51 protein-coding genes (2 of these 51 cut by a window edge) are annotated in these 57,179 nt (G+C 71.8%); 20 read left to right on the forward strand and 31 right to left on the reverse strand.

What is annotated here, in order from left to right:
• Both ACXR8F_RS11795 and ACXR8F_RS11800 read left to right on the forward strand, forming a co-directional pair.
• A protein-coding gene (locus tag ACXR8F_RS11795) for an NUDIX hydrolase family protein (RefSeq protein WP_045190547.1) crosses the window boundary here: on the forward strand, positions 1-233 show its 3' end. It extends 301 nt beyond the left edge of the window; the window shows 233 of its 534 coding nt (coding positions 302-534); the start codon falls outside the window, past its left edge; the stop codon is at positions 231-233.
• 275 nt (positions 234-508) lie between these two features.
• Positions 509-2,923 carry a hemagglutinin gene (locus ACXR8F_RS11800; RefSeq protein ID WP_458800649.1) on the forward strand — a complete coding sequence of 805 codons (2,415 nt, stop codon included), beginning with the start codon at positions 509-511 and terminating at the stop codon, positions 2,921-2,923.
• A gap of 244 nt (positions 2,924-3,167) precedes the next feature.
• Here the strand turns inward: ACXR8F_RS11800 and ACXR8F_RS11805 are convergent, their stop codons facing one another.
• Positions 3,168-5,156, reverse strand: coding sequence for a TIGR03960 family B12-binding radical SAM protein (locus tag ACXR8F_RS11805; protein WP_458800651.1), 1,989 nt, complete (start codon positions 5,154-5,156; stop codon positions 3,168-3,170).
• Between the two features lie 129 nt (positions 5,157-5,285).
• On the opposite strand from ACXR8F_RS11805, the gene ACXR8F_RS11810 reads away from it, so the two are divergent.
• Positions 5,286-6,419, forward strand: a complete 1,134-nt coding sequence (locus tag ACXR8F_RS11810) for an MBL fold metallo-hydrolase (RefSeq protein WP_458800653.1) — start codon at positions 5,286-5,288, stop codon at positions 6,417-6,419.
• 57 nt (positions 6,420-6,476) lie between these two features.
• Here the strand turns inward: ACXR8F_RS11810 and ACXR8F_RS11815 are convergent, their stop codons facing one another.
• The 5 genes from ACXR8F_RS11815 to rbfA all read right to left on the reverse strand — a co-directional run bounded on the left by ACXR8F_RS11815 (position 6,477) and on the right by rbfA (position 12,080).
• Positions 6,477-8,336 carry an AMP-dependent synthetase/ligase gene (locus ACXR8F_RS11815; RefSeq protein ID WP_458800655.1) on the reverse strand — a complete coding sequence of 620 codons (1,860 nt, stop codon included), beginning with the start codon at positions 8,334-8,336 and terminating at the stop codon, positions 6,477-6,479.
• A 147-nt stretch (positions 8,337-8,483) separates the two neighbouring features.
• Entirely contained in the window at positions 8,484-9,674 is a 1,191-nt protein-coding gene (rodA, locus tag ACXR8F_RS11820) for a rod shape-determining protein RodA (protein WP_458800657.1), read from the reverse strand.
• Positions 9,638-10,609, reverse strand: coding sequence for a bifunctional riboflavin kinase/FAD synthetase (locus ACXR8F_RS11825; RefSeq protein WP_045190596.1), 972 nt, complete (start codon positions 10,607-10,609; stop codon positions 9,638-9,640). Before ACXR8F_RS11825 ends, rodA begins: the two co-directional genes overlap by 37 nt.
• Positions 10,610-10,653: 44 nt before the next feature.
• On the reverse strand, positions 10,654-11,604 hold the full coding sequence (gene truB / locus ACXR8F_RS11830; protein ID WP_045190550.1) for a tRNA pseudouridine(55) synthase TruB: 951 nt from the start codon (positions 11,602-11,604) through the stop codon (positions 10,654-10,656).
• On the reverse strand, positions 11,601-12,080 hold the full coding sequence (gene rbfA, locus ACXR8F_RS11835) for a 30S ribosome-binding factor RbfA (RefSeq protein ID WP_458800660.1): 480 nt from the start codon (positions 12,078-12,080) through the stop codon (positions 11,601-11,603). Before rbfA ends, truB begins: the two co-directional genes overlap by 4 nt.
• 238 nt (positions 12,081-12,318) lie before the next feature.
• Here rbfA and ACXR8F_RS11840 point away from each other — a divergent pair, with 238 nt between their 5' ends.
• The 5 genes from ACXR8F_RS11840 to ACXR8F_RS11860 all read left to right on the forward strand — a co-directional run bounded on the left by ACXR8F_RS11840 (position 12,319) and on the right by ACXR8F_RS11860 (position 15,849).
• Positions 12,319-13,407 carry a sigma-70 family RNA polymerase sigma factor gene (locus tag ACXR8F_RS11840; RefSeq protein ID WP_458800662.1) on the forward strand — a complete coding sequence of 363 codons (1,089 nt, stop codon included), beginning with the start codon at positions 12,319-12,321 and terminating at the stop codon, positions 13,405-13,407.
• Positions 13,400-14,362, forward strand: a complete 963-nt coding sequence (locus tag ACXR8F_RS11845) for an STAS domain-containing protein (protein ID WP_458800664.1) — start codon at positions 13,400-13,402, stop codon at positions 14,360-14,362. Before ACXR8F_RS11840 ends, ACXR8F_RS11845 begins: the two co-directional genes overlap by 8 nt.
• Complete coding sequence (locus ACXR8F_RS11850) at positions 14,359-14,775, forward strand: STAS domain-containing protein (protein WP_458800666.1); 417 nt, start codon at positions 14,359-14,361, stop codon at positions 14,773-14,775. The genes ACXR8F_RS11845 and ACXR8F_RS11850 overlap by 4 nt, the downstream gene beginning before the upstream one ends.
• Complete coding sequence (locus ACXR8F_RS11855) at positions 14,763-15,077, forward strand: phosphatase RsbU N-terminal domain-containing protein (RefSeq protein ID WP_458800667.1); 315 nt, start codon at positions 14,763-14,765, stop codon at positions 15,075-15,077. Before ACXR8F_RS11850 ends, ACXR8F_RS11855 begins: the two co-directional genes overlap by 13 nt.
• A 214-nt stretch (positions 15,078-15,291) precedes the next feature.
• Entirely contained in the window at positions 15,292-15,849 is a 558-nt protein-coding gene (locus ACXR8F_RS11860) for an ABC transporter substrate-binding protein (protein WP_458800669.1), read from the forward strand.
• A 157-nt stretch (positions 15,850-16,006) separates the two neighbouring features.
• Here ACXR8F_RS11860 and infB read toward each other — a convergent pair whose 3' ends face one another.
• The 4 genes from infB to ACXR8F_RS11880 all read right to left on the reverse strand — a co-directional run bounded on the left by infB (position 16,007) and on the right by ACXR8F_RS11880 (position 21,219).
• A complete protein-coding gene (gene infB, locus ACXR8F_RS11865) occupies positions 16,007-18,922 on the reverse strand; it encodes a translation initiation factor IF-2 (protein ID WP_458800671.1) in 2,916 nt (971 codons plus the stop codon).
• A 178-nt stretch (positions 18,923-19,100) separates the two neighbouring features.
• A complete protein-coding gene (locus tag ACXR8F_RS11870) occupies positions 19,101-19,496 on the reverse strand; it encodes a YlxR family protein (RefSeq protein ID WP_458800819.1) in 396 nt (131 codons plus the stop codon).
• Between the two features lie 23 nt (positions 19,497-19,519).
• Positions 19,520-20,563, reverse strand: coding sequence for a transcription termination factor NusA (gene nusA / locus ACXR8F_RS11875; RefSeq protein WP_458800673.1), 1,044 nt, complete (start codon positions 20,561-20,563; stop codon positions 19,520-19,522).
• Positions 20,563-21,219: a ribosome maturation factor RimP gene (locus ACXR8F_RS11880; protein ID WP_458800674.1), complete on the reverse strand. Its 657-nt coding sequence runs from the start codon at positions 21,217-21,219 to the stop codon at positions 20,563-20,565. Before ACXR8F_RS11880 ends, nusA begins: the two co-directional genes overlap by 1 nt.
• Before the next feature lie 134 nt (positions 21,220-21,353).
• On the opposite strand from ACXR8F_RS11880, the gene ACXR8F_RS11885 reads away from it, so the two are divergent.
• The 3 genes from ACXR8F_RS11885 to ACXR8F_RS11895 all read left to right on the forward strand — a co-directional run bounded on the left by ACXR8F_RS11885 (position 21,354) and on the right by ACXR8F_RS11895 (position 24,768).
• Positions 21,354-22,301, forward strand: coding sequence for a hypothetical protein (locus ACXR8F_RS11885; protein ID WP_458800676.1), 948 nt, complete (start codon positions 21,354-21,356; stop codon positions 22,299-22,301).
• Entirely contained in the window at positions 22,298-23,269 is a 972-nt protein-coding gene (locus ACXR8F_RS11890; RefSeq protein ID WP_458800678.1) for an aminoglycoside phosphotransferase family protein, read from the forward strand. The genes ACXR8F_RS11885 and ACXR8F_RS11890 overlap by 4 nt, the downstream gene beginning before the upstream one ends.
• 110 nt (positions 23,270-23,379) lie before the next feature.
• A complete protein-coding gene (locus tag ACXR8F_RS11895) occupies positions 23,380-24,768 on the forward strand; it encodes an MATE family efflux transporter (RefSeq protein ID WP_458800680.1) in 1,389 nt (462 codons plus the stop codon).
• A 112-nt stretch (positions 24,769-24,880) separates the two neighbouring features.
• Here ACXR8F_RS11895 and ACXR8F_RS11900 read toward each other — a convergent pair whose 3' ends face one another.
• Positions 24,881-25,951 carry an Lrp/AsnC family transcriptional regulator gene (locus ACXR8F_RS11900; RefSeq protein ID WP_458800681.1) on the reverse strand — a complete coding sequence of 357 codons (1,071 nt, stop codon included), beginning with the start codon at positions 25,949-25,951 and terminating at the stop codon, positions 24,881-24,883.
• Between the two features lie 118 nt (positions 25,952-26,069).
• On the opposite strand from ACXR8F_RS11900, the gene argE reads away from it, so the two are divergent.
• The 4 genes from argE to ACXR8F_RS11920 all read left to right on the forward strand — a co-directional run bounded on the left by argE (position 26,070) and on the right by ACXR8F_RS11920 (position 31,606).
• The gene (argE, locus tag ACXR8F_RS11905; protein WP_458800683.1) at positions 26,070-27,293 is read left to right on the forward strand and encodes an acetylornithine deacetylase; all 1,224 of its coding nucleotides are present in this window, start codon (positions 26,070-26,072) and stop codon (positions 27,291-27,293) included.
• A gap of 27 nt (positions 27,294-27,320) precedes the next feature.
• Positions 27,321-28,607 carry an MFS transporter gene (locus ACXR8F_RS11910; RefSeq protein WP_458800685.1) on the forward strand — a complete coding sequence of 429 codons (1,287 nt, stop codon included), beginning with the start codon at positions 27,321-27,323 and terminating at the stop codon, positions 28,605-28,607.
• A 135-nt stretch (positions 28,608-28,742) separates the two neighbouring features.
• On the forward strand, positions 28,743-30,785 hold the full coding sequence (locus tag ACXR8F_RS11915; protein ID WP_458800687.1) for a thioredoxin domain-containing protein: 2,043 nt from the start codon (positions 28,743-28,745) through the stop codon (positions 30,783-30,785).
• Positions 30,786-30,820: 35 nt separating this feature from the next.
• Positions 30,821-31,606: a response regulator transcription factor gene (locus tag ACXR8F_RS11920; RefSeq protein WP_045191739.1), complete on the forward strand. Its 786-nt coding sequence runs from the start codon at positions 30,821-30,823 to the stop codon at positions 31,604-31,606.
• Positions 31,607-31,613: 7 nt separating this feature from the next.
• On the opposite strand, the gene ACXR8F_RS11925 is transcribed toward ACXR8F_RS11920, so the two are convergent.
• The 9 genes from ACXR8F_RS11925 to ACXR8F_RS11965 form a co-directional block, all read right to left on the reverse strand.
• The gene (locus tag ACXR8F_RS11925; protein ID WP_458800688.1) at positions 31,614-32,045 is read right to left on the reverse strand and encodes a hypothetical protein; all 432 of its coding nucleotides are present in this window, start codon (positions 32,043-32,045) and stop codon (positions 31,614-31,616) included.
• A gap of 432 nt (positions 32,046-32,477) precedes the next feature.
• The gene (locus ACXR8F_RS11930; RefSeq protein WP_458800690.1) at positions 32,478-33,263 is read right to left on the reverse strand and encodes an FAD:protein FMN transferase; all 786 of its coding nucleotides are present in this window, start codon (positions 33,261-33,263) and stop codon (positions 32,478-32,480) included.
• 32 nt (positions 33,264-33,295) lie between these two features.
• Entirely contained in the window at positions 33,296-33,892 is a 597-nt protein-coding gene (locus tag ACXR8F_RS11935; protein ID WP_458800691.1) for an FMN-binding protein, read from the reverse strand.
• A 25-nt stretch (positions 33,893-33,917) separates the two neighbouring features.
• Positions 33,918-35,207: a ferredoxin reductase family protein gene (locus ACXR8F_RS11940; RefSeq protein WP_458800693.1), complete on the reverse strand. Its 1,290-nt coding sequence runs from the start codon at positions 35,205-35,207 to the stop codon at positions 33,918-33,920.
• A gap of 179 nt (positions 35,208-35,386) precedes the next feature.
• Positions 35,387-36,340, reverse strand: coding sequence for an NAD-dependent epimerase/dehydratase family protein (locus tag ACXR8F_RS11945; RefSeq protein WP_458800695.1), 954 nt, complete (start codon positions 36,338-36,340; stop codon positions 35,387-35,389).
• On the reverse strand, positions 36,337-37,923 hold the full coding sequence (locus tag ACXR8F_RS11950) for a class I adenylate-forming enzyme family protein (RefSeq protein WP_458800697.1): 1,587 nt from the start codon (positions 37,921-37,923) through the stop codon (positions 36,337-36,339). The genes ACXR8F_RS11945 and ACXR8F_RS11950 overlap by 4 nt, the downstream gene beginning before the upstream one ends.
• Positions 37,920-39,173: a cytochrome P450 gene (locus tag ACXR8F_RS11955; protein ID WP_458800699.1), complete on the reverse strand. Its 1,254-nt coding sequence runs from the start codon at positions 39,171-39,173 to the stop codon at positions 37,920-37,922. Before ACXR8F_RS11955 ends, ACXR8F_RS11950 begins: the two co-directional genes overlap by 4 nt.
• The gene (locus tag ACXR8F_RS11960; RefSeq protein ID WP_458800701.1) at positions 39,170-39,949 is read right to left on the reverse strand and encodes a glycosyltransferase family 2 protein; all 780 of its coding nucleotides are present in this window, start codon (positions 39,947-39,949) and stop codon (positions 39,170-39,172) included. Before ACXR8F_RS11960 ends, ACXR8F_RS11955 begins: the two co-directional genes overlap by 4 nt.
• Positions 39,950-39,957: 8 nt before the next feature.
• Positions 39,958-40,968, reverse strand: coding sequence for a 3-oxoacyl-ACP synthase III family protein (locus ACXR8F_RS11965; protein ID WP_458800703.1), 1,011 nt, complete (start codon positions 40,966-40,968; stop codon positions 39,958-39,960).
• Between the two features lie 528 nt (positions 40,969-41,496).
• Here ACXR8F_RS11965 and ACXR8F_RS11970 point away from each other — a divergent pair.
• A complete protein-coding gene (locus tag ACXR8F_RS11970; RefSeq protein ID WP_458800705.1) occupies positions 41,497-42,294 on the forward strand; it encodes a cytochrome P450 in 798 nt (265 codons plus the stop codon).
• Between the two features lie 10 nt (positions 42,295-42,304).
• Here ACXR8F_RS11970 and ACXR8F_RS11975 read toward each other — a convergent pair whose 3' ends face one another.
• The 3 genes from ACXR8F_RS11975 to ACXR8F_RS11985 are packed head-to-tail and all read right to left on the reverse strand — an operon-like array spanning position 42,305 to position 45,644.
• Positions 42,305-43,087 (reverse strand): TSUP family transporter, encoded by a 783-nt coding sequence (locus tag ACXR8F_RS11975; protein WP_045191729.1) that lies wholly within the window; start codon positions 43,085-43,087, stop codon positions 42,305-42,307.
• Complete coding sequence (locus tag ACXR8F_RS11980; protein WP_045191728.1) at positions 43,084-43,869, reverse strand: HAD family hydrolase; 786 nt, start codon at positions 43,867-43,869, stop codon at positions 43,084-43,086. Before ACXR8F_RS11980 ends, ACXR8F_RS11975 begins: the two co-directional genes overlap by 4 nt.
• Positions 43,866-45,644, reverse strand: coding sequence for a proline--tRNA ligase (locus ACXR8F_RS11985; RefSeq protein WP_458800708.1), 1,779 nt, complete (start codon positions 45,642-45,644; stop codon positions 43,866-43,868). The genes ACXR8F_RS11980 and ACXR8F_RS11985 overlap by 4 nt, the downstream gene beginning before the upstream one ends.
• Positions 45,645-46,043: 399 nt before the next feature.
• Between ACXR8F_RS11985 and mmsA the strand changes: the two genes are divergently transcribed.
• The 4 genes from mmsA (at position 46,044) to ACXR8F_RS12005 (ending at position 51,139) form a co-directional block, all read left to right on the forward strand.
• Positions 46,044-47,582 carry a multiple monosaccharide ABC transporter ATP-binding protein gene (gene mmsA, locus ACXR8F_RS11990; protein ID WP_045191783.1) on the forward strand — a complete coding sequence of 513 codons (1,539 nt, stop codon included), beginning with the start codon at positions 46,044-46,046 and terminating at the stop codon, positions 47,580-47,582.
• An 84-nt stretch (positions 47,583-47,666) separates the two neighbouring features.
• Positions 47,667-48,959: a multiple monosaccharide ABC transporter permease gene (mmsB, locus tag ACXR8F_RS11995; protein WP_045191724.1), complete on the forward strand. Its 1,293-nt coding sequence runs from the start codon at positions 47,667-47,669 to the stop codon at positions 48,957-48,959.
• Between the two features lie 100 nt (positions 48,960-49,059).
• Positions 49,060-50,163, forward strand: a complete 1,104-nt coding sequence (locus ACXR8F_RS12000) for a substrate-binding domain-containing protein (protein WP_045191723.1) — start codon at positions 49,060-49,062, stop codon at positions 50,161-50,163.
• 127 nt (positions 50,164-50,290) lie between these two features.
• Entirely contained in the window at positions 50,291-51,139 is an 849-nt protein-coding gene (locus ACXR8F_RS12005; protein ID WP_458800711.1) for a GNAT family N-acetyltransferase, read from the forward strand.
• On the opposite strand, the gene ACXR8F_RS12010 is transcribed toward ACXR8F_RS12005, so the two are convergent.
• The 8 genes from ACXR8F_RS12010 to dxr all read right to left on the reverse strand — a co-directional run.
• The gene (locus ACXR8F_RS12010) at positions 51,129-51,539 is read right to left on the reverse strand and encodes a DoxX family protein (RefSeq protein ID WP_045191721.1); all 411 of its coding nucleotides are present in this window, start codon (positions 51,537-51,539) and stop codon (positions 51,129-51,131) included. The two genes, ACXR8F_RS12005 and ACXR8F_RS12010, sit on opposite strands and share 11 nt — an antisense overlap.
• 28 nt (positions 51,540-51,567) lie before the next feature.
• Positions 51,568-52,413: a GNAT family N-acetyltransferase gene (locus tag ACXR8F_RS12015; protein ID WP_458800713.1), complete on the reverse strand. Its 846-nt coding sequence runs from the start codon at positions 52,411-52,413 to the stop codon at positions 51,568-51,570.
• Between the two features lie 122 nt (positions 52,414-52,535).
• Positions 52,536-53,192, reverse strand: a complete 657-nt coding sequence (locus tag ACXR8F_RS12020; RefSeq protein ID WP_045191720.1) for a nucleoside/nucleotide kinase family protein — start codon at positions 53,190-53,192, stop codon at positions 52,536-52,538.
• Positions 53,193-54,353 carry a flavodoxin-dependent (E)-4-hydroxy-3-methylbut-2-enyl-diphosphate synthase gene (ispG, locus tag ACXR8F_RS12025; protein ID WP_458800716.1) on the reverse strand — a complete coding sequence of 387 codons (1,161 nt, stop codon included), beginning with the start codon at positions 54,351-54,353 and terminating at the stop codon, positions 53,193-53,195.
• 58 nt (positions 54,354-54,411) lie between these two features.
• The gene (locus ACXR8F_RS12030; RefSeq protein ID WP_458800718.1) at positions 54,412-55,758 is read right to left on the reverse strand and encodes a M50 family metallopeptidase; all 1,347 of its coding nucleotides are present in this window, start codon (positions 55,756-55,758) and stop codon (positions 54,412-54,414) included.
• Between the two features lie 85 nt (positions 55,759-55,843).
• Positions 55,844-56,026 (reverse strand): hypothetical protein, encoded by a 183-nt coding sequence (locus ACXR8F_RS12035; RefSeq protein ID WP_458800720.1) that lies wholly within the window; start codon positions 56,024-56,026, stop codon positions 55,844-55,846.
• Between the two features lie 2 nt (positions 56,027-56,028).
• Positions 56,029-56,709 (reverse strand): hypothetical protein, encoded by a 681-nt coding sequence (locus ACXR8F_RS12040; RefSeq protein ID WP_458800721.1) that lies wholly within the window; start codon positions 56,707-56,709, stop codon positions 56,029-56,031.
• Between the two features lie 176 nt (positions 56,710-56,885).
• Positions 56,886-57,179, reverse strand: the 3' end of a protein-coding gene (gene dxr, locus ACXR8F_RS12045; RefSeq protein WP_458800722.1) for a 1-deoxy-D-xylulose-5-phosphate reductoisomerase. It continues 927 nt past the right edge of the window; the window shows 294 of its 1,221 coding nt (coding positions 928-1,221); the start codon falls outside the window, past its right edge; it ends in the stop codon at positions 56,886-56,888.

Below are 57,179 nucleotides of genomic sequence, written 5' to 3' on the forward strand. Positions count from 1 at the left end.
CGGAGTTCTTCCCGACCCCGGGCGTGACCCCCTTCCACGACCCCCGCCAGCACGCGGTGTCGCTCGCGTTCGTCGTCGCGGTGATGGGCGACTGCCGCCCTCAGCAGGACGCCCTCGACCTCTCCTGGGTCACGCCGGCCGAGGCCGCCTCGCTCGCGGCCTCCGGCGAGATGCCCGGCTCGCACGGAGTGCTGGTGCGCCAGGCCCTGGCCCACGTCGGCTTCCCGGTGTAGGACAAATGCGGAATCCGACTGTCATGTAAGGCGTTTCACGACACGTCCCGGACACCTGGATGCATAACGGACCACTTTCTGCGTTCTGTTGACGCCGACCGGCGCCCTGCCTAGCGTGGTTGCTCGGGTAGCCGCGCGAGGGCAGGGACGGCTGCCCTGGGGGCGGTTGGGGGACCATGGGGGCCTCGGGGGCCCGGGGAGACGGCGCATCGACGTGCGGGTAGCCACCCGCGCCCGCACGGGCGGGGGTTCCTCCACCATGTCGAGGCGATCTCATGATCAAGACGTCGATCTTCTCCCGGGGAACACACTCACGAACGCCCTCCACCCGTGGTCGGCCCCGGCGCCGGCTCACCGGCGCCGCAGCCGCGTTCGCGCTCGTCCTCGGCGGTGCGGTCCTAGGGACCACCGTTGCACAGGCCGGCACCACGCCACCCTTCACCATCGGACCCGACGGCCTGGCGGTGGTGCCGGGCAGCGACGGGCCGAACAACCAGCCCGACCTCTTCGGCGCCGTCAAGGAGCTCGGCCCGCTGAACTCCAACACGACGAAGATCGGCGTCATCCACTCCGACGCCGTGCCCACCCTGGGCCTGACCAACCCCAACGGGCAGGTCGACCTGAGGCAGGCCTGGCTCGGGTCCAAGCGCGACGCCGACAACGACGACTGGCTCTACTTCGCCTGGGAGCGCGACAACGCCACGGGCAGCGGCTTCATCGCCTTCGAGTTCATGCAGGACCCGCCTCCGGCCGCCTGCGACTACCTGAACAAGACCGACCAGCAGCTCATCGACACCTGCAACCCGTGGTCCCGGCGCAAGGCCGGCGACTTCATGATCCTGTGGGACCAGCAGGGCGGTAGCAAGGACCTGTTCCTGCGGACGTGGAGCGGCACGGCGCCGAACCTGGTGCTCAGCCCACCCGGGCAGGCGCTCAACGCGGATGTCAGCGCGGCGGCCTACAGCGCCGACGGGTTCCGCGGCGAGGCCGCCCTCAACCTGACCGACGCCGTCTTCGGCGGAGTCCAGGCCTGCCGCTCGTTCGCGAACGTCATCCCGAGCACCGTCACCGGCAACTCCGACACTGCGGACTACAAGGACACGATCCTGCAGCCCACCGTGCCCGTCGGCGGTTGCACCTCGACCACGACGACGACCCCGAAACTCGGGGACGGAACCACGAACGTGCCGGCGAATGCCTCCATCGGCACGGCCGGAGTTCTCGAGGTCAAGGACTCGGCCCGCATCGCCGTCGCCGGCGGAACGGCGACTCCCGGCGGCACCGTCCAGTTCAGCCTCTGCCAGGCCGATGGCTCGGCAGCGGGACCGAACAACAGCCCACCGGCGTCGAGCACGTGCGACTCTGCGGCGACGTCGGTCGGCTCCCCCGTCGCGGTCACCGGCTCCACGTTCCCGGTCACGGTCGTCTCACCCAGCGCCTGGGTCACCGCGGCCGGCAGGTACTGCTGGCAGGCGACCTACACCGGGATCAGCGCGTCCGGCATCACCGGGTCGAGCGACAGCAGCGTCGGTGAGTGCTTCACGGTCAACCCGGTCACCCCGACCGTGACCACCACGGCCAGCGCGGCCGTCGAGGTGGGCGGCACCCTCTCCGACACCGCGACCGTGACGGGTCTCGCCCGAAAGCCGATGAGCCCGGTCATCCAGACCGCCGACCCGGTCAATGCGACTCGCGACGCGGCGACGGGGACGGTGTCGTTCACCTTGTACGGACCGGACAGCTGCACGACCGTCGCCCAGGCTGCGGTCACGGGCAACATCAACGCGTCCGGAGTCGCGACGACACCGACACCGCAGTACGTGGCCACCGCCCCCGGCAAGTACAGCTGGAAGGCCGTCTACAACGGCGACAGCCCGAACACGACAGCGAGCGCCACGCACAACCCGAGCTGTCTCGTGACCGCGGAGGACGTCACCGTCTCGCCGAAGACGCCGTCCATCGCCACCACGGCGACCGCTCAGCAGGTGCTCGGGCAGAAGATCAGTGACACGGCAAACATCAGCGGCGGGTTCTTCCCGTCGCCCGGCCCCGCCGTGGGCACCGTGACCTTCTCGCTGTACGGACCGTTCGCCGAGAACGTGACGATCGGCGCCACCTCGTGCGTCGACCCCGATCCGGCACAGGGGATCGTCGGCAACCGTCTGGCGGACTTCTCGAACGTCACGGCCACCCGCACCGGCGCCACGACGGCGTCTGCCACCAGTCCGGAGTTCCAGCCGCTGTCACCGGGCAGGTACGCCTGGGTGGCCTCCTACTCCGGCAACTCCAACAACAATGCCGTCAGCGGCACGTGTGGTGACTCCGGCGAGGTCAGCCTCGTCACGAGGGCGCCCGCCGACATCTCGACCGCCCAGAAGTTCTTCCCGCAGGACTCGGTGACCGTCTCGGCCGCCGTGGGCGGGACGCCCACGGGAACCGTGACGTTCAAGCTCTACGGGCCGAACGCAACCGGCTGCACCGGCACGGCGGCCTACACCCTGGCCGACGTGGCACTCGCGGCCGGCGCTGCCGACACCGGCAACCAGACGTCGTTCGCCATCGACGCGGCGAACGCCGGGTCGTACAAGTGGCTCGTCACCTACAGCGGCGACGCGAACCACCTGCCGAACCCGGGCGTCTGCGGCGACGAGACGTCGAGCCTCGCGATCAACAACAACGCCATTCCGTGACCAGCTGATCGCCCCACGAGGTGTGGTCCGGCCGGTATCGGTCGGGCCACACCCGTCGGGGTTGCTCGGCACCGGACTTGGGCGGCATAACGGACGCCTTTCGGCGATCCGATGTGCACCCGCCCGAGCGTCCGTACCGTCAGAGATGGGTGTCGCCGGGGCCCGAGTCGCCGTATGCCGCGCTGGTCATCCTCCCCTGTCACGCGGCATACGGCCCGGCGTTCCCCGGCGTCGCCTCGAGCGGTCAGTGCTGCTCGAGCAGCTCCTGGCGTCCCGAGCCGAGGACCGTGAGCGGCAGCAGCGTCTTGCCCGTGGGGCCGATCTCGATCTCGGTGCCCATCTGGGGGCACACGCCGCAGTCGAAGCACGGGGTCCACCGGCAGTCGTCGACCTCGGTCTCGTCGAGGGCGTCCTGCCAGTCCTCCCAGAGCCAGTCCTTGTCGAGGCCGGAGTCGAGGTGGTCCCAGGGCAGCACCTCGGACTCGCCGCGCTCTCGCGTCGTATACCAGGCGAGGTCGACGGGCTCGTCGGCGAGCGCCTCGTCGGCGCACCGCATCCAGCGGTCGTAGGAGAAGTGCTCGCTCCAGCCGTCGAAGCGGCCGCCGTCGCGCCACACGGCCTCGATGACCTTGCCGACACGACGGTCACCGCGCGAGAGGAGTCCCTCGACGATGCCGGGCTGGCCGTCGTGGTAGCGGAAACCGATCGAGGAGCCGTAGCGCTTGTCGGAGCGGATCGCCTCGCGCAGCTTCAGCAGCCGTGCGTCGGTCTCCTCGACCCCGAGCTGCGAGGCCCACTGGAAGGGCGTGTGCGGCTTGGGCACGAACCCGCCGATCGAGACGGTGCAGCGGATGTCGCGGCGGCCCGAGACCTGTCGGCCCGTCTCGATGACACGCTTGGCGAGCTCGGCGATCTGGAGCACGTCCTCGTCGGTCTCAGTGGGCAGGCCACACATGAAGTAGAGCTTGACCTGCCGCCAGCCCGCGCCGTAGGCCGCGGCGACGGTGTTGATGAGGTCCTCCTCGGACACCATCTTGTTGATCACCTTGCGGATGCGCTCGGAGCCACCCTCGGGCGCGAAGGTCAGGCCCGAGCGGCGCCCGTTGCGGGTCAGCTCGTTGGCGAGGTCGATGTTGAAGGCGTCGACGCGGGTCGACGGCAGCGACAGGCCGGTCTGGGTGCCCTCGTAGCGGTCGGCGAGGCCCTTGGTGATGTCCGCGATCTCCGAGTGGTCGGCCGAGCTCAGCGAGAGCAGGCCCACCTCCTCGAAGCCGGTCGCGGCGAGGCCGCGCTCGACCATCTCGCCGATGCCGGTGATGGAGCGCTCGCGCACCGGGCGGGTGATCATGCCGGCCTGGCAGAAGCGGCACCCGCGAGTGCAGCCGCGGAAGATCTCCACCGACATGCGCTCGTGCACCGACTCGGCGAGCGGCACGAGCGGCTGCTTCGGGTAGGGCCACGCGTCGAGGTCCATCACGGTGTGCTTCGCGACGCGCCACGGCACGCCGGGGGCGTCGGCCGAGGGCGCGACGCGCTGGATGCGGCCGTCGGGCAGGTAGCTGACGTCGTAGAACGCCGGCACGTAGACGCCACCGGTGCGGGCCAGGCGCAGCAGCACCTCGCGGCGTCCGCCGGGGCGGCCCTGGGCCTTCCACTCGCCCACGATGTCGGTGACCGTGAGCACCGCCTGCTCGCCGTCTCCGACGATGGCGGCGTCGATGAACGACGCGATCGGCTCGGGGTTGAAGGCCGCGTGCCCGCCGGCGATGACGATCGGGTCGTCGACGGTGCGGTCGACCGAGTGCAGCGGGATGCCGGCGAGGTCGAGCGCCGTGAGCATGTTCGTGTAGCCGAGCTCGGTGGAGAAGCTGAGGCCGAAGAGGTCGAAGTCGCGCACCGAGCGGTGGCCGTCGACGGTGAACTGCGGCAGGCCGGCGTCGCGCAGCTGCGCCTCCATGTCGGGCCACACGGCATACGTGCGCTCGGCGAGGGCGTCGTCGCGCTCGTTGAGGACCTCGTAAAGGATCATGACGCCCTGGTTGGGCACGCCGACCTCGTACGCGTCGGGGTACATCAGCGCCCAACGCGTCGTCAGCTCCTCGCCGGCCGGGCCGTGGCCGCCGACGTGCCAGTCCTTGACCGTGGAGTTGAGCTCGCCACCGACGTACTGGATGGGCTTGTTGACCCGCTCCAGCAGGGGCTCGAGGGCGTTGAACAGGGACTCTCCGGGCATTGGTCAATGGTAAGTGCGCGCCCGCCCGCACGCGAAAACGCAGATGTGCGGGACGCCGCTCGCAAGCACCGGACAGGCACGAACGCCGGTCCTAGTCTGGGCAGCAGGTGCGACGGAAGGATGGCGAGCGTGCCGACGGCGATCCACGTGGAGGTGCTGCCCGCGCGGCTGGGTGACTGCCTGCTCGTCGAGTGCCCCCGCGCCGACGGCACGACGTGGCGGATGCTCGTCGACGGCGGCCCTCCCGACACGTGGCCGCTGCTCGAGGCCCGGCTGCGCCGTCTCGCCCCGGAGGACCGGCACATCGACGTCGCCGTGGTCACCCACATCGACAGCGACCACATCGGCGGGATGCTCCCCTTCCTCGCGAGCGACCTCGCCGACGACGTCGGCGACTTCTGGTTCAACGGCCGTACGCATCTGGCGGAGGGGCCATCCGGCCGTTCACGGAGCGTGGCGCAGGGTGAGAGCCTCGTCGCCGCCCTGCTCGGAGCCCCCGAGGACCCCCTCGTCTCGGGCACGGCGGCCGCCTCTGACGGGCGCACGCTGCCCTGGAACACCGCCTTCAGCGGCGGACCGGTGGAGACCGGCGACTCCGGCGGCTTCGTGGAGGTGGCGGTGCCCGAAGGGCCTGCAATCACGGTGCTCTCACCGACGACGCAGCGCCTGGAACGGCTCGCAGACACCTGGGAGGCGAGCCTGCGTGAGGCGCTGCACGGCCGGGATCGAGACCGCGGCGCGGAGCTCGACGTGCTCGGCCCGCTCGACGACCTGCGGCACCTCGCCGACGAGCGGTCGCCCCGGGACTCGTCGGTGCCCAACGGCAGCAGCATCGCCCTGCTCGTCGAGCACCGCGGTGCCAGCGTGGTGCTCGGGGCGGACGCGTACGGCAGCGTCCTGGCGGCCGCGCTGCGCGGCCTCGCCCGGGCGCGGGGAGCCCAGGCCCTCTCCGTGGATGCCCTCAAGCTGCCGCACCACGCCAGCCGGGGCAACGTCGTCGGGGAGCTCGTCGCGGCGGCCCCGGCGAGCCACTACCTCGTCTCGACGAACGGCGACGTCTTCCACCATCCCGACGACGCGGCGCTGGCGCGCGTCGTGCTCGACGCACCGGCCGGGCCCACGCTGTGGTTCAACTACCGCACCCAGCGCACCGAGCGGTGGGGTGACGCCCGACTCACCGAGCGGCACGGGCACCGCGCCGCCTACCCCGACCCGGAGCACGCCGACGCCGGGATCGTCCTCGACCTTCCGGCGCGACCGTGACGAGCAGGGTTCGGCGCGCGGCACACGAACCCAGGCGAGCGGAGCGAGCCAGACGACTCAGTCCGCGTACATCGCGTCGAGCTCGGCCTTGTGCTTCTCGGTCACGGCCTTGCGGCGCAGCTTCATGCTGGGCGTGAGGTCGCCCTCCTCGATCGTGAGGTCCTTGTCGAGGATGGTGAACTTCTTGATCGTCTCCCAGCGGTTGAGGCCGTCGTTGAGCTTGTCGACGTAGCCCTGCACGAGCGCCCGCGCCTGCGGCGAGAGGACGACCTCGGCGTACGGCTTGCCCTCGAGGCCCGCGGTCGGCGCCCATGCGGCCACGGCGTCGGGATCGAGGGTGACGAGCGCCGTCGCGTAGTTGTGGCCGGCGCCGTGCACGAGGAACTGGCTGACGAAGGGGCACAGGCCCTTGAAGCGGGCCTCGATCTCCGCGGGGGCGATGTACTTGCCGCCCGAGGTCTTGAAGACGTCCTTCTTGCGGTCGGTGACGTAGAGGAAGCCGCGGTCGTCGATGCGGCCGATGTCGCCGGTGTGGAACCAGCCGTCGTCGCTGAGCACCTCGGCCGTCGCCTCGGGGTTGTTGTGGTAGCCGCGCATGACGCCGGGCCCCTTGACGAGGATCTCGCCGTCCTCCTCGGCGATGCGCACCTCGGTGCCGGGCAGGGGCCAGCCGACCGAGCCGTACTGGTACGAGCCGTGCGCGGGCTGGTTGACGGTCGTGCCGGACGACGTCTCGGTGAGGCCGTAGCCCTCCTGGACGAGCAGGCCGACGGCACCGAACCAGCGAGCCACGTCGGCGTTGAGGGGCGCGGAGCCGCTGATCATGAAGCGCACGCGGCCGCCGAACCGCTCCTGGACCTTGTGCAGGACGAGCTTGGTCGCGAGGTCGTGGCGGCGCTTGAGGCCGGGGCTCGGCTGCTCGCCGCGGGCGAGCACGTCGCGCATCTCGCCGCCGACCTTGAGCGCCCAGTCGATGAGCTTCTTCTTGATGCCCTTCTCGCCGGCGAACATCAGCTCGACACGGCCGTGGGCCTTCTCGAAGATGCGTGGCGGACCGGCCATGAACGTCGGCTTGATGACGGCCATGTTGTCGACGATCTTCTCCACTCGGCCGTCGACGGCGGTGGGGAAGCCGATCTGCAGGCCCGTCGCGACGAGCATCTTGCCGAAGACGTGTGACAGCGGGAGCCAGAGGAACTGGAGGTCGTCCTTGGTGAGGGTGCCGATGGCGTCGATGACGGCGCCCTCGTAGACGACGCTGTCGTGCACGAGGCGCACGCCCTTCGGCCGCCCGGTGGTGCCGGAGGTGTAGATGACGACGGCGAGGTTCTCGGGGCCGAGCTGGTCGATGCGGGAGTCGACGAGGTCGGGCGTCGCGGCGAGCCACTCGCGACCGCGGCGGGCCAGCTCGTCAGTGGTGATGACCCAGCCGTCGTCGCTGGCGCTGCCGGTCAGCGCGATGACCTGGCGGACGCCGGGGATCTCGGAACGCACGTGCTGGAGCTTGGCGACCTGCTCGTCGTTCTCGGCGAAGACGATGCCGCTGCCCGAGTCGCCGAGGATGTACGCGACGTCCTCGGCGATGGTCGTCGGGTAGACGGTAGTGGTGGCACCGCCCGCGCAGATGACGGCCAGGTCGGCGAGGATCCACTCGAGGCGCGTGGTGGAGGCGATGGCGACGCGGTCTTCTGTCTCGACGCCCAGGCTGATCAGGCCGGCCGCCCACTGCTCGACGACCTCGTGGGTCTGCGCCCACGTGAGCGTGGTCAGCTCGCTCGACCCCTCGGCGAAGTGGAGGTAGGCCGGCGCGTCGGGGGTGGCCCGGACGCGGTTGCGGAACAGCGCGCCCACGCTGGGGGCGCGGTCGTCGAGCACGGCCTGGTCGACGTCACGGTCGGCGAGTGCCTGGAGGGGCATGTGGACTCCTTCGTCACTACGGGCGCCAGTCATCGGCGTCTGCGGGCACCCGCCTTGCCGGGATGATGTCAACAATCGACGCGGCAGTCACGCATTGAGGGCGCTTCGACACCGCACCGTGACCGGCGGGTAACTTCCCCGCCTGCGTCAGCGCAGGTGCGAGCGCAGGTGCGAGCGCACGTGGGAGGTCGCGGCGACGTTGCCGACGAGGCCGAGCGCGACCCACGAGGCGATGAGCGACGAGCCGCCGCTCGAGACGAAGGGCAGCGGCAGGCCGGTGACGGGCATGACGCCGAGGTTCATCCCGATGTTCTCGAAGGCCTGGACGCCGAACCAGACACCGACCCCGATGGCGACGAGCCGGCCGAAGGCGTCGGCCCGCCGCGCCACGAGCACGCACCGCACGACGATGAAGCCGATGAGCAGCACGAGCCCGGCTGCGCCGAGGAAGCCCAGCTCCTCCCCCGCGACCGAGAAGACGAAGTCGGTCTCCTGGAAGGGGATGAAGCCACCCTGGGTCTGCCGGCCCTCGAAGAGCCCTTGGCCGCCGAGCCCTCCCGAGCCGATCGCGATGCGCACCTGGCGGGTCTGGTAGCCGATGCCCTGTGGGTCGAGCGACGGGTCGAGGAAGGCCCGCAGCCGGTTGCGCTGGTATCCGGAGAGGACCGGGGTGAGGAACGCCGCGGTCACGGCGGAGGCTCCGGCGGCGAGCACACCCAGGGTCCACAGGGCGGGCGCACCTGCCGCCGCGATGATGACCACCGCCATCGCGACGAGCACGAGTGCCGAGCCGAGGTCGGGCTGGGCCAGCACGAGCACGACGGGGATGCCGGCCACCAGCCAGGCGAGGGCGATGTCGCGGTGGCGCTGGGGCATACCTCGGTCGGCGCGCTCGGCGAGCAGCATCGCGAGCCCGACGGCGAGCGCCACCTTCATCAGCTCGGAGGGCTGCAGGGTCATCCCGCCCGGCAGCCGGATCCACGAGCGCGACCCGTTGACGGTGGAGCCCAGCGGTGACACGACGGCCACGAGGCCGAGGACGGCCAACCCGTAGGCGACCGGCGCGAGCGCTCGCACGGCGCGCACGTCGAGGCGGGTCACCACCGCCGCGAACGCCATCCCGACGAGGAGGGCGACGAGCTGCTTGAGGGCTGCGGCCGCGCCGCTGTCGGCCCGCGTGGCCGACCAGACCAGGACGACGCCGACGGCGGAGAGTCCGGCAGCGCCGATGAACAGGCCGAGGTCGACCCGCAGCCAGGACCGTCGGATCCCCGCGGTGACCCGACGACCCGCGCCGACCGCTAGGACGGAACGATCGCCGAGAGGATCTCGCGACACCGTGCCACGTCCTGGGCCATCTGCTCGACGAGCGAGTCGATGGACTCGAACCGCAGCGTCGGACGCAGGTGGTCGACGAACTCGACGGCGACCCGCTCGCCGTAGAGGTCGAGGTCGGTGCGGTCGAGGACGTACGCCTCCACCCGGCGCTGGTGGCCGTCGAACGTGGGGTTGGTGCCCACCGACACCGCGGCGGGCAGGGACCGGTCGGGATCGGACGGGTCGAGGTCGAGGCGCAGCAGCCACCCGGCGTAGACGCCGTCGGCGGGTACGAGGCCCTCGTGGTCCTGCGACAGGTTGGCCGTGGGGTAGCCGAGCTCACGCCCGCGGTGGTCGCCGTGGACGACGGTGCCGGTGACGCGGTGCGGCCGCCCGAGGATCTGCGCCGCGTGGGCGACGTTGCCGGCGAGGATCTCGGCCCGCAGCTGCGTCGAGCTCCAGCGCGCCCCCTCGGCAACTCCCTCGCCGATGTCGTCGAGCGCGATGACGTCGAACCCGTCGGCGGCACCGAGCTCGCGCAGGGTGTCGACGTCGCCGGAGTTGCGCACGCCGAAGCGGGTGTCCTTGCCGACGACGACCGCCCGGGCTCCCAGCGCCTCGACGAAGGTCGAGCGCACGAACTCCTCGGGGGTCTGCTGCGCGAACTCCGCGGTGAACTCGATGACGAGCGCCGCCCCGATGCCGACCGACTCGAGGGCGTCGAGCCGCTGCTCGAGCGACATGACAGCCGCGGGGGCACGGTCGGGGTAGAGCACGGCGATGGGGTGCGGCTCGAAGGTGACGGCGACCGGGAGGGCGCCGCGCTCGGCGGCCTCGCGCACGACCCGCGTCAGCACCTCGCGGTGTCCGCGGTGCACCCCGTCGAAGTTGCCGAGGGTGACGACGGTGGGCCCGAGGTCGCTCGGGATGTCGTCGGGTCCGTACCAGCGCTGCACGGCGACCACTGTAGTGGCCGGGTTCCCGGGCTCGCGCACGCCGGTCAGACGGCGGCGCCGGACGAGACGAAGACCACCTTGGCGCGTGCGGTCGCGCGCGTCTCGTCGAGCACCGCGACGAGCCGGCCCTCCGGGTCGATCGCGGCGACCGCCTCTGCGCCGCCCGGTCCGCTGGGGATGCGCTGCCCGTGGCTGAGCCGCACGGCGTCGGCCGCCGACACCTCGTGGACCGGGAGCTGCGCCCGCGCCGCGTCCGCGATGGGGAGCAGTCGTATGCCGGCCGGTCCCTGCGCCTCGGCCGTGGCCGTCAGGTCGTCGAGGGAGACGGCCTCGTCGAGCCCGAACCGGCCGACGCGGGTGCGCCTCAGCGCCGTCAGGTGTCCGCCCACGCCCAGCGCCGCGCCGAGGTCACGGGCGAGCGCGCGCACGTACGTGCCGGACGAGACGTCCACCTCGACGTCGACGTCGACGACGTCGATCGGGGGGCCGACCTCGACGGTCGCCGTGCCCGGCCGGACGGCGAGCACGTCGAACCGGCTCACCGTGACGGGCCGAGGAGGCAGCTCGACGGAGTCGCCCTGCCTCACGCGGGTGTAGCTGCGGACGCCCTTGACCTTGATGGCGCTGACCGCGCTCGGCACCTGCTCGATGTCGCCGGTCAGGGCCGCGACGGCCGCCGGGAGGGCGGCCTCGAGCGCCGGGACGTCGTCGACGCCGAGGGCCTGGGTGGCCTCCCCCTCGGCGTCGTCGGTGAGGGTCGAGATGCCCAGGCGGATCGTGGCCGCATACGACTTGTCGCAGCCGACGAGGAACGTCAGCAGCTTGGTCCCGCGGTCGACGCCCAGCACGAGCACTCCGGTCGCCATCGGGTCGAGCGTGCCGGCATGGCCGACGCGACGGGTGCCGCAGAGCCGCCGGGCGCGCGCCACGACGTCATGACTGGTCCACCCGGCCGGCTTGTCGACGACGAGCAGGCCACCAGAGGCGTCGGTCATCGTGCGTCGACGTCGGCGTCCACCCCACCGACGGCGAGGTCGTCGTCGTCGGTGCGCTCCGCGGGCTTGCGATAGGGGTCGGGGTCGCCGGCGGGCTTGGCGTTCGCCGCGGCGCGGGCGAGCTCGGCGTCGCGGGCACGGGTCTGGGCCACGAGGTCCTCGAGGTGCGCGGCTCCCTCGGGGAGCGCGTCGGCGATGAACTCGATCGACGGCGTGAGACGGATGCCGATGCCCTTGCCGACGGCGGAGCGGATGCGGCCCTTGTTGGCCTCGAGCACCTCCGCGGTGGCCTGGCGATCCTCGTTGCTGCCGAACACGGTGTAGAAGACCGAGGCCTGCTGGAGGTCGCCGGTGACGCGGGCGTCGGTGATGGTGACGAAGCCGAGGCGTTCGTCCTTGAGCCGGAACTCGAGGTACTCGGCGACGATGACCTTGATCCGGTCGGCGATCTTGCGGGCGCGGGCGGGGTCAGCCATGGCTACCTCTGCTTTCGTGTGTCGTGCGGTCGGACCGGCCCTGGCCGGCCGACGTGTGTTCACCCTAGTAGCGGGTCGCGGTCGTCGCGCATTCCCATCGGCGTGCGGGCCGCGTGGGTATGCCGTCGGGCGCCTGCCTGCCGAGTCCTGCCGAGTCCTGCCGGGTGGCCGTACCCGATCGGTCAGGTCCACGTCGGGCGCACGGGCGGCAGACGTCGCGAATGGGTACGAAGGGGCCGTGGGCGGTGTCGACTCCGGCCCCGACGACCGTCCGGCCGACCTTCCGGCCCAGGCCGTCGCGGACCTGATCCCGATCGTCCGTCGCGTCGTCGGCGGGCGGGTCGGTGGACACCCTGCGGCCGAGGACCTCGTGCAGGAGACCCTGACCCGCGTGCTCGCGGCCTCGGCGACGATCGAGCCCGGGATGCTCGAGCCGTACGCGATCGTGACGGCGCGCAACGTCGTCGCCTCGATGTGGCGCGACGAGGACCGCAAGCGGCGCAACCAGCACCGGGTCGTCGACCTCTCCGAGCCGGAGTCGCCCGAGGCGCGGCTCGTCCTCGACGAGGAGCAGGGCGCCATGGCGCAGGCGCTCGCCCGGCTGACGGAGCGCGAGCGCCTCACCCTGCTCGCCCACGAGGTCGGCGGCACCGACACGCGGACCCTGGCGGAGCAGGCCGGAAGCACGGCGGGCGCCGTTGCGGCACAGCTGAACCGGACTCGTGCGCGGCTCCGGGTCGAGTATCTCCTCGCCGCCCGACAGGTCGAGCCACCCACCGACCGGTGCCGCCCCGTGCTCATCGCCCTCAGCAGCGCCGACCAGCGCCGCCAGCGGGAGGTAGGGGCTGCGCAGCACCTGCTCGAGTGCGAGACCTGCGCCCAGCTCAGCGAGCCGCTGCTCGAGCGCGGCCAGCACCGCGACGGCACCCTGCGCATCCCCATCACCGCCGACCCCGACATCGTGGCGGCCCGCACAGCCGTCCGCAGCCTCGCCTCGTCGCTGGCGTTCGGCCCGACGGAGCTGACGGTGATCGCGACAGCCGTGTCGGAGGTGTGCCGCAACATCGTGCGCTTCGCCGGCTCGGGCGAGGTCGTCGTCGAGCTGCTCGACTCGCCCCGGCGCGGCCTCCAGGTCGTCGCGCGCGATGCCGGGCCGGGGATCGACGACGTCGACGCCGCCATGGCCGACGGCTTCAGCACCTACGGCGGCCTCGGGCTGGGGCTGCCCGGCGTGCGACGGCTGATGGACGAGTTCGCGGTGGCGAGCGAGCCCGGCCACGGGACCACAGTGACCATGACCAAGTGGGAGAGGAACGACCATGGCTGACGAGAAGCCCGGCGCCGGGTGGCAAGGCGCACCGACCGACGAGGCACCACCCAACGGGCTGCGTGACGACCCGACGGCTGCCGCGCAGGACGGTGTGGCTGCGGGCGGCAACGGGGAGCATCTGCTCTCGCAGCTCATCGCCCACCTGCGCGAGAACCGGACGCGCCTGCGCGAGGAGTGGGCCGAACGCATCCAGGAGGCGCATCTGCTCACCGCGATGACGCCCAAGGAGATGGCGGCCGAGACGACCTCGGTCTACGACAACTACGTCGAGGTGCTCGAGACCGGCAGCGTCGAGGCGCTGCAGCACTACGCCCGCGACCTCTCGGAGCGGATCATCCCCCGCGGCGTCGAGACCCACGAGGTCGTCGGCATCGTGCTGCTGCTGCGCGACGTGCTCGCCCGGTCGCTCTTCGAGAAGTACCAGCGCGACTTCGGACTGCTCAACGAGGTGCTCGACGCCTACGAGCCGGCGGCGAACCGGATCGCCAACACGGTGGCCGTCAGCTTCGTCGACGAGCGCGAGCGCGTCATCCGCCAGCAGCAGGACGCGATCCGCGAGCTGTCGACCCCCGTGCTCCCGGTGCGTGAGCGCCTGCTGATCCTGCCGATCATCGGCGTGCTCGACAGCGAGCGGGCCCGGCAGCTGACCGAGCAGCTGCTCACCGGCATCCGCAGGCACCGCGCCAAGGTCGTCGTCATCGACATCACCGGCTCGCCGGACGTCGACGAGACCGTGGCGAACCACCTCGTCCAGACCGTCGACGCGTCACGTCTCATGGGCGCGAGCGTCATCATCACAGGGCTGTCCCCCAAGATCGCGCAGACCCTGGTGACCATCGGCGTCGACCTGAGCAAGATGAACACCATCGGCGACCTGCAGGGCGGCCTCGAGGAGGCCGAGCGGCTCCTCGGCTACACCGTGACCCGGAAGGAGGTCAGCAGCAGCTCGTGAACGGCGGACCGGCGCTGGTGTCGATCATGCGACAGGGATCCACCCTGATCGCGTCGATCCACACTGCCCTCGACGACTCCGAGCTGGTCCGATTCGAGCACGACCTCGTGGCGCAGATCGGCACGCACCGCTCCCGAGGCGTCATCATCGACGTGGCTGCCCTCGACGTCATCGACTCCTTCGCCGCGCACACCCTCCGACGCATCGCCGAGATGGCGCGCCTGCGCGGCGCGCGCACCGTGGTGGTGGGCATCCAGCCCGAGGTCGCCTTCGCGATGGTGCGCCTCGGTATGCGGCCTGCTGCAGGCGGCGACCACGTGACCACTGCGCTGGACCTCGAGGAGGGACTTGCCCTCCTCGAGACGGCCGAGTCGGGCGGTCCTCCCGGGGGCGCCGCCGGATGGTCGCTGTGAACGGCTCCTCGCCTCGCACGACGCTGGGAGACCTCACGCAGGACTACCGCACCATGCTGCTGCGGTTCCTGCCGCACCACGACGAGGGTGCGCGCTCCGCGGCATACGACCTCGGTCGGCGTGCGGTCGCAGCGGAGGTCAGCCTGCTCGAGGTGTGCCGGATGCACCACCAGGTCCTCGTCGAGGTGCTGCGCGGGGCGCCGTCCGACGAGGTGCTGGGCATCCTCGAGGGGGCCACCGAGCTGCTCCTCGAGGTCCTGGCGGCCTACGACATGACGCACCGAGGCGTGCTCGGCCCGTGAGCCGGACGCCTTGGGGCCACGCGCATGACGCGGCACTTACGCTGTTTTCCGGCCCTGCGGCGGGCAGAGTCGTGCTGGGCCGCCCCTGAGCACCCCCTGGGGCGCCGCTCGGTCTCAGCACGATCCACGTCATGCCAGCAGCCGACGAGCCTCTTCAGGGGTGACCGACGGCCCACGAGGCCGCCCCTCACCCCGATGAAGGAGCTGTTCTCCCATGAACCTCAGGACGAAGCTGTGCGCCGCCGGCGCCACCCTCGCCACGACCGCCGCCCTCGGCCTCGTGCCAGCGGCAGCCGCATCGGCCGCCCCTTCAGCCGCTCCCACGGCCGCCCCCGCTGCCACCACTCCCCGTGCGACGGCCGCCCCCATCCCGCTGACTCTGCCGCTCGGCGCCCTCGGGACGTTCACCGGCCAGCTGACACCGACCGGGTTCATCAACCAGAACGGCACCCTCGCGCTCGTCAGCCAGCTGACAGGCAACGTCACCTCTCCCACCGGCGTCGTGACGCCGATCTCTCAGACAGTCACGACCACCGTGCAGAACGCGGCAGCGACCGCGGGCAGCTGTCAGATCCTAGACCTCGTGCTCGGGCCGCTGGACCTGAACCTCCTTGGCGTGCAGGTCCACCTCGACACGGTGCACCTCAACATCACGGCTCAGCAGGGCCCGGGCAACCTGCTCGGCAACCTCCTGTGCGCCGTGGCCGGCCTGCTCGACGGCACCGGCATCAACGGCCTCGCGGCCCTGCTGAACCGCCTGCTCGGCCTCTGAGCCGCGCCCCCCGCCCCTCGGTGGTGGGCAGTCCCCCTCGCCCCGCTGCCGGGACGGCCTCTCCGGGCGGTGCTCTCACCCGGACAGGCGAACGGCGCCGACTCCCCCAGGGAGTCGGCGCCGTGCCCGTGCCGGCAGTGCCTGCCGGCCGTGACGATCAGGCGCGAGGCTTCTCGCGCATCTCGTAGGTGGCGATGAGGTCACCGAGCTGCAGGTCGTTGTAGGACCCGAGGTTGATACCGCACTCGAAGCCCTCGCGGACCTCCGTGACGTCGTCCTTGAAGCGGCGCAGACCGGCCACCTCGACGTTCTCGGACACCACGACACCGTTGCGGGTGATGCGGGCCTTGGAGCCACGCTTGATCTCGCCGCTGCGCACGATCGAGCCGGCGATGTTGCCGAACTTGCTCGAACGGAAGATCTCGCGGATCTCCGCCGTGCCGAGCTCGACCTCCTCGTACTCCGGCTTGAGCATGCCCTTGAGGGCCGCCTCGACCTCGTCGATGGCCTGGTAGATCACCGAGTAGTAGCGGATCTCGACGCCCTCGCGCTCGGCGTAGTCGGCGTTCTGGCCCTCGGCCCGGACGTTGTAGCCGATGATGACCGCGTTGGAGGCCATCGCGAGGTTGATGTTGTTCATCGTGATCGCACCGACGCCGCGGTCGATGATGCGCAGGTCCACGTCGTCGCCGACGTCGATCTTGAGCAGCGCGTCCTCGAGCGCCTCGACCGAGCCCGACACGTCACCCTTGAGGATGAGGTTGAGGGTCTCGACCTTGCCCGCCGCGAGAGCCTCGTTGAGGTCCTCGAGCGAGATGCGCTTGCGGGCCTTGGCGAGCACGGCCTGACGGTCGGCGGCCTCGCGACGCTCGGCGATCTGTCGGGCCGTGCGGTCGTCCGGAGCCACGACGAACGTGTCACCGGCGCGCGGCACCGACGAGAGACCGAGCACCTGCACGGGGCGGGACGGGCCTGCCTCGTCGACGTTCTGGCCGTGCTCGTCGAGCATGGCGCGCACGCGGCCGTATGCCGACCCGGTGACGATGGAGTCACCGACGCGCAGCGTTCCGGTCTGCACGAGCACCGTCGCGGTCGCACCACGACCACGGTCGAGGTTCGCCTCGATCGCGACGCCGCGGGCCTCCTTCTCCGGGTTGGCCCGGAGGTCGAGGGCCGCGTCGGCCGTGAGCAGGACCGCCTCGAGGAGGCCGTCGATGTTCTGGCCCTGGCGGGCGGAGACGTCGACGAACATCGTGTCGCCGCCGTACTCCTCGGCGATGAGGTTGTACTCGGTCAGCTGCTGGCGCACCTTGGCCGGGTTGGCACCCTCGACGTCGATCTTGTTGACGGCGACGACGATCGGCACGTCGGCGGCCTGCATGTGGTTGAGCGCCTCGATGGTCTGCGGCATCACACCGTCGTCGGCGGCGACGACGAGGATCGCGATGTCGGTGACCTTGGCACCACGGGCACGCATGGCGGTGAACGCCTCGTGACCCGGGGTGTCGATAAAGGTGATCGCGCGGTCGACGCCCTCGTGCTCACGGTGGACCTGGTAGGCACCGATGTGCTGGGTGATGCCACCGGCCTCGCCGGCCACGACGTCCTCGTTGCGGATGGCGTCGAGGAGGCGGGTCTTACCGTGGTCGACGTGACCGACGACGGTCACGACCGGCGGGCGGGCCTCGAGGTCCTCGTCGTCCTCGCCCTCGATACCGGTCTCGAGGTCGATGTTGAAGGAGTCGAAGAGCTCCTTCTCCTCCTCTTCCGGCGAGACGACCTGGATGTCGTAGCCGAGCTCGGCGCCGAGCACCTTGAAGGTGTCCTCGTCGAGCGACTGCGTCGCGGTGGCCATCTCACCGAGGTGGAACAGCACGGTGACGAGCGACGCCGGGTTGGCGTTGATCTTGTCGGCGAAGTCGGTGAGCGAGGACCCACGGCGCACGCGGATGGTCGTGCTGCCGTCGCCACGGGGGACGGTGACGCCACCCAGGCTCGGGGCCTGCATCTGCTCGAACTCCTGGCGCTTCGCACGCTTGGACTTGCGTCCACGCACCGGACGGCCACCGCCGCGGCCGAAGGCACCTGCCGTCGAGCCACGACCGCCGCCACCACCGCGGGGACCGCCGCCGAAGCCACGGCCGGGAGCACCACCGGGGCCGCCACCCGGGCCGCCGCCGAAGCCACCGCGACCGCCGCCGGGGCCACCACGGCCTGGGCCGCCGGCCGGGCGCTGGCCCGGACGACCGACGGTGCTGCGCTCCGGCATCATGCCGGGGCTGGGACGCGGACCACCGGGACGCGGGGCGCCACCGGGGGCTCCGGGACGACCGCCGGCCGCGGGGGCACCGGGACGCGGTGCACCACCGGGGGCGCCACCGGGACGGGGCGCGCCCTGGCGCTGCTGCGGGCGCGGCATGCCCTGGCTCGAGCTGAACGGGTTGTTGCCCGGACGCGGACCGGCGTCGCCACCGGGTCGCGGGGCGCGGGACTGGCCCATGCCCTGGCTCGGGGCGAACGGGTTGTTGCCCGGACGCGGCTGCCCCGGACGGGGAGCCGGACGCGGAGAGGCCGGGACGCCGGAGGTCTGCTTGCCGCCGTCACGGCTCGACTGCACACGGGCTGCCGGCGCGGACGCAGCGGGAGCAGCGGGTGCGGGGGCAGCCGGGGCCGGGGCCTTGGGCGCCGGAGCGGCCGGGGCCGCCGGAGCAGCGGGCGCGGGGGCGGCCTTGGCCGGCGACGGAGCGGCCTCGCGGGCAGCGGGAGCCGCCGGAGCGGGGGCCGAGGGGGCCGGTGCCGCTGCGGCGGGGGTGGCCGGAGCCGACGGTGCCGGCGCAGGCTTCTGGGGCGCGGCCGGGGTCGCGCTGGGGGTGGCAGCCTTGGCTGCCGGCTTCTTGTCGCCGCCGGAAGCGCCTTCGCGGGGGAAGGTCTCCATGATCTTGCGGACGACGGGGGGCTCGATGGTCGACGATGCCGACCGGACGAACTCTCCCTGGCTCTTCAAGTGCGCGAGCAGTGTCTTGCTCTCGACTCCGAGCTCCTTGGCGAGCTCGTAGACTCGGACCTTAGCCACATCTCTCCTGTTCCTGGTCCGGCCTGAACAGGAAGTGGCCGAACCGTGGGTTATTGCTGGGGCTTGCTCATCGCTGAGTACTCATCGGGTGCTCATAGCGTTTTCAACCCGCCTTGGTTCGCTGACTGATTTCTGACTGATACCTGCTCCGGCGTCCCTCGCGGGGAGCGACCGGGTGCTACGCGTGCTGGATGCCGAGGTGTCGTGCCACCGCGCTCACGTCGACCCCCGCCTGCAGACGCAGGCCACGACCGAACGCCTTGCGGCGCACTGCCAGCTCGAAGCACTCGGGCGTCGGGTGCAACCACGCACCACGTCCGGGCATCCGGTGTCTCGGGTCGGGACGGAGCGTGACCGGGGCGTTGCCCGGGTGCTCGTCCGTCGCCGCGACCACTCGCAGCAGGGCCGACCAGCTATCCGATCCTCGACATCCCACACAGGTGCGGGACGGCTCAGCACGGAGTCCAGTCCGGTCGGCCACAGAAGAGTCTACCGCGTTCGCGTGCGGGCTCGCTCCACGGGGGGCCGTGACGGCCGGCGACACGCCGTCGGGAGCGTTCTCGTCGCCCGGCATGTCGTATGCCGGCGCGCGCGGCCTCACTCAGGGGCGACCTCGACGCCGCCGCCGGGCGCAGCGCCCGCTTCGGTGTCGGGCCGGATGTCGATGCGCCAGCCGGTGAGCTTCGCGGCGAGCCGGGCGTTCTGGCCCTCCTTGCCGATGGCGAGGCTCAGCTGGTAGTCGGGCACCACGACACGGGCCGTGCGGGCTGACGCGTCGACGATCTCGACCGACTGCACCCGCGCCGGCGACAGCGCGGCCGCGACGAAGGTGGCAGGGTCGTCGGCATAGTCGACGATGTCGATCTTCTCGCCGCGCAGCTCGGTCATGACGGCCCGCACACGCGCGCCCATGGGCCCGATGCACGCGCCCTTGGCGTTGACGCCGGGCACCCTGCTGTGCACGGCGATCTTCGTGCGGTGACCGGCCTCGCGGGCCAGCGCGGCGATCTCGACGGTGCCGTCGGCGATCTCGGGCACCTCGAACTTGAACAGGGTGCGCACGAGGTTCGGGTGGGTGCGGGAGAGCCCCACCTGCGGGCCCTTCGGGCCGCGCTTGACGCTCACCACGAAGCACCGCAGCCGCTCGCCGTGGACGTAGCGCTCGCCGGGGACCTGCTCGGCCAGCGGCAGGATGCCCTCGACCGTGCCGAAGTCGACCAGGACGTTCCGGGGGTCCTGGCTCTGCTGGATGATGCCGGAGATGACGTCGCCCTCACGGCCCTTGAAGTCGCCGAGGATCGCCTCGTCCTCGAGGTCGCGCAGGCGCTGGACGATGACCTGGCGGGCGGTCGAGGCTGCGATGCGCCCGAAGCCCTCGGGGGTGTCGTCGAACTCGGGGCCGGGCTCCCCGCGCTGGGGGCGCTCGCCCTCCTCGGTCGGGGGCAGCAGCTCGCCCTCCTCGCGGGCCCAGACGATCACGTGACCCGACTTGCGGTCGAGCTCGACGCGGGCGATGCGCTGACTGCCGTCGGTGCGGTGGTACGCGACGAGCAGCGCCTGCTCGATGGCGGGGATGAGCACGTCGAGGCTGATGTCGCGTTCCCTCTCCAGGGCCCGCAGTGCTGCGAGGTCGATGTCCATCAGTGGTCCCCTTCCGGAGCGGCCGCCTGGTCGAGGTCGTTCGTGCCGTCTCGTGTGTCTTCGTGTGTGTCTTCGTGTGCGTCTGGGTGGGCGTCTGGGTCGGCGTCTGGGTGGGCGTCTCGGTGTGGCTCCGGGCCCGCGTCCTCGGCGTCGACCCGCTTGAACTCGACCTGCACGATGCCGCGCTGGACGCCGTCGAGGTCGAGCGTCACGTGACGCTCCGGGGTCTTCCTGGTCGCCGGGACGTGCAGCTCGAGCGTGTCGGACCCGACCTCGGTGAGCCGGCCGGTGTCGGTGCCGCCCTGGTGGACGATCTCGACGAGGCGCCCCACCTGGCGGCGCAGCTGGTCGCGAGAGCCGAGCGGCCGTCCGACGCCCGGCGAGGACACCTCGAGCACGTAGGGGGCCTGCCCCATGACGTCGCTCGCGTCCAGCGCATCGCTGACCGCGCGGGTGGCGTCGGCAACGGCGTCGAGCGAGAGGGGCGGGACGGGGCTGGTCGTATCGGTGACGTCGAGGCCGCTGATGTCGGAGTCGACGAGCACCCTCACGACGCGCCGCTTGCCGGCGGGAGACACCGAGACGTCCTCGACGACGAGCCCGAGGGGCGCGAGAACCGGCTCGAGCGTCGCTCTGATCTCCTGGGCCGTGCTCATCGGTCGACGCCTCCTGCTCTTCTCGAATGTCCGGTGCCGACACCCCGGGGGGCGGTCACGGCACCGCGTGGAACCCCACTCTAGTGGCGCGGGTGGGTCGTCGCCGACCGGCCGGCGCGTGCGAAGATCTCGGCATGGACGGCGACACCCGGGGGCACGGGTCACGGGTGCTGGACGGTCTGGGCCGTCCGCCACGCCGGCTCCTCGTGCTCGGGGGTGGGGCCGCGGCGCTCGCCCTGCTCGTCGACCGGGGCCTGCGCCTCGACGTGCCGAGCCCCCCGGCGCCGCCACCCACGCGACGCCCGGCAGCGGACGAGAGGCTGCTCCTCGCGGCCGTGGCCGACCTCGACCGCATCGTGGCTGCCGAGGGCCGGGTCCTGTCCGCCCGCAGCGGCGACGCCCTGGTGCGTCGGCTCCGCGCCGTCAGCCGCGAACAGCTTCGCGTGCTGCGGGGACGCCTCACCAACGCCGGCGTGCCGACGTCCGTCATCGAAGCCCGGCCTCCCGGGTCCACGACGGCGGCCCTCCTGCGCACCCGCTCGGCACTCGCAGAGGTCCTCGCCACACCCGTCCCGGGCCAGTGGGACGCCCTCACGACGGCGACCGCGGACGCCCGCGGGCTGCTCGCGGCGGCATACGCCCAACGACTTGCCGCAGCGGTGCTGCTCGGACACCCGGTCGACACCACGACCACCCCGAGCCCCGCACGGCCGGCTGTCGTGGCCCGCACCCAGCCGCTCGTGTACGCCTTCGAGGTGGTGGCGGCACAGAGCACCGGTTCGCAGCGGCGCCGGGCCGAGGCGACCCTCGCCGACCTGAACCGTCTGGAGCTCGCCGTCTCGGGCGCCGCCTCCAGCACTCCCCCCGGCTGGGCGCTGCCCTTCCCGGTCACGACGCCGGTGGACGCGAGGCGCCTCGCGACCACGGTGCTCCGCTCGGCGGTCGACGGGGCCACCACCGCAGCGGGCGACCGTCCCACGGCCGCCTCGATCGAGGACGTCGCGCGCTGGAGCGCCAACGTGCAGGCCATCGCGGTCGACTGGGACGTCCCACTGACCGCCTTCCCGGGAGCCACCGCGTGACCTACGACCCCATGTACGACCTCATCCCGGCGCACTTCGCCCACGAGGTCAGCGGCTACGAGTCCACCGGCTACCTCTCCGGCGAGGACTGGATCGACGGGCTGCCCGGCCTCATCACCGCCCTGCTGTCGGAGTGGGAGCTCGAGCCCATCGGCCGCCCGAGCAACGGCGTCTGCGCCGTCGCCATCCCGGTCCGCCTGCTCGGTGCCGGGCGCGACGTCGTCGGCGTGAGCGGCGAGGGCATCCTCAAGATCACCTGGCCGCACCCCGAGGCCGCCACGGAGCACCTGGCCCTGCAGACGTGGAACGGCCACGGGGCGGTGCGGCTCGTCCGCGCCGACCCCGCACGGTTCGCGCTGCTGCTGGAGCGGCTGCACACGCGTGACCTCACCCGAGTCGACATCGACGACGCGTGCGAGGTCATCGGTGGCCTCCTCGCCGAGCTGCGCCGCCCACCCCATCCTCGCGTCCCCGGCCTCACGGCATACGCGCTGAGGCAGGCCGACGAGCTGCGCGCGGCCCCGGCGGTGCTGCCCCGCCGCTACCTCGACCAGGCGGCGGCCCTGGCCAAGGAGCTCGTCGAGCGGCCGGCGGTGGAGGACCGGCTGCTGCACACCGACCTGCACTACACGAACGTCCTTGCTGCCTATCGCTCCCCGTGGCTCGCCATCGACCCGAAGCCGTTGGCCGGGGACCCGGCGTTCGAGGTCGCGCCGGCGCTGTGGAACCGCGCAGACGAGCTCGGCACGGGCTCGCAGATCCGGTGGTCCCTGCGCCGGCGGCTCGAGATCATCTGCGAGCGCGCCGGGATCGACGAGGGACGAGCACGGGCGTGGACCATCGTGCGCGAGGCCGACAACGCCCTCGAGGCGGCGAGCGCCGCCGCCTCCGGCGACCCGCAGGACGAGGCGTGGGCCCACGACCGCGTCAGCCTCGCCGTGACGATCATCAAGGCGATGAACGACTGACGGGACGTCTCTGTCCGAGCACCGAGACGCACGGGTCAAAACGTTTCGATTTCGACGTCGAAACTCTGTAACCTGAACCGGCTCCCCTTACGACGTCGAAAGGCACTCGCATGCCTCGCCTTGCCATGCCCACCTTCCGCGACCCGCGCCCGGCCACGCCGACGCCGGCTCGCGAGATCGCGCGCATCGCCGTGCCGGTGAGCATGGAGTTCGTCCTGATGCTGGTGCTCAACTTCGTCAACCAGATCGTCGTGGGCAGCCTCGGCGCGACGGCCATCGCGGCCGTCGGCTTCTCCAACAGCCTCACCTTCATCCTCGGCGTGACGCTCGGTGCCCTCGGCACCTCGGTCGCGATCCTCGTGGCGCGAGCCGTCGGCGCCCGCCGCTCCGAGACGCTCGACCACACCGTGACGGCTGCGGTCGTCGTGGCGCTCGCGCTCGGCGCCTTCGTGTCGCTCGTGCCGTGGCTCCTCGCGGACCACCTGCTCGGACTCGTCGGTGCATCTCCGTCGGTCGCCGCGGCCGGCACCGACTACTTCCGGCTCACCGTCCTGGCGACGCTGCCGGTGATGCTGAGCGCCATCCTGTCCGGCGTGCTGCGCTCGGCCGGACGGCCCACGAGCCCGATGATCGCGACGATGATCACCGTCGTCGCGAACTCCGTGATGGCGTACTCGCTCGTCACCGGCGTCGGCCCGCTCCCGGAGCTCGGCGTCGCCGGCGCGGGGTGGGCCACCCTCGTCACCGCCGTCGTCAAGAGCCTGATCCTCGCCTGGATGGTGTTCGGACCGCGGCGCACCGTGGGCTGGAGCATGCCCGACACCCGGGCGCAGTGGAGGGCCGTCATCGTCCCGCTCTTCGTGCTGGCCCTCCCCCTCGGCGTCACCGAGCTCTTCTGGACCGTCGGCACGTTCCTCTACAACGTCGTCTTCCAGCAGCTCGGCGACGAGGCGCTGGCAGCGGCCCAGATCGTCACCACGCTCGAAGGCATCTTCGTCGTCGGCAGCATCGGGCTGATGGCTGCCACCACGACGCTCGTGGGCCGCTCGGTCGGCAGTGGCGACATCGAGGCCGCCGTCGCCTGGGTGCGTCGCGTGAAGCGAGCGGGGGTGGGCACGGCCGCCGCGTTCGGGCTGCTCTTCGGCGTGTCCGTGCTGCTCCTCGAGCCGCTGTTCGGCGAGGCCGGGCCCGACGTCCGGCTCATGGCCGGCGTGGGCATCCTGCTCAACGCCGCGTTCCAGGTCGTCAAGGTGCGCAACATGATCGTGGGGGCCGGCGTGCTGCCGAGCGGCAACGACGTGCGCGGCGTCATCCTCGGCGACGTCGTCGGCGCCTTCGCCGTCGGGCTGCCGCTGGCGGTGCTCCTCGGCCTCCACACGCCGCTCGGCTACGTCGGGATCTTCGCTGCGCGCATCGTCGAGGAGTTCGCGAAGCTCGCCATCTTCAGCTATCGCGCCAAGCGCATCCGCTGGGAGTCGCTCGTCGCGCAGGCCGCCTGAGCTCTCGCCGGGGTCGCCCCGGTCGCCGGGGTGGCCCCGGTCGCCCCGGTCGCCGGGGTCGCTGCGGTCGCTGCGGTCGGCGAGGAGGGGGCGGCGCGGCCGGCTCGTCGCCTCACTCCCCCGGCATCCCCGCCGGGTCGGCCCAGATGTCCATCGGCACGGCCCGCACGCTGCGCCCGTCCGCCCCGAGCTCGCGGCCCATTCGCTTGATCGACCGGAGCACCATCGACCGGTCGAGGATCGACATGCGGGGCACCTCCGCAGCGAGCCGTGCCTCGACGAGTGACAGCTCGTGCAGCGAGTGCGTGGTGAGGGCGAGCATGAGGTTCGGCCGGCCGCCCGAGATGCGCCAGCACACGCGGATGCCGGGCAGGCGGCGCAGCGCCATGGCGACGCTGTCGACGTCGCCGGCGTCGGCGTAGGCCCACAGCCAGCTGATGACCGGCCAGCCCGAGTCCGGCAGGGCCATGTCGCACCGGAGGACGACCCGCCCGTTGCCGACCAGCGCGCCGAGCCGCCGGCGGACCGTGCTCTCGCTCAAGCCGGTCCGCGCCGCGATGGTCGTCACCGGCATACGGCCGTCCTCACCCAGCAACAGCGTCACCTGCCGGTCGACCGCGTCGAACGGACGTGAGAGGTCGGCCTGCTCCGACGTCAGCCCGTCGACCCGAGGGTGCGGACCCCTGCCCATCACCGCGCGCTGCCGGGCGTCGAGGACGTGCAGCTGCCAGTGGTCACCCATGGAGTAGACCTTCGTCACCGCGTGGCTGCTCGTCGCGACGATGCCGGGGATGGAGCCGAGCGAGTCGAGCAGGAACCGGGACAGGAAGGCGAGGTCGCGCACCTCCACGAGGACCGTCAACGAGCGGGGACCGCTGGTGTGCTCGACGCTGAGGACCTGCGGCAGCTCGGTGATGCGCGCGGCGATGGCCAGGGTCTCCGAGGCCGCGCAGCTCAGCTCGACGACCGCGAGGCACGACTCCGGCAGGCCCTGCCCGGCGGCCCGGCCCGAGACCCAGGCGATCCCCTCGGACGACAGGCGCTGCCAGCGGCGCGCGACCGTCACGGGATCGACGTCGAGCGCCTCGCCCACCAGGGTCCACGAGGCTCGTGGGCTCAGCTGGAGGCAGTTGACGACGGCCAGGTCGAGCTCGTCGACCGCTCTGGCGGAATCCTGCGTCATCTCAGCACGTGACGCGTGATCCTGCGCTCGAGCGGCACCCTTCGGCATGCCTGCCATCCTCGCCCTACTGCCGCCAACCGACAAATGCCCCGAGAAACCTGACCCCGGAGCCCCACACATGCCCCCCGAGACCGAGACACCCACCGCCTCACCCGACGAGGACGCCCTGACCCGGACGCCCAGCCTGGGCTGGATCACGCGGCTGCTGCGCATCGACACGACCAGCCGCGACAGCAACCTCGAGCTCATCGACCTGCTCGCCGCGGAGATCCGCGCGCACGGCGTCGAGCCCGTCCTCATCCCGAACGACGAGGGCACCAAGGCCAACCTGCTCGCGACCTTCCCCGCGGCCGACGGCACCACGACCGGTGGCATCGTGCTCTCCGGGCACACCGACGTCGTGCCGGTCGACGGGCAGGACTGGGCCAGCGAGCCGTTCGTCCCGGAGGTGCGCGACGGGCGCCTGTACGGCCGTGGCACGTGCGACATGAAGGGCTTCGTCGGGGCGGTCGCCGCGAAGGTGCCTCAGCTGGCCGGCACCCCGCTGCGCGAACCGGTGCACCTGGCCTTCTCCTACGACGAGGAGGTCGGCTGTGTCGGCGCCGTCTCCCTCGTCGACGAGATCGTGCGGCGTGGCCTCGAGCCCCGGGCGTGCATCGTCGGCGAGCCGACCAGCATGCGGGTCATCCGCGGCCACAAGGCCTTGACGATGGTCCGAGTCACCCTGCACGGGGTCGCGGCGCACTCCTCCCGCACCCCGCACGGCGTCAACGCGATCGAGTACGCCGCGCTCTTCGTCCGCTTCGTGCGGCAGGTCGCGGACGAGTTCCGCACGGCAGGCCCGTTCGACGAGTACTACGACGTGCCCTTCACCACCGCGACGGTCAACCAGGTCGAGGGCGGCATCGCCGTCAACACGGTCCCTGCGGAGTGCACGCTCACGTTCGAGTTCCGCGCCATCGCCGCCGTCGACGTCGACGCCACGGTCACCAGGTTCCGCGAGGAGGCCGCTCGCATCGAGGCCCTGATGCAGGAGGAGCACCCGGATGCGCGGGTCGAGGTGTCGATCGGCGCGCAGGCCCCCGGCCTCGAGACCGACGAGGACGCCGACGTCATCGCGCTGGTCGAGCGGCTCGGCGCGGACCCGTCGCTCGAGAAGGTCGCCTACGGCACCGAGGCCGGCCTCTTCCAGCGGGCCGGCATCCCGACGGTCGTCTGCGGTCCCGGGGACATCGCCCAGGCCCACGCGCCGGACGAGTTCGTCGAGCTCGACCAGCTCGACCGCTGCGACTCCCTCCTCGACAACCTCCTCGACCACGTTCGCGCCGACCTGCGCGGCTGACATCCCCGTCCGGACCCAAGGAGCACCATGACCGTCCTCACCCACACCCCGTCGGACGTGACGCCCGAGCGCCTCGCCCAGGCGCGCAAGGCCGTCATCAGCAGCTCGATCGGCGCCGCCCTCGAGTGGTTCGACATCATCGTCTACGCGTCGTTCGCCATCGTCATCGCGGAGAACTTCTTCCCCGAGGGCGACAACACGCTCGGCCTGATCCTCACGTTCGCCACGTTCGCCATCTCGTACCTCGTCCGGCCCCTCGGCGGCATGCTGATCGGCGGCTACGGCGACCGGCACGGGCGCAAGAAGGCGCTGACCCTCACCCTCCTGCTCATGATGGTCGGCACGCTGCTGATGGCGGCGGCCCCGACCTACTCGGCGGTCGGCGCGTGGGCGGGCGTCATCATCCTCGTCTCGCGCCTCGTCCAGGGCTTCTCCGCGGGCGGCGAGTTCGGCTCGGCCACGACGTTCCTCGTCGAGACCGCGCCGCACCGCAAGGCGTACTACGCCTCGTGGCAGGTGGCGGCCCAGGGCATCTCGATGTTCCTCGCGTCGGCGTTCGGCTACGTGCTTTTCAACCAGCTCTCGAAGCAGGACCTGTACTCGTGGGGCTGGCGCATCCCGTTCATCCTCGGGTGCCTCATCGGCCCAGTCGGTCTCTACATCCGGGCTCGCCTGTCGGAGACGAAGGAGTTCGCCGAGAGCACTGCCCACGAGACACCGATCCGGGCGACCCTGACGGAGCACATCGGACGCGTTCTCACCGGGTCGGCGTGTGTCGGCGTGGCGACGATCTCGGTCTACCTCATCCTCTTCATGCCCACGTATGCGGTGAAGAACCTCGGGGTGCCGGCGAGCGCCGCCTACCTCGGAGGTGTCGTGGCGGGCGTCGTCACCATGGTCGGGGTCCCGCTGGTGGGTCGACTTGCGGACCGCGTCGGGCCGGCCAAGGTGATGTTCTGGGCCGCGATCGGGGCGCTCGTGCTCGCGTGGCCGCTGTTCGCGGTGGTCATCGCCTCGCCGACCGTGCCGGTTCTGATCGTCGCCATCGGTGTCCTCGGGGTCATCATGGCCTTCTACTTCGGGCCGCTCCCCGCGCTGCTGACGGTCCTGTTCCCCCGGGACGTGCGGGCCACCGGCGTCTCCGTCGCCTACAACGTCGGCGTCACCGTGATGGGTGGGATCGCCCCGCTCGTGCTCACCTGGCTCATCGGTCTGACCGGCTCGCTCAGCGCGCCGAGCTTCTACTACATGGCGGTCGCCGTGATCTCCCTGCTCGGGCTGGGCATCGCGAGGCGCCGGTACGCCGTCGCCTGACCGGTGGCGACCCGGCCGTACCGCGGACGGAGCGGAGCCCTTCGCAGGGGCTTCGCTCCGTCCTGCCGCCCGCGCAAACGTCCGCGCAACCGTCCGCGCAACCGTCCGCGGCGCGGCCTCACCTAGCGTGGGGTCATGACCAACCGCCTCGCCGACGCGACGAGCCCCTACCTGCTGCAGCACCGCGACAACCCGGTCCACTGGCAGGAGTGGGGACCGAATGCCTTCGCGGAGGCGCGTGAGCGCAACGTGCCGATCCTGCTCTCGGTCGGCTACGCGGCGTGCCACTGGTGCCACGTCATGGCGCACGAGTCGTTCGAGGACGAGACCGTCGCAGCCGCGCTCAACGAGCGCTTCGTGTCCGTCAAGGTCGACCGTGAGGAGCGTCCCGACATCGACGCCGCCTACATGTCGGCCGTCACGGCGACGACGGGTCAGGGCGGCTGGCCGATGACCGTCTTCCTGACACCCGAGGGCGAGCCGTTCTTCTGCGGCACGTACTTTCCCCGCGACCACTTCCTGCGCGTGCTGGCGGCGCTCGACGAGGCGTGGCGCACCCGTGAGGCCGAGGTGCGGGCGTCGGGGACGCACATCGCGACGACGCTCGCGGGTGCACTCGCACCACCGACGCCGTATGCCGTCGAGCCGCAAGCGCTCTCCAGCGCGGTCCAGCTGCTGGCCCGCCAGTTCGACGTGGCCTCAGGCGGATTCGGTGGGGCGCCGAAGTTCCCTCCGTCGATGGTGCTCGAGTTCCTCGTGCGCCACCACGCCCGCACCGGCGACGCCGACGCGCTGTCGATGGCCTCGCGGACGTTCCGGGCGATGGCGCGCAGCGGCATGTACGACCAGCTCGCAGGGGGCTTCGCCAGGTATGCCGTCGACGCGGGATGGGTGGTGCCGCACTTCGAGAAGATGCTCTACGACAACGCCCTGCTGCTGCGCGCGTACACCTCGTGGTGGAAGGTCACCCGAGACCCCTTGGCAGCGAGGATCGTCCGCGAGACGGCCGACTTCGTCATCCGCGACCTGGGCACCGACACCGGCGGCTTCGCCTCGTCGTTGGACGCCGATGCCGACGGGGTCGAGGGGCTGACCTACGCCTGGACGCCCGCTCAGCTGCGTGACGTGCTGGGCGATGACGCCGATGCCGCCGCCGAGCTCTTCGTGGTCACTCCCGCCGGGACCTTCGAGCACGGGTCCTCGACGCTGCAGCTGCCCGTGGACGCAACGGACGCCGAGTGGTTCGACGACGTCAGGGCACGGCTGCTCGCGTCGCGCTCGACGCGCCCGCAACCCGGGCGCGACGACAAGGTCGTGACGTCGTGGAACGGACTGGCCGTCGCGGCGCTGGCCGGGGCCGGCGCCGTCTTCGACGTGCCCGCCTGGGTCGCGGCCGCCCGGGCCTGTGCCGACCACGTGCTCGAGGTGCACCTCGTGGACGGCGGGCTGCGGCGTGCCTCGCGGTCCGGCGTCGTCGGCGGCGCCCGAGCCGTCGCGGACGACCACGGGAACCTCGCCGAGGGCCTCCTCGTGCTCCACCAGGTCACCGGGGAGGTGCGCTGGCTCGACGCGGCCCGCGGAGTGCTCGACGCCGCGGCGGGTTTCGCCGCCGACGACGGCGGTTTCCACGACACGGCCGACAGCGCCGAAACCCTCTACCTGCGTCCGCGGAGCGCCGCCGACAACGCCGAGCCGGCGGGCCAGTCGGCCCTGGCCGGCGCGCTGGTCACGCTCGGTGGCGTGACCGGCGACCCCCGCGCGCTCGAGGCGGGAGCGCGGGCCACGGCCGCAGGCCTGGGGCTCGCCGTGCGCGAGCCGAGGTTCGGTGGGTGGAGTCTCGCCGTCGCGGAGGCACTCGTGGCGGGGCCGCTCCAGGTGGCCGTCGTCGGGGCCGGCGCCCGTGCCGACGCCCTGGAACAGGTGGCGCGGCGGTCACCGAGTCCGGGACTCGTCGTCGTCCGGGGTGAGCCCGACCAGCCCGGCGCTCCGCTCCTCGCCGACCGCCCCCTCGTGGACGGAGGCGCTGCGGCCTACGTGTGCCGGGGCATGGTCTGCGACCTGCCCGTCACGGAGACCGCGGCACTGGAGGAGCGGCTCGGGTCCACGTCCGCGCAGAGGTCCGACGGCCGTTCTGGCGCAACCGAACCGGCCGACGAACCGCCGGGCCGCGACAACTGACGGGTCAAACGCCCACATTCTGCAACAATCACGCCATGACGGGCTCTGAACGCACTGCGGTCGTGGTCGAGGACGACGACGACATCCGCGAGCTCATCACGCACAGCCTGACGATGCAGGGCTTCGAGGTCGCGGCCGCCGCCTCCGGCCAAGCGGGCCTCGACCTCGTGATGGCCAACGACCCCGACCTCGTGACCCTCGATCTCGGGCTCCCCGACCTCGACGGCATCGAGGTCTGCCGCCGCGTGCGCGACGTCAGCCAGGCGTACGTCGTCATGATCAGTGCCCGCACCGACGAGATCGACCGGCTCATGGGTCTGGAGATCGGCGCCGACGACTACCTCACCAAGCCGTTCAGCCCGCGCGAGCTCCAGGCGCGCGTCAACGCGATGTTCCGGCGGCCCCGGGCCGTCCGCGCCACGGCCGACGTGCCTGCGGCCGGCACCAACGGCAGCCCACCCGCGCCCACGCCCGCCGCCACCCCCTCGGGCGGCGAGTCGGACGCCACGACGATCAGGCACGGCCGCATCGCCGTCGACGCCGAGGGCCGCGTTGTCACGGTCGACGGCAAGGAGGCCGACCTGACGCGCACCGAGTTCGACCTGCTGGCAACACTGCTCAGCGCACCACGTCGGGTGTGGTCACGGGCGGTGCTGCTCGACGGCCTGTGGGGTCCGGGATGGTCGGAGGAGCACCTCGTCGAGGTCCACGTCGGCAACCTCCGTCGCAAGCTGACCAAGCTCGGTCCGGCCGGCGGACGGGCTCCGATCCGCACCGTCCGGGGCGTCGGCTACCGCATGGAGGAGCCCGACGCCTTCTGACGTCCCGTCAGGGTGTCCGGCGCAGGGCGTCGGGCTGGGCGACGGACGCCGTCGCATCGAGGTGTGACTGCAGGGCCGCTCCCGCCTCGGGGGCGATCCCGGCCATCGAGGCACCCAGGTCGCTCGCCAGCTCGCGGTCTCCACGACGAACCGCGTCGATGACGCACAGCACCGCGGACTCGAGTCGGACGAGGCCCACCGTTGCGGAGGACACGCGGAGGCTGAGGAGTACGTCCATCGCTGCGATGTCGTCGCGACGTGCAAGGGCGGTCGCTGCCCTCGAGAGCCGTCCCTCGAGCATCCGGAGGTAGGTGCGGGCGATGGAGCGCGCCAGGTCCGAGCTCTCGAGCTCGCCTGCGAGGCGCGTCAGGGCTGCGGGGTCCAGCTGCTGCGTCGCGAGCGCGGGGCAGGCCCGACCCACGACGACGTCAGCTGCCATGCCGGTCTCCCGGGAGGCGCGCCGCGCAGCCGACCGCGGCGGGCCGGCCTCCCGCCGGACGGCGCGCCCCGCTCGGCACGACTCCCCCCGCCCACGTCCTCGAGGTGGCCCGCCGACCGGGGTGGGCGCCACGGGCACGCGCCGTCGTCGCAGGGTCGACGTCGGCGATGTCCGTCATGGCGCTCCTTCCCCCGATCGGCGGGCCCTCGCCCGAAGGTCTCGTGTCAGCGTCCGCTACCCGTCGGACCGGCTGATGCTTCGACTGTGACGAGCAAAGCGCAAGGGGCGTCCGCCGCTCCACGCAGGGTTTCCGCAAGAACGACGCAAGGCCGCCCGGGTTGGGGCGGCCTTGCGGAGTTTGTCCTTGCGGCACCGGGCTGCCGTCGTCTCGGCGGCGCGGTTCGACGTCGCGGTGGAGCGACGCGGTTCGTCTCAGAGCGCGGTCGACAGGTAGTCCGTGGCACTCGTCGCGAAGGCCTCCCTGGTGGCCTGCGACCCCACGAACAGGGCGGTGGCCCAGATGTCAGCCCACAGCAGCGTCGGGCCCGTGACCGTCACCGAGCCGGCACGCCCGACGGGCTCGCCCCTCACGGGGTCGTAGAGGTGGGCGCCGCGCGCTGCCGTCCCGGAGGTCGCAACGGCACCCCGCGCCAACGTGGGGGTGCTGGCGATGCGCTGGCGGTCGCGTGGATCTTCGATGCCGACCCGCCACTGGATCGCCTGCGGTCCCGAGACCGGCAGGTCCTCGTGCGCGCCCACGAGCAGGTCGCCGCCGGCATTGATGCAGAACGAGACTCCGCGGAGCTGCCGTAGCGGCGTCGAGGCGCGGTCGACCGCCCACCCCTTGACCAGCCCGGTCGGGTCGAAGGCGAGGTCTCCCTCCCCGGTGGGCAGGAGCGTCGTGAAGGCGCCCTTCGTCAGCGCCTCGGCCTGCTGCCCGATCCGCAGCGACTCCTCGACGAGGGGACTGCACTGCTCCAGCTGCACCTGCCCACGGCGCAGCCGCACCAGGTCGGAGTCGTCGCGGTACGTCGAGAAGACCGAGTCCATCTCGCGGACGATCTCGAAGGCCTGCTCCACCGCTCGGGCCGCCGCGGGCGTGTCGACGCCGGCGCCCCGCAGGTGGATGCTCACGGGCATGCCCATCACCTGCTCGACCCAGGCCCGTCGCGGCAGGGCCGGCGGGTTGTCCGGCTGGCCGGCCACGGGTCCGTTCATCCTGCGCTCCCTCGTCCGTGTCTGCACGGCGGTCAGATGTTCGCTCGGTCGATGGCCGACTGGAGCGACTGGGTGTAGCCCTCCCACGTCACCGTGGCACCAGAGACGACGTCGATGGCGGCCGACTGGGCCTGGACCGTCTCCTCGTTGTAGACGGGGACGGCGCGGGAGTTGATCATCTGGTCGTGCCGGTCCTCCCACGGCACCTGCAGCACCTCGGCGGCGGTGATCTTTCCGCCGGCGACGGTGATCTTCACCTGGACGTTGCCGAAGCGGGTCATCACGGCGTCGCCCTCGACCGTGGTCGAGCCGGAGCCGGACGACGACCCCGAGCCGGAGGAGCCCGACCCCGACGACCCCGTCGAACCCGTGGTGCCCGAGGCCGCGCCCGTGTCGGACGTGTCGTCCGCGGTCCCGGCGTCGGCGGCGGGCTCCTGGCCGGACGAGTCGCCGGAGGAGGCCGAGGACGACCCCGAGGAGGACCCGCTGCTCTCCGACGTCTTGCTCGTGGTGGTGACCTGTCGGCCCTCGGCCGCCACGACTGCGGTCGAGGAGCGGGACGTGCTGTAGCTGAAGAGCAGCACGAGCACGGTGATGGTGCTCATGGCCCAGAGGACGATGCGGCGCATGGGGGTCTCGTTTCGTGGTTCGGGGTCAGTAGCTGAAGCGCTCGTGGTGGACGGCTTCGCGCGGCACGCCGGCCTCGTGGGCAGCGGCGATGACGGCCTCCATCCAGGTGGGGTTGCCGCAGACGTAGACGTCGCGTTCGGCGATGTCGGGGACGATCCGCAGCAAGGCCTCGGCGTCGCCGAGGTGGGCCGCGTCGGCGGGCAGCCAGCTCGCTCGGTCGCGCACACGGTGGCCCACGACGGCCACGACGCGACCGCCCTTGGACCGGGCGAGGTCGAGCAGCTCGTCGCCCAGGACGATGTCCGACTGACTGCCGACGCGGTAGATGACGACGACCCCGTCGGGTGACGGCGGCAGCTCCTCGAGGATGGCCCGCAGCGGGGTGATCCCGATGCCGGCGCCGATGAGGACGGTCCTGGGGCTGGTGCGCACACCGGTGTGGAGCCGGCCGTAGGGGCCCTCGACGAGGACCTGCGTGCCGGGACGGAGCGTCGCGAGGCGCTCGCTGGAGGAGCCGACCCGTTCGGCGGTGATGCGCAGCGAACGTCCGTCGGGAGCGGCAGAGAGCGAGTACGGGTTCGCTCGGGTCCAGCCGGGGCCGTCGAGGAAGCGCCACTGGAAGAACTGGCCGGCACGGGCGGGCAGCCGGTCGAGGTGGCGTCCGGTCACCACGACCGAGGTGACGGTCGGCGACTCGGCGACGACCTGCGAGACCACGAGCCGGTGACGGCGGGAGCGCACGATCGGCAGGACGACGCGGAAGGTGACCACGGAGACGAGCGCGGCGGCATACAGCCCCCACCAGAAGACCGTGGCTGCGGGCGAGGACCTGAAGTCCTCCCCGGTCCAGAGCTGGTGCGGCAGCGCCAGCCCGGCGCCGAGGTAGGCGTAGAGGTGGAGCAGGTGCCACGACTCGTAGCGCAGGCGCGCCCGGGCCTTCTTGACCGAGGTGACGACCACCATCACGAGGGCGATCGAGCCGGCGAGCGCCAGGAGCATGCCCGGCGAGTGCAGCACCTCGTCGACGAAGGTCCCGATGACGCCGAGGTCGGTGCCCGCGTTGTAGCCCAGGATCGTGAGCACGATGTGCGCGAGCATCAGGTTGAACGAGGTGAAGCCGACGAGGCGGTGCACCCGGGCGAGCTCGTCCTGGCCCCAGGCCTGCTCGACGAAGGGGATGCGGGCCATGAGCAGCACCTGCAGGAGCATGAGCACCGAGGCGAGCAGCCCGCTCAGCCGGCCGAGGTTCGTCAGCATCTCCCCGGCAGACCCGAACGCCGTGAGCCCTCCCCCGGCAACCCAGAGCGCTACCACGAAAAGCGTTGCGCCCCAAGCGAATACGACGGACACATCTCGCCACCAACGTGGCGTGGGCGCTGCGGCTCGGCGGGGGCTGCGGGCCGCGGAGTGCTCACGGGCCTCGGGATGGGCGAGGGAGGTCATGGGACTCAGGTTCGGGTCGCAACCTGTGCGGGCGCTGTGCCGGCCGGATGTCAGGCGTGTGAGTCGTGTGCCGTTGGCCCGGGATGCCAGCGGGAGAGGTCGGTCGGCCGGGGCTCGACACCCAGCTGCGTCCGCAGCCGGGTCGTGTCGAACTCGCGGCTGACCGCGAGGTGCGAGACCGCGTATGCCGTCAGCAGCGGTGCTGTGGTCGAGCCGGCCGCCCGCGCCGCCCCCTCGAGGAGCAGGGCAGCGACCCAGGCGGCCGGTGTCCCGGTGAAGACGGGGCGCTCGGTCCATGCGTTGGCGGCTGCGACGCCCGCCACGACCTCCGCGAGACGCAGGGGTGCGGCATCGGCGACGTTGAGCACCCCTGTGCAGGAGCCGGACTCGCAGGCGGCGGCTGCGGCCTCGGCCACGAGGGACACGTCCGTGAGGTGGAGACGAGTCGAATGGCTGCCCGGGCACAGCAGCAGGCCACGGCGGCGGGCACGTTCGAGCCTGGGCAGCAGCGTGGTGTCGCCCGGCCCGTGAACCGCGTGCGGCCGCAGCACGACGGCGTCCTCACGAGCGAGCACGAGGCGCTCCTGAGCGGCCTTGGCCCGCGAGTAGGCAGAGAGAGGACGGCTGGTCACGGGCACCGCCTCGGTCAGGCGGTGCCGCGGGGCGTGCGGCGCCCGCAGCGGGTAGACGCTGCACGACGACACGAGCACGATGTGCGCGTGCGGCCACGTCCGGAGCACCGACCTCGTGCCCTCGACGGTCACCGCCTCGTGCACCGGCCAGGGGTCCCACTCGTCGACGTGTGCGGCAACATGCACGACCGCGTCGACGGCTCCGGGCTCGGGCAGGGGCCCGGAGGTGAGATCCCAGCGGCGGTGCTCCAGCCCGGGCCGTGGCCGGACGGGCCGCCGGCTGAGCGCGAGCACGTCGTGGCCACGCCGGAGCAGTGCCTCCGACACCACACCGCCGACGAAGCCGCTGGCTCCGGTGACCGCGACCCTCACGCCCGCGCCGCCCGCGGTGCGCGCGCCACGAGCTCGTGCAGGGCCTCGAGGTCGACGGCGTTGGAGCGCCCTCGCCGCGGGACGGTGTCGACGACGAGCACGTCGTCCGGGCGCCAGGCCTCGTCGGCCAGCTGCGCCCACGAGCGGTGGACCTCGCGGGCCACGGCACGCGCGTCCGCGTGGGAGGCGCCGGGCACGGGCACGACCGCCAGCACGACCCGCTCGTCACCCGAGACCGGGTCGGTCAGTCCGACGAGGGCGCAGTCGCGCAGCCGCGTCCCGTGCCGCTCCAGCAGCAGCGGCTCGACGAGCTCCGGGTAGATGTTCGTCTGCCCGCGGATGATCATGTTCTTCGCCCTGCCGGCCAGCAGGAGCGAGCCGTCGGCAGCGAGCTCACCGAGGTCTCCGGTGTGGACCTCCGTGTCGGCGGCGTGGCCGGCGATCCGGTGGCGTGCCTGCGGCGCTCGCACGACGATCTCCCCGACACCCGACGCGTCGGCCCGGTCGATGCGGACGCGTACGCCGGGGAGGGGGTGCCCGAGGACGGTGCGGTCCGGCGGGGAGGACAGCACCTCCTCCCCGGTGGCGACGGCGACCGGCAGCGCCTCGGTGAGGCCGTAGACGGCGCGGACCTCCACGCCGGGTGCGAGGGCCGACAGCCTGCGGACGGTCGCGGGCAGCACGGGCGCCCCACCCGTGGCCACGGTGCGCAGCGTCGGGGGGAGGCCGCGCGAAGCGGCGTCGAGCAGCTTGGCCGGGACGGCGTACGCGTGGGTGGCGCGCTCGCGGCGCGCCTGGCGCACCCACGCCGCGGTGGAGGCGGTCACGGAGGGGAGGGACCAGACGGCCCCTCCGACGAGGGCGGGCAGGCCGAGCATGAGCTGGTCGGTGTGCAGGACGACCTCGCCGCCGAGGTGCAGGGCCTCGACGGCTGCGTGCACTCCTGCCGACAGCGACGCGACCGTGTGGACGACCGCACGTGGTGCCGCGGTGGAACCCGACGTGAACACGACGAGCGCGTCTCGCGAGGGCGGCAGCTCGGTGGGCGCGAACGGGCCGCGCGGCAGCGACTCCCAGCGGGTCGCGCTCGCGGGGACGCCGGGGAGTCGCGGCCCGGACACGACGTGGAGCAGGCCGGGCGTGGAGAGGTCTGGCAGCTGCAGGCCCGAGGTCGCGGGCAGCCGTGCGATCAGCGTGGAGAACGGAGGACGGGTGGCCGCGTGCACGACGGTGTCGGCGACGGCCGCCGCCACGGGCACGGTGCGACGGCGCACGTCGAGCAGTGCCTCCCCGGCCCCCGGGTCGGCGACGACGACCACTCCCCCGGCGAGCACGACGCCGAGGGCTGCCATCACGGCGCGCGGCGACGGCCGAAGGGCGAGCAGCACACCATCACCGACGGCCAGATCGGCGGCACTGAGATGCGCTGCGACAGAGGCGATCCCGTCCGCGAGGTCACCGTAGGTCACCGAACGGCCGTGGCTGTCGCGGATGGCGAGACGCCGGGGCTGCTCCGCGCCGCGCGTGAGCAGGGCGGAGACGAGGTCGGTGGTGGGTGTCGTGGCCACACGGGGTGCGGTCACGTCGCCGACCCCGCGACCTGCCGCGCCGCTGCCCCGCGCCTTGCCGTGTCGGCGCGGGCGTCGCCGGCCGGCGCGGCGGCTCGGAGCCGCAGCTCGGCATACCGAGGCACGAGCACCCGTCTGGCGGCCCGCCGGCCCGTGACCACGAGCCCGCGGTCGCTCGCGACGTCGAGCAGCATCCCCGTCATCGAGGTCAGCTCTGCGAGGGCGAGGGGCGCCCCCAGGCAGAAGTGCGGACCGGCGCCGAACCAGAGGTGGCGCAGGTCGCCCTCGGTCCGTCGTCCGGGGTCGAAGCCGCCCTCGCGTCGCGTCGCCCACCAGAGCAGAACCACGACGCGCTCGCCCGCGCGCACCCTCAGGCCGTCGACGTCCGCGTCCGTGGCGCACCGCCGCAGGGTGGCCAGGCTCGGCGTCGTCATGCGCAGCCCCTCGGCCACGACCGCCCCGACGTCGCACCGGGACGCCGTGGACGGCGCCAGGAGCCCTGCGTCGGCGAGCTGCCCGGCGATCCGCGGCAGGGCGCTGCTCACGGTGCCCGTGCCGGTGAGGAACAGGGCCGCGGCAAGTGCACGTGCGTCGGCGAGCGAGACACCCTGTCGGGCAAGACGGCCCATCACGGTGGACGATGAGCCCTCCACGTGGGCGGCCTCGGCCGCGTCCTGCACGACGGCCAGCGACGCCCGAGCCCTCACCACGTCGTCGGCGTCGAGCGTGCGGGTGCGCCATCGCACCGTCGACTCGATCGCGTCTCCCGCGTCCAAGAGCACCGACGGCGGCGTGGCCGGGTCCAGCCCCACCACCGCCCCGATGGTGGACGCCGACACCGCTCGCGCGAGCTCGACGACGTCGACCTCGTCACCGTGTTCCAGCCGTTGCCTCGCGCGCGCCACGAGAGGTCCGGTGGCGGCCTCGTGCACCTCGCGGACCGCCTTGGGCGAGAACAGGTCGGCGAGCGAGCGCCGCAGTGCCCGGTGCTCGGTCCCCTCCATGTTGAGCAGGACGCGCTCGCCGAGCACGGGGGTCCAGAGCGCCCCCGAGGAGCCGGGCCCGTTCTTGACGAAGGACTCGGTGTCGGTGAGGACGCGCCGGGCGGCACTGGCGTCGGCGACGAGCACACCGACCCCCGGCAGGCGGACCACCGCTCGCCCGGAGACGGCTGCGTCGACGACCCGCGCGACGACCGGATGTGCCGAGCGGACAAGCCTCGACTCCCAGCGGCTGCCCGCGTCGGTGGGACGCAGCGCCCTCACGCGACGGTCCGCACGTCGACGACGTCCGGTCGGTGGCTGTGGTCCAGGTACCAGCGCAGCGTGTTGCGCAGCCCGTAGGCACGCAGCCGGCGCACCGAGGCGTGCACGACGAGGTCACGGTGGTGCTCGACGCGGGCCGACACCCGGCGTATGCGGTTGACGAGCTCGCGGTCCTCGTGGACCTCCTCGATGGCGGTGCGGGGGAAGCCGCCGCTCGCTTCGTACGCGTGGGCGCTGACGCCGAGGTTGCAGCCCGGGCTCATCCGGTAGGGGCCGAGCAGCTCGGGCGCGCGGTTGCCCGGGCGGAAGCGGCCGAAGGCCTGGCACAGGCCGATGACGCCGGGGAGCACGATGCGCTCCCACGGACGCAGCCGCACCTCGTCGGAGCGGGCGCGCATCGGGCCCGTGACGAGGTCGGCGCCCGCGCCGAACGCCCGTCGAGCCACGGCCGTCCAGTCCGCAGACGGCAGCGTGTCGGCGTCGGTGCGCAGCACGTGGGTCGCTCCGCGGGCGATCGCGTGGCGCACCCCGGTGTCGGCCGCGGCACCGGTGCCCTTGCGAGGTTCGGTGACCACGGTGACCCCGAGACCGTATGCCGCACAGGCACGCTCGACCTCGGCGACCGTTGCGTCGGTGCTGCCGTTGTCGACGACCACGAGCCGGAAGTCGCGGTCGCGCTGGGCGGCGAGCGCAGCGATCGTGGCGGCGATGCCGGCCTGCTCGTTCCACGCCGGCACCACGACCCAGAGGCGCACGCCGTCGACATCGGACGGCATACGGCCGCTCACCAGCGCACCGCCATCGTGCCGACGCTGATGCCTCCGGCGAGCCCGACGAGCAGCACGGGTTCGCCGGGACGGGCCAACCCGAGGCGCTCGATCTGCTGCCACTGCAGCGGGAGCGTCGCCGACGCGCAGTTGCCGTTGTCGGGCAGGGTCTCGACGACGAGCTCGCGGCGCAGGCCCAGCCGGGCCGCGAAGTGGTCGAGGTAGGGCATCGCCACCTGGTGCACCGCCACGGCGACGAAGTCCTCGACGCCCAGCCCGTCGGCCTTGAGCGCCCGGTGGATCTCCTCGACGTCGACGCTGTCGAAGGCCTGACGCAGCCGCGCGCCGTCCATGACGAAGTAGCCCTTGTCGACGTCGCGGGGGTGGCGGGTGCCGCCCGCAGGCAGCTGGCCGACCGCCCAGTGCCGCGACTCGGCGGTGAACCAGCGGTGCAGGATCTGGCCGCGCGCGCCGTCCGCGGCCCGCTCGACGACGCAGGCGGCTCCGGCGTCGCTCATCGTGTAGCCGGGCACGGACTCGACGAACTGGGCGGAGTCCCGCACGCTCCACCGCGCGGCGCGCGACGGCATCTCACCCGTGACGACGAGCACCCTCGAGTACTGGCCCATCTCGACGAGGGCCTCGGCCACCTGGACTCCGTTGAGCCACGAGTTGCAGGCGTTCTTCACGTCCATCACAGGGCAGCGCAGCCCGAGGAGGTCAGCCACGATGTGCGAGGTCGCCGGCTCGACGAGGTCCTGCGACGCCGAGGCGAAGACGAGCAGGTCGACGTCGTGGGTGTCGAGCCCGAGCGAGTCGAGCGACGTGCGCGCCGAGGCAGCCGCGAGGTCGGACGCCTGCGTCTCGGGACCGGCGTGGTGGATGCGCCGGACCCCCGTGAGCCGCCCGAGCACCCCGGTGGGCGGCACGAAGCCCTGGCTCGAGCCGACGACGCGGGCCTCGACCTCGTCCACGGTGATGGCGTGGGACGCCACCCGAGCACTCACACCGGCGATGCGACTGGCCATGCGACGGCGGCCCTCCCTGGCTCGGCGACGCGGCTCCTGCTGAGCCGTGCGGGCAGTTTACGGTGAGGCCATGGCGCGCGGGCTGAGCGGACGTACTCACCGGACGGCCGCCCGTCACGAGCGTCGGGTCGTGTGGGCGGCGAACCCCCGGCTCGGTCCGCTCGTCTCCGGCGCCCGCCTCGCGCCGCCCATCGTCCGTGTGCCGCGCCTCGGCTGGGTCGTGCGCGACCCGTCCCTCATCCGGGCCCTGCTCGTCGACCACCGCTCCACGTCGCTGCTCGGCGAGGGCGGTGTGGGGCACCTCTGGTCGCAGGTGCTCGGTGACTGGGTGGACGAGCTGTTCGACGGTCGGGGCCACCACTCGCTGCGCACCCGGGCGCGAGACCTGTTCACCGACGCCGCGGCTCGCGAGCTGGTCGGGCCGGCCGCCCAGCCGGTCGTGGCCGTCCTGCACTCCCGTCTGCGGGCCGGGCAGCCGGTGGACGTCGCCGACCTCGCTCGCGTCCTCGTGGGCCGCATCGTCGTCGCATGCTCGGCCTGGATCCCGCCGCCCTGGCCCCCGGAACGGGCACGACCGCCGGTGGGCACCCGAGCGCCGACGGCTGGGACGTCTATCGGCACGTCTTCGGCCGCGGCGAGGAGCTCGCGGCACTCGCGCTCGGCACCCAGTCCGACACGACGCTCTCCGACTCCACCGTCGAACAGGCCCGGTCGATCCTGCTCGAGCTGACGGCCGGCGTGCCCGAGGCCTACCGCTCCTCCCCCGAGTCGACGCTGCTGGGCCGGTGCCGCACCCTCGGAGTGACGGAGCAGGAGGCCACCGGGCTGGCCTCGCTCCTGCTCGTCGCGGGCACCGAGACGGCCGCGAGCGCCATCTCGCGGACGGCCGCGCTGCTCGCCGACACGGGTCAGGCGGCCCGCCTGTCGGCCGCCTCGGGCCCCCACCGAGACGCCCTGGTCGAGGCGGCCGTACGCGAGGGGCTGCGGGTCACGACGCCGGCACCGGTCATCGGCCGGCACGTCACCGACGACGTGACGGTCGGCGGCCGGCGCCTGCGCGCGGGTGACCGCGTGCTCGCCCTGACCTACGTCGCCAACACCGCCCCGGGGGCCCTCGACCTGGACCGCCCTTACCTGCCCGAGAACCGGCACCTGTGGTTCGGCGCGGGCCGCCACCTGTGCCTCGGCGCGCCCGTGGCCCGTGAGGAGCTGCGACGGATGGTCGGGGCGCTCGCCGATGCCGGGCCGTGGACGGTCGTCGAGCGCGAACCGGCGCGCGGCGTGCTCATCCCCACCTACCGCCGGCTCGTCGTCGGGCCGTCCTGACGGGAGCCGGTCAGGCCCACCAGCCGATGAGGCTGCCGCCGATCTTGACGATGAAGGCGCTGACGATGACGACGAAGACGCCGCGCACGAAGCCACTGCCGCGCGCCACGGCGGTGCGGGCCCCGACGTAGCCCCCGACGAGGTTCGCGGCCGCGATCACGACGCCGACCTTGAGCAGCACCAGGCCCATCGGGGCGAAGACGGTCAGGGCGCCGAGATTCGTCGCGAGGTTCGCGATCTTCGCCTTGGCGCTCGCCTCGAGGAAGTTGTAGCCGAGCAGCCCGACGAGGGCGAAGACGAGGAAGCTGCCGGTGCCCGGCCCCAGCGCACCGTCGTAGGCGCCGATGACGAAGCCGGTGACCATCGCCAGGACCGTGTGCCGGGCACCGTGGAACCGGCGGATGGACTCCTTGCCGAGGTCGGGCTTGAAGAGCGTGTAGGCGCCCACCACGACGAGCAGCACGAGGATGATCGGGTTGAAGGCGGACTTCGGGATGTGCAGGCCGATGAGCGCGCCGCCGATGGACCCGACGTACGCGACCGCGGCCATCGGCAGGGCCGTACGCAGGTCCGGGCGCACCCGGCGGTAGAAGGTGACCGAGCTCGTGGTCGTGCCGAAGACCGAGCCGAACTTGTTCGTCGCGAGCAGCTGCGCCGGGGTCGCACCGGGCAGACCGACGAGCAGGGCCGGCAGCTGGACGAGACCCCCGCCGCCGACGACGGCGTCGACCCACCCCGCGACGAACGATGCGGCGCCGAGGAAGGCGAGGGTCGTGAGGGTCGGGTCGCTCACGCCCCGACGCCGCCCGCGGCCTGGTGGTTCCAGAACGCGACGATGCCGGCGACGTCGAGCAGCTCGTCGGCCACGGCGTCGGGCCGCGCGTCGACCGGCATCCGCTGGCCGGCCGGGATGTCGGAGTGCGGGACGAGGATGGCGCGCATCCCGACCTGGTGCGGCCCGTGGACGTCCTCGAAGAGCCGGTCGCCGACGTAGACGGTCCGCTCGGGCTCGACGTCGAGGGCCGTACAGACCGCGCGGAACGCGTCGGGGTGCGGCTTCACGACGTGGATCTCGGACGAGTAGACGTCGGCGTCGAGCAGGTCGAGCACCCCGTCCCGCTCGAAGACCTCGCGGTGGTAGTCGCGCGTCCAGATGGTGTTGGAGAGCACACCGACGCGGATCCCCTTGCGCCGCAGCGACTCCCAGAGCGGGCGCACTTGGGCGTCGGTGTGGGTGTGGGGCTCCCAGAACCGGCGGTAGGCGGCCAGGGCGAGGTGGTGTCGGTCGTGCTCGGGGTCGACACCTGCGTCGTCGAGGATCGCCGCGATCGAGGCGCTCTCGTGGGTCTCGCGCCCCCGCCGCCACGCCCGGTCCTCGGCCTCGAGGATGCGCATCGCCAGCGAGTCGGCCTCCGCGAGGTCCTCGGCCGGCATGTCGGGGTCCTCGACCGGTAGGCCGTGGACGGTTCGCGCGAAGACGCGCCACTGCTGCGGCAGGTCGACCTCGTGCCAGGGCGTCAGGGTGCCGCCCCAGTCGAAGACGACCGCCTCGACGGGACGGGCGGCAGCCGTCACGAGCGCTCGACCTCGGCCGTCACCTCGGCGGTCAGTGCCGCCACGACGTCGTCGACCGCGACCTCGCGGCGCTCGCCGGAGCGACGGTCCTTGATCTCGACCTTGCCGTCGGCGAGACCGCGACCGATGACGAGGATCGTCGGCACGCCGATGAGCTCGGAGTCCTTGAACTTCACACCGGGGCTGACGCCCTTGCGGTCGTCGACGAGGACCGACAGTCCCTGCACCTCGAGCTCGCGCGCGATCTCCTCGGCCTTGACGAAGAGTGCCTCGTCCTTGCCGGCGGCCACGATGTGCACGTCGACGGGCGAGAGCTCGCGCGGCCAGATGATGCCCGCCTCGTCGTTGTTGCCCTCCACGACGCAGGCGACTGCGCGGGAGACGCCGACGCCGTAGGAGCCCATCACAACGGTGACGAGCTTGCCGTTCTGGTCGAGCACCTTGAGGTCGAGGGCCTCCGCGTACTTCGTGCCGAGCTGGAAGACGTGGCCCATCTCGATGCCCCGGGCGGCCGAGAGGGTGTGGTCGCAGGTGGGGCAGGCGTCGCCGGGTCGCACCTCGGCCGCCTCGATGGTGCCGTCGGCGGTGAAGTCACGGCCGGCGACGAGGTCGAGGACGTGCTGGCCGGGCACGTTGGCGCCGGTGACCCACCGGGTGCCGTCGGCGACGCGCGGGTCGAGCAGGTAGCGGATGCCGGTGCTGCCATCGGAGCCGAGAGCCCCCGGGCCGATGTAGCCCTTGACGAGGGCGGGGTTGGCGGCGAAGTCGGCCTCGGTGAAGGCCTCCACCTCGGCCGGCTCGACCTGGGCGCCGAGGCGCTTCTCGTCGACCTCGCGGTCGCCGGGCACGCCGATGGCGAGCGGCTCGCGCGTGCCGTCGGGGTGCACGAGCATGACGACGACGTTCTTGAGGGTGTCGCCGGCCTCCCACGCGCGGTCGTCGCGCGGGAAGCGCTCGTTGAGGTGCGCCACGAGCGTCTCGATGGTGGGGGTGTCCGGGGTGTCCTCGGCGTGCGCGGCAGGCACGCCGTCCCACCCGACCGGGTCGGGGGCGGGCACGCGCACGGCCTCGACGTTCGCGGCGTACCCGCAGCTCGTGCAGTGGACGTACGTGTCCTCGCCGACCTCGGCCGTGGCGAGGAACTCCTCGCTCTTGCTGCCACCCATGGCGCCCGCCATCGCCTCGACGATGACGTAGTGGAAGCCGAGGCGGTCGAAGATGCGGACGTACGCGTCACGGTGCAGCTGGTAGCTCTTGTCGAGGCCGGCCTCGTCGACGTCGAACGAGTACGAGTCCTTCATGACGAACTCGCGACCGCGCAGCACGCCTGCGCGCGGACGGGCCTCGTCGCGGTACTTCGTCTGGATCTGGTAGATCGACAGCGGCAGGTCCTTGTAGGAGCTGTAGAGGTCCTTGACCGTCTGGGTGAACATCTCCTCGTGGGTCGGGCCGAGCAGGTGGTCGGCCCCCTTGCGGTCCTGGAGCCGGAAGATGTTGTCGCCGTACTCGGTCCAGCGGCCGGTCGCCTCGAAGGGCTCCTTGGGCAGCAGGGCCGGGAAGAGCAGCTCCTGGGCGCCGATCGCGTCCATCTCCTCGCGCACGATCCGCTCGACGTTGCGCAGCACGCGCAGGCCGAGAGGCAGCCAGGTGTAGACGCCGGGGCTCACGCGGCGGACGTAGCCGGCGCGGACGAGCAGCTTGTGGCTCGGGACCTCTGCGTCCGCCGGGTCCTCGCGAAGCGTTCGCAGGAACAGGGACGACATGTGCAGGGCCACCGGGACTCCTCGGGTGCTGCGCTGGGCGCGCGTGGGTGCGGAACGTGCGCAGGATATCGGCCGCTCCGAGGACCGCTCTTGGCACGTGTCCTGTCCTGTTCCTGTCCGGTCAGGACAAGAACAGGTCACCCGCTTGACCGGTGGCTCGGCCGCGTGTTCAGTGAGCCTGCCGGCACAGCGGTGTCAGGAAGGTCCGGGATCGTGACGTCCTTGTGACAACGCCACCGCCGGGTTCGGCGACGTGAGCACGAACGGTGAGCAACAATCGGCATTGAGTGCATGCACCCGTGGACACCACAAAGGAGTGTTGACGACCAGATGAGCGACCCCTCCACCCCGGCTCCGGGCCACGCGGGCAGTGACGTCACGAGCGGCCAGCCGGGCAACGTCATCCTCGAGATGCGAGACATCACCAAGGAGTTTCCGGGGGTCAAGGCCCTCTCCAACGTGTCGATGGCGGTCCGCCGCGGCGAGGTCCACGCCATCTGCGGCGAGAACGGCGCCGGCAAGTCGACCCTGATGAAGGTGCTGTCCGGCGTCTACCCGGCCGGCAGCTACGACGGTGAGATCCACTTCGAAGGCCGGCTCGTCGAGTTCCACAACATCCGCGACAGCGAGCACGCGGGCATCGTCATCATCCACCAGGAGCTCGCGCTCATCCCCGAGATGTCGATCGCCGAGAACATCTTCCTCGGCAACGAGACGGCGAGCGGCGGCGTCATCGACTGGCTCTCCACCCGCGTCAAGGCGCGCGAGCTGCTCGCCCGTGTCGGCCTCCAGGAGGAGCCCGACACGAAGATCCGCGAGATCGGTGTCGGCAAGCAGCAGCTCGTCGAGATCGCCAAGGCGCTCTCCAAGGACGTGAAGCTGCTCATCCTCGACGAGCCCACGGCCGCGCTCAACGAGGGCGACTCCCAGCACCTGCTCGACCTCATCGCGGGGCTGCGCGCCAAGGGCGTCACGTGCATCATGATCAGCCACAAGCTCAACGAGATCGAGCAGATCGCCGACTCCATCACGATCATCCGTGACGGCAGGTCCATCGAGACGCTGCGCGTCAAGGAGGACGGCGTCGACGAGAACCGGATCATCCGGGGCATGGTCGGGCGCGACCTCGAGTCGCGCTTCCCCGACCACACGCCGAAGATCGGCGAGGTCTTCTTCGAGGTGAAGAACTGGACCGTCCGCCACCCGAGCGTCCCCGACCGGCTCGTGGCCAAGCACAGCGACTTCTTCGTGCGCCGCGGCGAGATCGTCGGCTTCGCCGGCCTCATGGGGGCCGGCCGCACCGAGCTGATGCGCAGCCTCTTCGGCCGCTCCTACGGCACGTACGTCGAGGGCTCCATCGTCAAGGACGGCAAGGAGCTCAGGCTGCGCAGCGTGGCCGACGCCATCGACGCCGGCCTCGCCTACGTCACCGAGGACCGCAAGTCGCTCGGCCTGAACCTGCTCGACGACATCAAGCGCACCACCGTCTCGGCCCGCCTCTCGCGCATCACCAAGGGCTTCGTCGTCGACGACCGCCAGGAGTACAACTACGCCGAGTCGTACCGGAAGTCGTTGCGCACCAAGGCTCCCAACGTCGACGAGGGCGTCGCGAAACTGTCGGGCGGCAACCAGCAGAAGGTCGTGCTGGCCAAGTGGCTCTTCACCGAGCCCGACCTGCTCATCCTCGACGAGCCGACCCGTGGCATCGACGTCGGCGCGAAGTTCGAGATCTACGGGATCATCCAGCGCATGGCGTCCGAGGGGAAGGGCGTCATCCTCGTCTCCTCGGAGCTGCCCGAGCTGATCGGGCTGTCCGACCGCATCTACACCATCAGTGAAGGTGCCGTCACCGGCGTGCTCGACCGCGAGCAGGCCGACCAGGAGTCGCTGATGCGGCTCATGACCCGCCGCACGCCCGGTGGCGGCGACCGGTCACGCGAGAGCGCCTGAGCGGCCGCCACGGGCCACCCACCCCGTCGACACGCAGCGCCCACTCCCCTCCCCATCCACACCCGACAGAGCCAGGAAGCACCAATGGACAAGGTCAAGAAGATCTTCGGTGGCGACACCCGTCAGCTCGGCATGATCTTCGCCCTCGTGGCGCTGATCATCTTCTTCCAGATCTGGACCGCAGGGCTCACGCTGACGCCCGACAACGTCATCAACATCTTCCAGCAGAACTCCTACATCCTCGTCCTCGCGATCGGCATGGTGCTCGTCATCATCGCCGGCCACATCGACCTCTCCGTCGGCTCCGTCGCGGCGTTCGTCGGCATCTCGGTCGCCATCGCGATGCGCGACTGGGGGCTCAGCTGGTGGCTCGGCATCCTCTTCGGGCTCGCGCTCGGCGCCCTGGTCGGGGCGTGGCAAGGCCTCTGGACGGCGTACGTCGGCATCCCGGCGTTCATCGTGACGCTGTCGGGCATGCTGCTCTTCCGCGGCGCGAACCAGTACGTCGGCAAGTCGAACTCCGTGCCCGTCTCCGACGACTTCCAGGTCATCGGTGGCGGCTACCTGCCCGAGGTCGGGCCCAACACCGGCTACAACAACCTCACCGTGCTGCTCGGGTTGCTGCTCGCAGCCGGCATCGTCTACGGCGCCCTCCGCAGCCGCCGCGCGCTCGTCAAGCTCGGCGCCGAGGTCGAGGACGCCTGGGTCATGTGGGTGCGGCTGGCCCTGATCTGCGCGGCGATCATCGCGGCGACGCTGCTCTTCGGCTCCGGCCGACCGGGCACCTCGTTCCCCGTCGCGGGCATGATCCTGGCGGTCCTCGTGCTGCTCTACGGCTTCATCTCCAACCGCACCGTCATCGGCCGCCACATCTACGCCGTCGGTGGCAACCGCCACGCGGCCGAGCTCTCCGGCGTCAAGAGCAAGAAGGTCAACTTCCTGGTCATGATGAACATGTCGATCCTGGCGGCGCTCGCCGGCATGATCTTCGTGGCCCGCTCCACCGCCTCGGGCCCGGCCGACGGTGTGGGCTGGGAGCTCGACGCCATCGCGGCCGTCTTCATCGGTGGCGCCGCCGTCACCGGCGGCGTCGGCACCGTCGTCGGCTCGATCGTCGGGGGCCTCGTCATGGCCGTGCTCAACAACGGCCTGCAGCTCAAGGGAATCGGTGCCGACGCGACCCAGATGATCAAGGGCCTCGTGCTGCTCGTCGCCGTCGCGTTCGACGTCTACAACAAGTCGCAGGGCCGCGCCTCGCTCATCGGCCTGCTCATGCGCAACGCCCGCGGGCGCGGCGGTGGCGACGACGTCACTCCCCCGCCGTCGGCCGAGACCGAGACCGCTCCGATCAACGAGAGCATCCGCCAGTCCAGCTGAACCGCCCGGGTTCGGCTGACCCTCAGACCCGGTCAGGGCGCCCGCCCGAGACCGAGAAGGATCCGCGTTCGCCCGGACGCGATGAGAGGAAAGAGAGCACATGCGTACCTTCACCAAGGTGCTGGGCGTCACGGCTGTGGCTGCCCTTGTTCTGACCGGTTGCGGTCGGAACAGCGACACCGGCGCGACGCCGGGCGCTTCCAACGGGGGCTCCGCGGCAGCAGGCTTCCCGGCCAACGCGATGATCGGCGTCGCCCTGCCGAAGAAGACCTCCGAGAACTGGGTGCTCGCCGAGCAGCTGTTCAAGGACGGCCTGTCCTCGGCCGGCTTCCAGGGCGACGTCCAGTTCGCCAACGGTGGCGTGTCGGAGCAGCAGAACCAGATCTCGGCCATGGTGACCAAGGGCGCCAAGGTCATCGTCGTGGGCGCCCTCGACGGCTCGCAGCTGGGCACCCAGCTCAAGGCCGCCAAGGACGCCGGCGCGATCGTCATCGCCTACGACCGCCTCGTGAAGAACACGAACGCCGTCGACTACTACGTCGCCTACGACAACTTCAAGGTCGGCGAGCTGCAGGGCCAGGCCCTGCTCGACGGCATGGCCAAGAAGAAGCCGAACGGCCCGTACAACATCGAGCTGTTCGCCGGCTCCCCCGACGACGCCAACGCGCAGGTCTTCTTCGACGGCGCCATGAAGGTGCTCAAGCCGAAGATCGACGACGGCACGCTCAAGGTCGTCTCCGGGCAGACCGCCTTCAACCAGGCCGTCACCCAGGACTGGAAGGCCGAGAACGCCCAGAAGCGCATGGACACGCTCCTCGCGGCGAACTACACGAGCGCCGCCCTTGACGGCGTTCTGTCGCCGAACGACACGCTGGCCCGCGCGATCCTCACGTCGGTCAAGGCAGCCGGCAAGCCGAACCCGATCGTGACCGGTCAGGACTCCGAGGTCGAGTCGGTCAAGTCGATCATGGCCGGGGTCCAGTACTCCACGATCAACAAGGACACCCGCAACCTGGTCAAGGAGACCCTCGCCATGGTGTCGGCCCTCCAGAAGGGCCAGACGCCGACGGTCAACGACACCAAGTCCTACAACAACGGTGTCAAGGTCGTCCCGGCCAACCTGCTCCCGCCGGTCATCGTGACCAAGGAGAACGCGGCCGAGGCGTACGCCAACGACCCGACGCTCGCGCCGCTCACCAAGTGAGCTGACGCCCTCGGGCGCCCGTCACGAAGGCCCGTCCCTCCGGGGGCGGGCCTTCGTCGTGTGCGCCCCATGCCGTATGCCGTCGCGTGCGTAGGGCAGAACGCTCGCGATGGGCGACACTGACGTCATGTCCTCGGCGTCGTTCTCGTACTCGTTGATCACCGAGCCCACCCTCGCACGAACGGCATTCGCGGCCCTGGTCGCACGAGAGCCGGAGGCGCTCAGTGTCGTCGCGAGCGTCACCGAAGGGCTGGTCGCCGACCCCAGCCGCTGCGTCGGACCGCGCTGGTGGGTGGGCACCGACGAGGCAGGAGAGGTCCTGGCCGCGTTCATGCACACGCCGCCGCGCCACCTCCACATCGCGCTGGCGACACCGGCCCAGGCGCGCGCGCTCGCGGCGGTGCTCGCCGACGCCCACGACAGCCTCCCCGGCGTCGGTGGCCTGCGCGAGCCGACCGAGGCCTTCTCCGACGAGTGGGTCCGAAGGACCGGCGTGACCGCGACGGTGTCGATGGAGATCGGCCGGTTCGACCTGCCGGGGCGTCCTCAGGTGCCCTTCGAGGTGCCGGGAGACTTCCGGGTCGCTACGGAGGCCGACACCACGCTGTTGGACGAGTGGCACCAGCAGTTCTACGAAGCGATCGACGGGCCGGGTGCGCTGGCCTCGCCGCTCGACCGGCACATCGCGTCGGGACGGGTCGGCCTGTGGGTGCACGGCGGTCGTCCGGTCTCCATGGCGTACGCCTCCCCCGCCAACGGCGGGATCACCCGGATCTCGGGCGTCTGGACACCTCCCGAGCTTCGCGGCCACGGCTACGCCAGCGGGGTCGTGGCGGCCCTCAGCGCGGCGCGGCAGGACGCGGGCGAGTCGTGCATGCTCTTCACCGACCTCGCCAACCCCACGTCCAACGCCATCTACCAGGCGATGGGCTACCGCCGGGTCGGCGACAACCTCGACATCACCTTCACCGCATGACTCCCCCGGCACGCAGGGCCGCCCGGATCATCGGCCACTGCAGCGGCAGTCGCGCGACGGTGGCAGCGAGGTAGCCCTGCCGCACCGTGTCCGTGGGGTCGCGGTCGAGCCGCCGCTTCGCCTGGCCAGTCATCGTGACGTTGGCCGGGAACACGGCGACGAGCAGTGCAGCGGACGCCAGTCCTGCGACGCGACGCGTTCGAGGAACGAGAAGCCCTACCGCACAGACGATCTCGGCGGCACCGGAGGCGTACACGAGGGCCCGTCGGGACGGCAGCCGCTTCGGCACGATCGACTCGAACGGCTCGGGCCGCACGAAGTGCATGGCTCCGGACGTGAGGAAGAGACCCGCCAGGGCGATGGCGTCCTTGCCGAGGGGCGCGTTCGTCGCTGTCTTCATCCCCTCACCCTAGGCGGCCCTGTGCGCGTCAGAGCAGCACGGTCGTGAAGGCGCCTGCCTCGTGGAAACCGCAGCGGGCGTAGGCCGCCCGCGCCGCCACGTTGAAGTCGTTCACGTAGAGCGACACCTCCTCGGCCATCCCGGAGAGCACCTGCTCCACGACACTTGCCATGGCCGGGACCGAGAGTCCCTGCCCCCGCAGCCGTGGGTGCAGCCACACACCCTGCACCTGCGCACAGCCGAGGGCGAGCGACCCGACGTCGGCCTTGAAGACGACCTCGCCGTCCTCCACCTTGACGAAGGTGTGGCCGGCACGGACGAGGGCGGCCACGCTCGCCCGGTAGCCGCGGTCGGAGCCGAAGTACGGCGGGTAGCCGATCTCCTCGGTGAACATGTGCGCGGCGGCGGGCAGCACGATGTCGACCTCGTCGATGCGGGCCGGTCGCACGTCGGGGTCGAGCGTCAGCCCGAGGGTGGACGGGCGCTCGCGGGTCGTCATCAGGGGCTGGTGGGTGCGCACGGCACGCACGGGACCCCACGTCGGTCCCAGGCGGTCCCAGAGGCCGACGACCTGCGCGCTGGGACCGAAGATCGAGGCGCACTGGCGCCGCATCTTCATGATGCGGGTGGCCACCGCCGCAACACCCTCGTCGTCGAGCTCGACCGGCACGACGTTGGCGCTGACCCAGACGAGCCCCCGCAGCCGGCCGTCGTCCCAGTGGCCGAGGAGCGAGCCTGGCGAGGTCCTCAGGGATCCCTCGGCGATGCGCGCGGCGACGAAGACGTTGGCCACCCGGTCGCGGGCGCACACGGCAAGCGCGGAGTCCTTGTCGGCCACCGACAGCGGTCGCACGGGGAGGCGTTGGCGCAGCACCACCCAAGAGTGCCTGCCCGCGGCCCGGGTGTCACCCCGGCACGCCCCGCCGCCACCTCACGAACCCGTCACGGTCCGTCCTCGACGGCCCCACCTCCCGATCGAGAGAACGCTCCGTCAGGTCAGCGGCTCAGGACCGGGCGATCGAGGTCGGTGTTGTCGAAGACCCAGGTGGCACGCGCTCGCGGATCGGCCTCGGCCAGGTAGAGGCGCTGGCCACCCACGTAGCGGGCGTTCGACGCCGCCTCGGGGTCCGGGTCGTTCCCGGCCCCGAACCGCGCGTTGCCACGGGGCACCGACACCTCGAACGGCACGTCGACCCAGACCGCGGCGTCCCACACGCCGTCGAGCTCGGGGCGCTGGAGGAAGATGCCGTCGACGAGCAGGACCGTCGCGGGACCGACGTCGATCGGGGCGGGGTGTACGGCCCGGTCCTGCTCCACGTCGTGGACGGCCGGTGTCACCGGCAGGCCGCGCCGGAACGGCTCGACGACGGCACGCCGGAACGACCGGTAGTCGTAGGAGTCCTCGTAGAACGTGTCGGCGCCGCGTCCCCGGCGCTTGCGCTCGACCTCGGGACGGTGGAAGCCGTCGATCGACACCCGCAGCACGTCGCGGTGAGCCGCGACCACCTCGGCGAGCTGGTCGGCGAGCACGGTCTTGCCGGCGCCGTCGAACCCGTCGACCGCCACCGCCACCCGCTTCCCCGGCCGCAGCGCGAGGATGCGGTCCGCGAGCTCGCGCACGACGGCATACCGGATGGTGTCCGGCGGTCGCACTCAGCCGACGGTGACGCTGGGAGCGCCGGCCGACTCCTCGTCGACCGGCTCGCCGATCTCCTCGGCGATGCGCATGGCCTCCTCGATGAGCGTCTCGACGATCTGCGACTCGGGGACCGTCTTGATGACCTCGCCCTTGACGAAGATCTGGCCCTTGCCGTTGCCCGACGCGACACCGAGGTCGGCCTCGCGGGCCTCACCCGGGCCGTTGACGACGCAGCCCATGACGGCCACGCGCAGAGGCACGGTCATGCCCTCGAGGCCGGCGGTGACCTCGTCGGCGAGCTTGTAGACGTCGACCTGCGCCCGTCCGCACGACGGGCAGGAGACGATCTCGAGCTTGCGCGGGCGCAGGTTGAGGCTCTGGAGGATCTGGATGCCGACCTTGACCTCTTCGACGGGCGGCGCGCTCAGCGAGACACGGATGGTGTCGCCGATGCCGCGTGAGAGCAGCGCCCCGAAGGCGGTGGCCGACTTGATGGTGCCCTGGAAGGCGGGCCCGGCCTCGGTGACACCGAGGTGCAGGGGCCAGTCGCCGCGCTCGGCAAGCAGCTCGTAGGCCCGCACCATGACGACGGGGTCGTTGTGCTTGACCGAGATCTTGAAGTCGTGGAAGTCGTGCTCCTCGAAGAGGCTCGCCTCCCAGACGGCCGACTCGACGAGCGCCTCGGGCGTCGCCTTGCCGTACTTCTCCATGATCCGCCTGTCGAGGGAGCCGGCGTTGACGCCGATGCGGATCGAGACCCCGGCGTCCTTCGCCGCGCGCGCGATCTCCTTGACCTGGTCGTCGAACTGGCGGATGTTGCCCGGGTTGACGCGCACCGCGGCGCACCCGGCGTCGATGGCCGCGTAGACGTACTTCGGCTGGAAGTGGATGTCGGCGATGACCGGGATCTGGCTCTTCCTGGCGATCGCGGGCAGGGCCTCGGCGTCGTCCTGGCTCGGGCAGGCCACGCGCACGATGTCGCAGCCGGCGGCCGTGAGCTCGGCGATCTGCTGGAGCGTCGCGTTGATGTCGGTCGTCGGCGTCGTCGTCATCGACTGCACCGACACCGGGAAGTCGCTGCCGACCCCGACCTTGCCGACCTGGATCTGGCGGGTCTGCCGACGCGGGGCGAGGACCGGCGGGGGTGCGGACGGCATACCGAGGGAGACGCTCATGCCGCCATTATGTCCCGCGCGAGGACGGGACCCGGTCGCGGGCGGGTCGCGGGCGGGCTCAGCCGAAGAGCTTGATGGGCTTGACGATGTCGGCGTAGATGAGCAGCACCGACATCGTGATGAGCACGAGACTCATGCCGTACGCGACCGGTAGGCCCTTGGCGACGTCGACGAAGCCCGGGTCGGGCCGGTTGCGCAGGCGCGCCCAGCCCTTCTTGACGGCCTCCCACAGCGCGCCGGCCACGTGGCCGCCGTCGAGCGGCAGCAGCGGCACGAGGTTGAAGACGAAGAGGGCGAGGTTGAGCGAGGCGATGAGCAGGATGAGCTGGGCGATCTTGAGCCAGTTGCCGCCCTCGTCGGCCGGGATGTCGAGAGCCGCCACCTCGCCGCCGATGCGACCGACGCCCACGACGGAGATGGGGCCGTTCGGGTCGCGCTCGTCGGAGCCGAACGCCGCCTGGACGACGCCGGCCATCTTCTCGGGGATGCGCACGATGATCGAGGCGGTGTCGACGGTGCGGTCCCAGACGAACTTCGGCGCCTGGGCGATCGGCGTCTTGACCAGCTCCTGGCCCGGGGTGATGCCCGCGAAGCCCATGGAGGCGAGGACGAGCTTGCCGTCCCTGGCGACGGCGTTGCCCTGGTCGTCGTAGGTGGCGCGCTCGAGCACGGCGGGCGTGATCGTGACCGGCAGCTTCTGGTCGCCGCGCTGGACGACCCACGTCATGCTGCGACCCTTGCTGTCGCGGATGGCGCCGGAGACCTGGTCCCAGGTCGTCACCGCCCTGCCGTCGACGGAGACGATGCGGTCGTCCTCCCGGAGCCCCGCGGCCTTGGCCGGGGCGACCGGGTCGCCCGGCCGGCACTTGGGCTGGGGCACCTGCAGCGTCGGCGCGGCGGTGGGCACGCAGGCCGACAGCAGGCCGACCTTGGGGGCGACCTGCGGCAGGCCGTAGAGGGTGATGACGCCGGTCAGCAGCACCGCGGCGATGACGAGGTTCATCATCGGGCCGCCGAGCATGATGACGATCTTCTTGGCCGGGTTCAGCTTGTAGAAGACGCGGTCCTCGTCGCCGGGCTGGACCTCCTCCATGGAGTCGGCGCGGGCCTGGTCGACCATCTGGCTGAACCGGCCGGTCGAGAGGGTGCGCAGCTCGCCGGGCTTGTCGCCGGGGCGAGGCGGGAGCATGCCGACCATGCGGACGTAGCCGCCGAGCGGGATCGCCTTGATGCCGTACTCGGTCTCGCCGCGCCTGCGCGACCAGACGGTGGGGCCGAAGCCGACCATGTACTGGGTGACCTTGACCCCGAACTTCTTGGCGGGCACGAGGTGGCCGATCTCGTGCAGCGCGATGCTCAGCGCCACGCCGACGACGACGACCAGGACCCCTACGAGAAACAGCACACGACCATTGTCACATCGACTTCCTGAAATTCCGTTCGAGGTGATCCCGCGTCAGAGGTGACGCGGGATCACCTCGAACCAGCGGTCAGGCGGCCGCCTCCCCGCCCAAGCCGACTGATACCTGGCCCATGAAGAGGTCCGTCTCGAGTCGCAACCCGATCACGTCGATCCGCAGCACACGGTCGCCACCGAGCACGACGGCGTTCTGCCGCAGGTTGTCGGTCGTCACGGCCAGCCCCCAGCGGTGTTGTGCGCCGTCGATCTCCACGGTCAGGTCGTGGTCGTCCCAGCCGACATCGAGGTAGATGCGTCCGCGCGGTCCACGTCGAACCAGCTGGCGGTCCGGCTCCGGCAGACCTCGACCCTGCAGAGGCGCGCGAAGTCGAGCTCACCGAGACTCTGGACGCCGAAGGCGATGTCGCGGACAACCGCACGGATGAAGGCTCGCCGGGTGCGTCCGCGGACGACCTTCTGCGCCTCGGCAAGTCGCCGGGGTGTGGTGAGCCTCTGCTGCACGGTCATGAGGAGGATCAGGGCAGCCTGGCGGTCGCTCGTGGCCCAGTGGGCGGCTCGGATCGCCGCGACCTCGGGACGAGTGCGCGGCAGCCCGGACAGGACCTGCTCACCCGGAACGCGACGGATCACCTTGTGGATGCGCGCTCCCTGCAGCGGTGCGATGTCGTGGCGGTGGACGACCGACAGGTGCACCGAGTGCTCGTCGTAGCCGGCGAGACCTGCCTGCCGCAGCGACGTCACACCGTCCACAGCCGCGATGTCGACGCCCGTCTCCCACACCGCCGCCCAGCACCGGGCGAGCTCGGGCAGTCGGTCGAGAGGCTCGCGCGAGGTGCCGACGGTCTGCGAGCCGAGGACCAGCCAGCGCTCGGCACGGACCTCGCTGCGGATGTCGTGGCGGGTGATTCCCACCTCGGCCAGCTGGGAGCGCGACACCACACCCCCTTGCGGCTCCGCCAGCTGTTGCGCCAGTGCGCGTCGCTCTCTGCACACCCCGACTGTGCCGGGCACCAGGCCGACCGCGCTGGGCTCGCTGTCGGACCTGTGGACAACCCTCGTCCGTTCGAGGTGATCCCGCGTCACATCTGACGCGGGATCACCTCGAACCGGGGTCAGGAGGAGGCGATGGCGCGCTCGGCGGCGCTCCTGGCCCACGCGTCGGCGGCGAGGACGTCGTCGAGCGTGAGGTCGGCCGCGCGAGAAGCCGGCTCGACGGCATACGCGTCGACGACGTGCGCGACGGTGTCGACGATGTCGACGAAGCCGATGCGCCCGTCGTGGAAGGCGTCGACCGCGACCTCGTTGGCCGCGTTGTAGACGGCCGGCCACGTGCCGCCCGCCTCGCCGACGCGGCGGGCCAGGGCGACGGCCGGGAAGGCGTCGTCGTCAAGCGGCTCGAACTCCCA

Source organism: Terrabacter sp. AAH1 (assembly GCF_054456855.1).

Coding starts and splice junctions, on each gene's coding strand:
- ACXR8F_RS11800 (WP_458800649.1), top strand. CDS start 509: ATGATCAAGACGTCGATCTTCTCCCGGGGAACACACTCACGAACGCCC.
- ACXR8F_RS11805 (WP_458800651.1), bottom strand. CDS start 5,156: ATGCCCGGAGAGTCCCTGTTCAACGCCCTCGAGCCCCTGCTGGAGCGG.
- ACXR8F_RS11815 (WP_458800655.1), bottom strand. CDS start 8,336: ATGCCCCTCCAGGCACTCGCCGACCGTGACGTCGACCAGGCCGTGCTC.
- truB (WP_045190550.1), bottom strand. CDS start 11,604: ATGACCGACGCCTCTGGTGGCCTGCTCGTCGTCGACAAGCCGGCCGGG.
- rbfA (WP_458800660.1), bottom strand. CDS start 12,080: ATGGCTGACCCCGCCCGCGCCCGCAAGATCGCCGACCGGATCAAGGTC.
- ACXR8F_RS11845 (WP_458800664.1), top strand. CDS start 13,400: ATGGCTGACGAGAAGCCCGGCGCCGGGTGGCAAGGCGCACCGACCGAC.
- ACXR8F_RS11855 (WP_458800667.1), top strand. CDS start 14,763: ATGGTCGCTGTGAACGGCTCCTCGCCTCGCACGACGCTGGGAGACCTC.
- ACXR8F_RS11860 (WP_458800669.1), top strand. CDS start 15,292: ATGAACCTCAGGACGAAGCTGTGCGCCGCCGGCGCCACCCTCGCCACG.
- ACXR8F_RS11870 (WP_458800819.1), bottom strand. CDS start 19,496: ATGCCGGGCGACGAGAACGCTCCCGACGGCGTGTCGCCGGCCGTCACG.
- nusA (WP_458800673.1), bottom strand. CDS start 20,563: ATGGACATCGACCTCGCAGCACTGCGGGCCCTGGAGAGGGAACGCGAC.
- ACXR8F_RS11880 (WP_458800674.1), bottom strand. CDS start 21,219: ATGAGCACGGCCCAGGAGATCAGAGCGACGCTCGAGCCGGTTCTCGCG.
- ACXR8F_RS11885 (WP_458800676.1), top strand. CDS start 21,354: ATGGACGGCGACACCCGGGGGCACGGGTCACGGGTGCTGGACGGTCTG.
- ACXR8F_RS11895 (WP_458800680.1), top strand. CDS start 23,380: ATGCCTCGCCTTGCCATGCCCACCTTCCGCGACCCGCGCCCGGCCACG.
- ACXR8F_RS11900 (WP_458800681.1), bottom strand. CDS start 25,951: ATGACGCAGGATTCCGCCAGAGCGGTCGACGAGCTCGACCTGGCCGTC.
- argE (WP_458800683.1), top strand. CDS start 26,070: ATGCCCCCCGAGACCGAGACACCCACCGCCTCACCCGACGAGGACGCC.
- ACXR8F_RS11910 (WP_458800685.1), top strand. CDS start 27,321: ATGACCGTCCTCACCCACACCCCGTCGGACGTGACGCCCGAGCGCCTC.
- ACXR8F_RS11915 (WP_458800687.1), top strand. CDS start 28,743: ATGACCAACCGCCTCGCCGACGCGACGAGCCCCTACCTGCTGCAGCAC.
- ACXR8F_RS11920 (WP_045191739.1), top strand. CDS start 30,821: ATGACGGGCTCTGAACGCACTGCGGTCGTGGTCGAGGACGACGACGAC.
- ACXR8F_RS11925 (WP_458800688.1), bottom strand. CDS start 32,045: ATGGCAGCTGACGTCGTCGTGGGTCGGGCCTGCCCCGCGCTCGCGACG.
- ACXR8F_RS11930 (WP_458800690.1), bottom strand. CDS start 33,263: ATGAACGGACCCGTGGCCGGCCAGCCGGACAACCCGCCGGCCCTGCCG.
- ACXR8F_RS11935 (WP_458800691.1), bottom strand. CDS start 33,892: ATGCGCCGCATCGTCCTCTGGGCCATGAGCACCATCACCGTGCTCGTG.
- ACXR8F_RS11960 (WP_458800701.1), bottom strand. CDS start 39,949: ATGCCGTCCGATGTCGACGGCGTGCGCCTCTGGGTCGTGGTGCCGGCG.
- ACXR8F_RS11965 (WP_458800703.1), bottom strand. CDS start 40,968: ATGGCCAGTCGCATCGCCGGTGTGAGTGCTCGGGTGGCGTCCCACGCC.
- ACXR8F_RS11970 (WP_458800705.1), top strand. CDS start 41,497: ATGCTCGGCCTGGATCCCGCCGCCCTGGCCCCCGGAACGGGCACGACC.
- mmsA (WP_045191783.1), top strand. CDS start 46,044: ATGCGAGACATCACCAAGGAGTTTCCGGGGGTCAAGGCCCTCTCCAAC.
- mmsB (WP_045191724.1), top strand. CDS start 47,667: ATGGACAAGGTCAAGAAGATCTTCGGTGGCGACACCCGTCAGCTCGGC.
- ACXR8F_RS12000 (WP_045191723.1), top strand. CDS start 49,060: ATGCGTACCTTCACCAAGGTGCTGGGCGTCACGGCTGTGGCTGCCCTT.
- ACXR8F_RS12005 (WP_458800711.1), top strand. CDS start 50,291: ATGTCCTCGGCGTCGTTCTCGTACTCGTTGATCACCGAGCCCACCCTC.
- ACXR8F_RS12010 (WP_045191721.1), bottom strand. CDS start 51,539: ATGAAGACAGCGACGAACGCGCCCCTCGGCAAGGACGCCATCGCCCTG.
- ispG (WP_458800716.1), bottom strand. CDS start 54,353: ATGAGCGTCTCCCTCGGTATGCCGTCCGCACCCCCGCCGGTCCTCGCC.